The organism is Streptomyces sp. NBC_00457 (assembly GCF_036014015.1).
In the GTDB taxonomy this organism is placed as follows: Bacteria; Actinomycetota; Actinomycetes; order Streptomycetales; family Streptomycetaceae; genus Streptomyces.
The window spans coordinates 2,749,577-2,806,693 of record NZ_CP107905.1 but is presented as its reverse complement, the minus strand read 5'-3'; the positions used below and the strand labels follow the sequence as shown (position 1 = coordinate 2,806,693).

Here is a 57,117-nt window from a genome sequence, read left to right as displayed (position 1 = left end):
TCGGGCCGGGTGGCGACCACTCTGCGGATCTCTGCATCGGGGTGGCGGGCGAGCCGGGCGAGGGCGTCGGCCGGGGTATGGCGGTTCCGGGCCAGCGGGTGCACCTCGTCGGCCGCGAAGCACCGCTCGACGACCGCGGGTGACAGGGCACAGGTGCTGAGCACGAACACCGCGGGGCGTGATCCGATGGGCGGCAGCTCGGCCTCCACCGCCTCCGGGTCCAGCTGCCGGTTGCCCTTCCTGGCTGCTTCCCGTACGGCGGGGTCGGGGTCGTCGAGCAGGGCATCGCGCTGCGCAGCGGTGAGCGACTGCCACTGGAAGGCGGCGTACAGACGGAGTGCGGGGTGGTCGTGACCGGCCATGTCCCGCGGGAAGGACCGAGGGACCTGCCGGGAGGACCAGAGCTCCCCTTCGATTTCCCTTGCGGTGACCCTGCCGTCCTCGCCTCCTTCCTGGGCGGTCAGGAAGGTGACGAGGATGTCGTCCGGCAGGGGCCGGACCCACCGGGGCTGGAGCCGGGTGCCGCCGGCGAGACGCGCACGGACGAGTCCCGAAGGGTCCGAGGCCAAGGGAGCGAGTCGTGCGGGGTCGACGTGCAGGTTGCGGGCGAGGGCGCTGCGGATCCGCTCGACCGGGTGGCTCAGGGCCGCGTCGATGACGGCGTCGGGCAGGTCGCGGCCCTCGCACATCAGCGAGCCGGCCTCACCGGCCGCTTCGTCCAGGAGACGTATCAGCACTTCGGCGGGCGCCGCCGGATTGAAGGCGATGCCGCGCAGCCACAGTTCACGGAGAGAGTCGGACACCACGTCATCCTGCCACCGCGCCCCCTGAACCCAACCTCTGTCTGCCGTCGATGAGTTCGCGCACGACGTCCAAGTGGCCGTTCAGATCGGCGTCGGCGAGCTCCCCTTCCTTCCGGGGCGGCTGAACTTCTCGTCGTCCAGAGCGAGATGGTGCACCCGCCCAAGGTATGTCCAGCCGGACGGCGTCAGTTCAGTGTCAGCCGTGGGCCGGAATTCTGCCGGAAGGGCTCGTTCTCAGGCTGACCGCATCTCCGCCCGCGCGAACTCCCTCATCCCCTCCTCGAAACCCACCTCCGCCTTCCACCCCAACTCCGCCCGCAGCCTCGACGAGTCGGCTGTGATGTGCCGGACGTCCCCCAGGCGGAACTCGCCGGTGATCACCGGGTCCGGGCCGCCGTATGCCGCTGCCAGTGCTCGGGCCATTTCGCCGACCGTGTGGGGGTCGCCGCTGCCGGTGTTGTATGCGGTGAGGGTGCCTGGTGTGGGATTCCCCTCCAGGGCTGCCACGTTGGCCGAGGCCACGTCGCGTACGTGGACGAAGTCGCGGCGTTGGTGGCCGTCTTCGTAGACGCGGGGGGATTCGCCGCGGGCGAGGGCGGAGCGGAAGAAGGAGGCGACGCCTGCGTAGGGGGTGTCGCGGGGCATGCCGGGGCCGTAGACGTTGTGGTAGCGCAGTGAGATCGCCGAGCCGCCTGTCGTCCGTGCCCAGGCCGCCGCCAGGTGCTCCTGGGTGAGCTTGGTCGTCGCGTACACGTTGCGTGGGTCTACGGGGGCGTCCTCGGCGACCAGGCCGGGGGACAGGTCCTCGCCGCAGACCGGGCAGAGCGGTTCGAAGCGGCCCGACTCCAGGGCGGCGACCGAACGGGGGCCCGGTCGCACCGCGCCGTGCCACTCGCACGAGTACCGGCCCTCGCCGTACACCACCATCGACCCGGCCAGCACCAGACGTCGTACGCCTGCCTCCGCCATGGCGGTGAGCAGCACCGCGGTGCCCAGGTCGTTGTGGGAGACGTAGTCGGCCGCGTCCGAGAAGTCGACGCCGAGGCCGACCATCGCCGCCTGGTGGCAGACCGCGTCCACGCCGGGCAGGGCGGCGCGGATGGCGTCGGGGTCCCGTACGTCCGACGCCGGGCCGTCGCTGATGTCGTAGACGACGGGGTCGTGGCCGTGGGCCCGCAGGGACTCGACGACATGGGACCCGATGAATCCGGCACCGCCGGTGACCAATACGCGCATGCCCTCAACGTAGGGCTGCGACCAGCCCTTACAGGCGGGCCGCGCCCGTCATGTCACCGGTCCGTAAGACCTTTCGGGAGGGGCAGCGAGACCGTGAACACCGTGGCGCCCGGTTCGCTGGTGACGTCGATCGTGCCGGCGTGCGCGCTCACCAGCGAGTGCGCCACCGCGAGGCCCAGTCCGCTGCCGCCGCGGTCGCGGCTGCGGGCCTTGTCGACGCGGTAGAAGCGGTCGAAGATCCGTTTCCGGTCGTCGGGCGGGATGCCGGGGCCCGCGTCGGCGACCCGGACGACGGCCCTGCCGTCCGTGACCGACACCGACAGGGACACGTCCGTGCCCTCCGGGGTGTGCACGGCCGCGTTGGTGAGGAGGTTGTCCAGGACCTGCCGGACGCGTTGCGGATCCATCCGCATCGTCAGCCGGGAGGGGCCGGTGGCCACCGTCAGCGGGTGGTCCGTGTGGGCCGCGCGGAAGGCGTCCGCGGCGTTCTCGACCAGCTCCACCAGGTCCGCCTCCTGGACCCGCAGCGGCGCCTCGACCTCGGCGGCGTCAAGCCGGGCGAGCAGCAGCAGGTCGTCCAGGAGGAAGCCCATCCGGGCGGCCTCGGCGCGCAGCCGGGCCAGGTGCTTGTCGCGTTCCTCGGGGGCGTTGGCGGCGGCGTACTGGAAGAGGTCGGCGTAGCCGCGTACGGACATCAGCGGTGTGCGCAGCTCGTGCGAGGCGTCCGCGACGAACCGGCGCAGCCGCTGCTCGGCTTCCGTGCGGACCGCGAGGGAGTCGTCGATGTGCTCCAGCATCGTGTTGAACGCGGTGCGCAGCTCCTCCACCTCGGGGCCGCCGCTGCGTCCGTCGTGCCGTACCGGCAGCCGCGCCGAGTCCGTCAGATCGTGCGAGGTGATGCCACGTGCCGTGTGCGCCATGTCGCTCAGCGGCTTCAGACCGCGCCGCAGCATCCCCCGGCCGGCCACCACCAGGGCGAGCAGCGCGAGCCCGAAGGTGACGGCCTGGATCGTGATCAACTGGCCCACGGTGTCGTCGATGTCGGCCATCGGCGCGGCGCTGACCAGGATCAGACCGGACTCGACCTCGCAGGCGCGCAACCGGTAGTCGCCCTTGCCCTCGAGGTGGTCGGTGCGCAGGACTTCCGTGGGCGAGGTGGTCTGCGCCCGCGCCACGGCGGTGAAGTCGTCGACGTCCTCCGGCAGGTCGGCGGGGTCCTCGGGCTTACGGAGCACGGGCGTGCCGTCCCGCACGTCGTACACGGCGTAGTACCAGCTGTAGTACTTCTTCCCGGAGAGCGTGCCGTAGTCCGCGATGGACTTGGACTGGGCGATCTGGCCCTGCGCCAGCTGTTCGTCGAGCTGCTTCGACAGGTAGTCCCGCATGTACGTCGTCAGCGCCGTGCCGACGACCGCGAAGACGACGAGGGACAGCACGCCGAGGCCCAGTGCGAGGCGGGTGCCGAGGCGCAGTCTGCGGTAGGTCTGCCTGAGCCGCCGGATCACTCGGCGGCCTGCCGGATCACATATCCGAAGCCCCGGACGGTGTGGATCAGCGGAGTCGTGCCGGCGACGGGCTCATCGGGCTCGTCGAGCTTGCGGCGCAGCCGGCTGACGACCAGCTCGACGACGTTCGAGCGGCCGCCGAAGCCGTACTCCCACACGTGGTCGAGGATCTGCGCCTTGGTGAGCACGGTCGGCGACTTGCGCATGAGGTAGCGCAGCACTTCGTACTCGGTGGGGGTGAGGGTGAGCATCCGGTCGCCGCGCCGCACCTCACGGGTGTCCTCGTCCATCGTGAGGTCGGCGACCTGGAGGACGGACCGCTGGAAGCCGGGCCCGGCGCTGCGCCGCAGCACCGTGCGCAGCCGGGCCATCAGCTCCTCCACCGCGAACGGCTTGACCAGGTAGTCGTCGCCGCCCCGGGTCAGCCCGGCCACCCGGTCGGCGACGGCGTCCCGGGCGGTGAGGAACACCACCGGCACCATCGTCCCGGAGCGGCGCAGCCGGTCGAGCACGCCGAAGCCGTCCAGGTCCGGCAGCATCAGGTCGAGCACCACGATGTCCGGGTGGAACTCGGCGGCGGCGCGCAGCGCCTCCTCACCGGAGTTCGCCGTGACCGCGTCCCAGCCTTCGTAACGCGCGACCGTCGCGACGAGGTCGGCGATCGGCGGGTCGTCGTCCACGACGAGCAGTCGTACTTTCTCCACCCCCTCATAGTGCGGCACGCGCCCGTGATCTCCATGGGCCCGGTCGGAGCCTGGACCACATCGATAAGTACCTGAAAGAACAACGACAGGTCTTCGACAGCTCCCGCCAGCGAAGCTCGGTGCACCAGGACCCCTGACCGAGGAGCTGCCGACCGTGACAACCGTCCAATCGCCCCCTGCGCCCCCCACGGCGATACGCCCCAGGGTGGCCGCCCGCACGGGCCTGTACGCCGTGCTGGCCGTGAACGTTGCCGTGGTGGCCTACTTCTTCGTCCAGGCCGGGTTCGCCTCCAACACCCTGATCGTGCTGGGCCGCCTGTGCGGCCTGCTCGGCGGACTCCTGATGGCGTTCCAGCTGCTGCTGGTCGCCCGGCTGCCCTGGTTCGACCGCCGCATCGGCATGGACCGGATGACCCTCTGGCACCGCTGGATCGGCTTCTCGCTGCTGTGGACGCTCGTCGGCCACGTGGTCTTCATCACCTTCGGCTACGGCGAGTCCTCCGGCCTCGACCCGGTCAACCAGCTGGTCGACCTCGCGGAGACCACCGAGGGCGTGCTGCGCGCGCTCGTCGCCTGGGTGCTGATCATCTTCATCGGCGTCGGCTCGGCCCGCTGGGCCCGGCGCCGACTGGCGTACGAGACCTGGCACTTCATCCACCTGTACACCTACGCCGCCGTGGTGCTGGCGTTCACGCACGAGGTGGCCGTCGGTACGACGTTCGTCGCCTCGTCCCTGGCCACCGCCTACTGGTGGACCCTGTGGGGCTTCGCGCTCGGCGCGGTGGTCCTGGGCCGGGCGGTGCTGCCGCTGTGGCGGAACTGGCGCCACCAGCTGCGCGTCTCGGCCGTCGTCCCCGAGTCCGACAACGTCGTCTCCGTCTACATCACCGGCCGCGACCTGGATCAGATGGGCGCACGGGCCGGCCAGTTCTTCCTGTGGCGTTTCATGACCCGGGACCGCTGGTGGCAGGCCAACCCCTTCTCGCTGTCCGCCGCCCCCGACGGCCGCAGCCTCAGGCTCACCGCCAAGGCGGCTGGTGACGGCAGCGCGGCCCTGCGGCACATGAAGGTCGGCACGCGCGTCTTCGCCGAGGGCCCCTACGGCGCGTTCACCGCGATGCACCGCACCCGGCCCGAGTCCCTCCTCATCGCGGGCGGCGTCGGTGTCACCCCGATCCGCGCCCTGCTGGAGGAGCTGGAGGGCCACGCCGTCGTCATCTACCGCGTGAGCAGCGACCGGGACGCCGTCCTCTACGACGAGCTGCGCGACCTCGCCGCCATGAAGGGCGCCGAGCTGCACCTGGTGACCGGGTCGCCCGTCCCGGACCGGCTCGCGGCGCCGGAACTCAGCCGGCTCGTGCCGGACATCGCCGACCGGGACGTCTTCCTGTGCGGGCCGCCGCCCATGATGAACGCGGTGCTCGGCACCCTGCGCGAGCTGGGCGTGCCCAAGCCGCAGATCCACTTCGAGCGTTTCAGCCTGGCTGGATGAGAGGGACACCGTGAAGCGAGTCATACCCGCCCTTGTCCTGTCCGCCGCCGGCCTGGTCACCGTCTGGCGCTACGAACCGTCCGTCGACACCGGCACGTCCACGGAAGTGGCGGCCCCCGCGTCCACACCGTCGGCTTCCTCGGGCTCCACCGTGGTCACGGGCTCGACCGTCCAGACCGAGAAGGGCCCGGTCCAGGTCGAGGTCACCTTCGACGGCGACAAGATCACCGCCGTGCGGATGCTCCAGCAGCCGAACCACCCGCAGACCACGGCCGCCGTGCCGAAGCTGATCGCGTCCACCCTGAAGGCGCAGAGCGCGGACGTCGACACGGTGTCCGGTGCCACGATCACCACCGAGGGCTACAAGGAATCGCTCCAGGCGGCGATCGACAAGAACGCCACTTCCGCGGAGGCTTCGGCGTCCGCGTCTCCGGAGACGACGACCGAGACCGTCGCGGGCTCGACGCTCGCCACTGAAAAGGGTCCGGTGCAGGTCGAGGTCACCTTCGAGGGCGACACCATCAAGTCCGTGCGGATGCTCCAGCAGCCGAATCACCCGCAGACGACCGCCGCGGTGCCGAAGCTGATCGCGGCGACCCTGGAGGCGCAGAGCGCGGACATCGACACGGTGTCCGGTGCCACGATCACCAGCGACGGCTACAAGGAGTCCCTCCAGGCCGCGATCGACGCGAAGGGCGCCTGACATGCACCGGGTCGAGCACGTCATGGGCTTCCCCGTTTCCCTGCGCATCGACGACGAGGAGGTCCCCACCGCGCTCGCGGACGAGGTCTTCGCCTGGCTGCGCGAGGTCGACGAACGGTTCAGTCCGTTCAAGCCCGACAGCGAGGTGTCCCGGCTCGACCGCGGCGACATCGCCCTCGGCGAGGTCAGCGCCGACCTCGCCGAGGTGCTCGACCTGTGCGAGCAGTACCGCCTCGCCACCGGCGGCGCCTTCGACGCCCGCCGGCCCGGCGAGGGCCTCGACCCGTGCGCGGTCGTCAAGGGCTGGTCGGTGCAGCGGGCGGCGGACCTGCTGACCGCCGCCGGGGTGCGCAGGTTCTGCCTCAACGCGGGCGGCGATGTCGTCGCGGCCGGCGGTCCCTGGCGCGTGGGCGTACGGCACCCCGAACACGCCGATCAGCTCTGCACGGTGCTGGAGATCACCGACGGCGCGGTCGCGACGTCCGGGCGCTACGAGCGCGGCGACCACATCATCGACGGGCGTACCGGGCGTCCGGCGACCGGTCTTCTCTCGGTCACCGTCGTCGCGTCCACACTCACGGAGGCGGACACCGCGGCCACGGCGGCGTTCGCGATGGGCGCGGAGGGCGTCGCGTGGGCGGCCGGGCGGGAGGGGTGCGAGGTGTTCGCCGTCGACGCCGAGCGGCGGGTGCTGCGCACGGAGAAGGTGCCGGTCGCCTGAGAGTCCGGTCGCAACACAGGCCGTCTAGACTCTCCCCGCAACGGCCCGCGCCTTGGCCGAAAGCGGGCAACTTCTGCCAGACCCGAAGGGTATTCGGCGTTTTGATACGGATAGATTCAGTCACCAAGCGGTACCCGGACGGCACGGTGGCGGTCGACCGGCTCTCCCTGGAGATACCCGACCGCTCGATCACCGTCCTCGTCGGCCCCTCGGGCTGCGGGAAGACGACGACCCTGCGCATGATCAACCGGATGGTGGAGCCGAGCGAGGGGACCATCACCCTCGACGGTGTCGACATCATGAAGCAGCCGGTCAACACGCTGCGCCGGTCCATGGGTTACGTCATCCAGAACGCCGGACTCTTCCAGCACCGCACGATCGTCGACAACATCGCCACCGTGCCCCGCATGCTCGGCTGGGGGAAGGACAAGGCGCGGGCGCGGGCCAGGGAGCTGATGGAGCGGGTCGGGCTCGACGCCGCCCTCGCCAAGCGCTACCCCTACCAGCTGTCCGGCGGACAGCAGCAGCGCGTCGGCGTGGCGCGGGCGCTCGCCGCGGACCCGCCGGTGCTGCTGATGGACGAGCCGTTCTCGGCCGTCGACCCGATCGTCCGCAAGGGCCTGCAGGACGAACTCCTGCGGATCCAGGCGGAGTTGGGCAAGACGATCGTCTTCGTCACCCACGACATCGACGAGGCCGTCAAGCTCGGCACCATGGTCGCCGTGATGCGCACCGGCGGCCATCTCGCCCAGTTCGCGCCGCCCGCCGAACTGCTCACCGACCCCGCGGACGCCTTCGTGGAGGACTTCCTCGGCGCCGACCGGGGCATCCGGCGGCTGTCGTTCTTCCCGTCCACGCACCTCGCCCTGCTGACCGCGCCGATCATCGCCGTCGACGCGACCGCCGAGCAGATCGCCGCCCGCGACACCACGGACGCGCCCTACCTCCTCGTAACGGATCTGGACGGCAAGCCGCTCGGCTGGGCCGAACCGGGGGAGCTGACCGCGGGGGAGATCCGGCAGGACCAACTCCTCTCCTACGGACGGCCGTTCAGCGCCGGTACGGACTCGCTGCGGGCCGCGCTGGACTGTGCCGTGCTCTCACCCACCGGGTGGGCCGTCGCCGTGGACGGCGAGGGGCGGGCCGCCGGAGTCGTCTCCCAGCAGACCATCGGCGAGGCGATCCGCGGTGCCCACGCAGAGCGGCGCGCGGACGGCGAGGCGGGCACCAAGGCCGACGGCAAGGCGGAGAAGGCCGCGCGATGAGCGAACTCTTCGACCTGCCCAGCGACCTCCAGCACAGCTACTTCGGCCTGGTCATGCTGCATCTGCGCGAGGCGCTGCTGCCGGTGCTGTTCGGGCTCCTGGTGGCGCTGCCCCTGGCCCAGCTGTGCGTGCGGGTGCGCTGGCTGTACCCGCCGGTGCTGTGGGTGACGACCGTGCTCTACGCGATCCCGTCGCTCGCGTTCTTCGTCATCCTCATCGATTACACCGGGCTGAGCGAGCTCACGGTGATGATCCCGCTCGCCGTCTACAGCCTGGTCGTGCTGGTCCCGGCGATCGTCGACGGCGTGCGGTCCGTGCCGCAGGAGACCCTCGCCGCGGCCACCGCGATGGGCTTCGGGCCCATACGACGTTATCTCCAGGTGCAGTTGCCGATCGCCGCGCCCGCGATCATCGCCGGGCTGCGGGTGGCGTCCGTGTCCAGCGTCTCCCTCGTCAGCGTCGGCATGCTGATCGGCAACCAGGGAGCCCTCGGCAACCTGCTCAACAGCGGCATGATCTACAACCAGCCGCGGCTGATCTGGCTCTCCGTGGTGGGCACGGCCGTCCTCGCCATTCTCGTGGACGCCGCGCTGATCGGCGTCCGCATCCTCCTCACGCCCTGGATGCCGCGCGGCACCCGCAAGAACACCCGTACGCTCGCGAAGGCGGCCGCCCGGTGAACGTCCTGAACTACATCGACGCCTTCTTCAGCGACAGCGCCCACTGGCAGGGCTACGACGGCATCCCGACCCGCCTCGCCGAGCACGTCCAGTACACGCTGGAGGCCCTCGCCATCGCCGCGGCCGTCGGACTGCCGGTCGGCCTGCTCACCGGCCACACCGGACGCGGCGGCAACACGCTCGCCCTCATCGCCACGGCGGGGCGCGCGCTGCCCAGCTTCGGCCTGATGGTGCTGATGTTCGTGCTGCTGGGCCTCGGCCTCGCGCCCGTCATGATCCCGCTGGTCGTGCTCGCGATCCCGCCCATCCTCGTCACCACCTACGAGGCGATGCGCTCCGTCGACCCCGCGCCGGTGGACGCCGCCCGCGGCATGGGCATGGCCGAGACCGAGATCCTCTTCCGGGTCGAAGTACCGGTCGCGCTCCCACTCATCCTCAGCGGACTGCGCTCCGCGGCCATCCAGATCGTCTCCACGGCCACGATCGCCGCGTACGTCAGTTTCGGCGGGCTCGGGCGTTACATCGTCGACGGTCTCTACCAGCGCGACTACGAGAAGGTCGTGGGCGGGGCCACGCTGGTCGCGGCACTGGCCCTGGTCACGCTGGGCGTGTTCTGGGCGGCGGGCCGCTTCTCGGTGTCAAGGGGAGTCCGTCGCGCGTAAGTGCTCCGCTGCGGCGCCGTCGTGGCTGGTCGCGCAGTTCCCCGCGCCCCTGACGGGGCGTCTTACTCGCCGGGGCTGAAGCGCCCCGATAGGGGCGCGGGGAACTGCGCGACCAGCCCCCACCGTCCCGCAGCCACCCACGAAACCCTGCTCACCCCTCGCTACGCGCCAACGCCAGCTCAAGCACAACCAGCAGAGCGTCCCGTACCGAACCCCGCTCCCGCGCGTCGAAGACGACCAGCGGGACGTGCTCGGCGACGTCAAGGGCCCAGCGGACCTCGTCCAACTCGTGCTCGACCTTGCCGTCGAACGCGTTGACGGCGACCGCGAACGGGATCTGCTTGTGCTCGAAGTAGTCGACGGCGGCGTAGCAGTCGTCGAGCCGGCGGGTGTCGACGATGACCAGCCCACCGATCGAGCCCTCGACGATGTCGTCCCACATGAACCCGAACCGGTCCTGCCCGGGCGTGCCGAACAGATACAGCTTCAGGGTCGGGTCGATGGTGATGCACCCGAAGTCCATGGCGACCGTGGTCGTGGTCTTGCGGGGCGTGTGGGAGAGGTCGTCCACGCCCGCGGCGACCTCGGTGATCGCGGCCTCGGTGGTCAGCGGCTCGATCTCGGAGATCGAGCCGACCGCGGTGGTCTTGCCCACGCCGAATCCGCCCGCGATCACCATCTTCACCGGCAGCGGCGGTCGTACGGCGGTCTGCGCAGCTGCGCCGCCGGTGACCGGTTCAGTCGGTGTCACGGAGTACCCCCCGGGAGTCGGGGATGGCACGGAGGCCATCGATAACCCTGCGCAGGACGGATGAGTCGTGGGTGGCGTCGGTGTTGGGCACGTACACCGTCAACTGCCCCGCCGCCCGCAGGTCCTCGGAGAGGATACGGACCACGTTGAGGTGCAGCCGCAGCCGGGCCGCGATCTCCGCGATGGACTGCGGCTGCCGGCAGGCGGCGATGATGTCGTGCTGTTCGAAGGAGAGCCGGTCGAGCGCGTCGAGGCCTTCGGCGGTGGCCACCACCTGGGTCTCGACGGGCATCGTCCGCCCGGACGAGGTCGGCGCCACCCGGCCGGCGGTGACCAGGAACGGCCGTACCGCGGGGGCGGGGCCCACCCGGTCCGGGGAGCCGCCCTCGTCGGCACCGTTCGGCGTACGGCCGTCCGCCATGGGTCTGTGTCCTCTTGTTCCTCGGCCGGGCGGTGCCCGGTCAACCCGACGACGGAACGCCGACGGTGTTCTTCAGTTCCAGCACGAGCTGAGGGCTGAGCGCGCCACCGGCCCGGTTGGCGAACAGCGTCATCTCGTACGCGATGTTGCCCAGCTTGGCCTCCTTGTCGGCGACCACGCCGAGCACGGCGCCGCTGCCGATCGCGGAGACCAGGACATGGCCGCCCTCCAGGTCGATGATGACCTTGTTCAGGGCCCCCAGGCCGTAGTTGCCGGAGGCGCCGGCGGCCAGGCTGGTGAGGCCGGAGACGATCGCGGCCAGCCGCTCGGAGTGCGCCCGCTCCCGTAGTTGCGCCACCGCGATCAGCAGACCGTCGGAGGAGACCGCGATGGCGTCGACGACACCGGCGGTCTCGGTGGCGAAACGATTGAGCAGCCAGGTGAAGTCGGCTGCTGCGGCCCGCAGTTCGTCGGGCGTGGCCCCTCCCGTGGGAGTGTCACCTGTCGGCGTGCTCACTGCTCCGCTCCTTCCGGGAGGTGGTTCTGGTCCTGCGAAGTCTTCGGGTCCGGTCCGTTCGCGCTGTCCCGGTTGGCCTGCTCCACGGCCGCCTCGAACTCCTCCAGCGCGCTGCGGACGGCGTCCGCGTCGGCGGGGGGTGCGGCGGGGCGGGCGGTCTCGGCGGTGGTGTCGCCGACGGTCGTACGGAGCGTCGCGCCGCGGACGCGGCGGCGGAGCGGGCGGGAGGCCTGGGCGTCGTCGGCCGCGTCCTCGTCGCGTGGCTTGGGGATCACGGGCTTGTCGTCGTCGGTGACGGCCGCCGCCCGCTTGGGCACCCGGCGGGGGAGGGGGGCGGCGTCGTCCGGTGCCGCCGCGGTGGACGGGCGCGGGCCGGACGCCGCCTGCACGGCGGGCGTCGCGGGCGCCGGAGCCACCCGGCTCATCGAGAGCAGCAGCGACGCCGGGATGGCCACCTCGGCGGTCACGCCGCCGCCCGGCGTCCGGGTCAGCGTGATGCCGACCGACCAGCGGCGGGCCAGCGTACCGACCACGAACAGGCCGAGCACCTTCGTCGGGACGAGGTCGAGCCGCTCGCGGCGGATCAGCCGGGCGTTCTCCTCGGCCAGCCGCTCGGCGCTCATGCCCAGGCCGTGGTCGGCGATCACGATCGACGCGCCGCCGTCGTCGCCGGTGTGCAGGGTCACCTCGACCGGGCTGCCCGCCGGCGAGAACGACACGGCGTTCTCCAGGAGTTCGGCCACCATCAGCGTGAGGTCGCCGATGATGTCGGGCTCCACCATCACATCGGTGTGCGCGTCCAGCCGTACCCGCTGGAAGCCCTCGATCTGGCCGAGCGCGGCCCGTACGACGGTGGTGAGCGTGGTGGGGCCCGCGTCGAGGACGGTCTCGCGGATGCCGGCCAGCAGCATCAGGCTGTCCGCGTTGCGGCGCAGCCGGACCGCGATGTGGTCGATGGAGTAGAGGCGTTCGAGCAGCGCCGGGTCGGTCTCGCCGCGTTCGACGGCGTCGATGAGCGCCAGCTGGCGGGTGGTGAGGTTGCTGACCCGGCGGCCGACGTTGCCGAACATCTCGGCGGTGTTGCGGCGGCTGAGCACCTGGCGCTCCAGCAGCGCGGCGGCCGTGGTCTGTACGTGGTTGAAGGCCTCGGCGAGGTCGCCGATCTCGTCGCGTGCGGTGACCGGGATGTCCCGCAGCAGGGGCGGGCCGTCGTCCTCGGTGTCGTCGTCGGCGACCCGGGCGAGTTCGCGACCGGCGACCTCGGCGACCTCCTGCGCGGCGCCGGTGAGGGCCTGCACCGGGCGGACCACCGAGCGGCGCACCGCCACGGACAGGGCCAGCCAGAGCGCGAAGCCGAGCAGCGCGAGGCCCAGCAGCCAGGCGGCGTTCCACCAGGCGTCGTTGGAGGCGTTGTCGGCGCGGTCGGCGATCTGGCCGATCAGCGAGGAGGTGATCTTCAGCCGGGTCTCGGACTGCGCGCGGTAGTCGGGGTAGCCGTCGAGGGCCTGGGCGAACGCGGCGCGGATCTCCGCCGGCGAACTGGCCTGCAATCCGCTGGGGTCGATCTGCAGCTCGGCGTAGTGCCGGATGATCTCGGCCTGGGCGGTGTTGTGCTCGATGCCGCTCAGCTCGTCGGCCTGCGCCTCGGTGGCGAACCGGGCGAAGCGCTCGGCCTGGTGCGTGTACAGCTCGTAGTTGCCGACCGCGGCGATGAACTCGATGAGCGCGTTGGAGTCACCGGTCCGCGCCGAGAACACGCTGGTCTCGAAGGCGCTGTGGGCGGCGTCGGCGCGCAGCAGGGAGTCCAGCAGATTGCCGGTGAAGGTGGCGGCGAGGGACGGGTTGCGGTCGAGTCCGAGGCCGTCGATGACGGCCTTGGCGGCGTTGGTGTAGGCGGGGTCGATGTTGTCGGCGGGCAGATAGCCCTGCTCGATCGTCGCCCGCAGGCTGGACAGGCCGTTGATCTCCTTCAGGGCCTGCGCCTCGGTGTCCGGCAGCCGGTCGCCGAAGGTGTCGCGTACCGTCTCGACCTGCTGGTCCACCGCGGCCTGCGCCTTGCGGTAGGCGGTGAGGCCGGGCCGGGCGCCGGACTCGGTGGCCTCGAACCGCACGGACAGCAGGATCGCCTGCTGGTGCTCGGCGTTCACCCGGTCGGCCAGCTCCGCGACCTGGGCGCTGTCCCGCACCAGCCGGGCCGCGGCGGCCGCGTCCCGGGCCTGGCCGACCTGGTCGGTGAAGAGATACGCCAGCAGTACGGCGACCACGGCGAGCGGCACGCCGACCAGCACGTTGAGCTTGCGCCTGAACGGCCAGCGGTCGGCGAAGCGCCTTAGGCCCACCTCGTTCGTGGACACCAGGCCTCCTTCGTGGGGTGTCGCACGGCGCGGGAACGCACGTGACCGTCTCTGTTCGACTCTGGCTGGTTTGAGATGTGAGTGGAGCGGCGCCTGCACATCGCTGTGCTTCGCCAACTGCGGCGAGACTACAGGCTCTTCGGAAGCGGTTGCTCCGCACCCTGAGTCAAGAATCCGTTACAACCTGAGTGCGGCTCCCTGACGGATCCTCCCCGGTATCTTCACGATCGGGTACGCATCGAAGCCAATTGGTGACCCGGCTGCCCTTGACTGACCAAGAAGCGGCTGGATTGGATCAGATGAAGGTCATCCACTCTCTGAGCCCCGGAACGGGAATCGTGACTTCTACCGTGAAGAGCAGCTGGTCCAGCATGCGACACCCCCGCGCGGCCGCGGTCGCCCTCGCAGCAGTGGCGGCGCTCGTTGCCGGATGCGGCTCCGACTCCGCCGACGAATCCAACCCGCTGACGGAAGACAAGGCGGACGGCAACACGGTCGTCGTCGGGTCGAACAACTTCGCCGAGAGCATCCTGCTCGCCGACATCTACGGCGAGGCGCTCAAGGCCAAGGGCATCAAGGTCGAGTACAAGCCGAACATCGGCAGCCGTGAGACGACCTACGGCCTGCTCAAGAACGGTTCCATCACCGTCCTGCCCGAGTACAACGGCTCCCTGCTGGCGTACCTGGACCCGAAGGCGCAGCAGGCCTCCATCGAGGCCGTCAGCGCCGCGGTGAAGTCCAAGCTCGACTCCAAGCTGACGCTCCTCGAGCCCTCGCCCGCCGAGGACAAGGACTCCGTGTCGGTGAACGCGGAGACCGCCAAGAAGTACAACCTCACCGCGTCGTCCACCCTCGAGGACATCAAGGACGTCGCGCCCGAGATGGTCATCGGCGGCTCGCCCGAGTTCCAGACCCGCCAGCAGGGCCTGCTCGGCCTGAAGGACGTATACGGTCTGGAGTTCAAGTCCTTCAAGGCGCTCGACGCGGGCGGCCCGCTGACCACGGCGGCGCTGAAGAAGAACACCGTGCAGGCCGCGGACATCTTCACCACCGACCCGAACATCACCAAGGAGAAGTTCGTCGTCCTCCAGGACCCGAAGAACCTCTTCGGCTTCGCCAACGTGACGCCGCTCGTCTACAAGTCCGGCCTCTCCGAGGAGGGCGTCGCCGCCCTCAACGCGGTCTCCGCCAAGCTGGACACCAAGACCCTGCTGGAGTTGGACTCCCAGGTCCAGCTCGAGAACAAGGACCCGCTGGACGTCGCCAAGACCTGGCTGAAGACGGCCGGCCTGAGCTGACCCGGTTGACCCATCACGCGGGTGTTCCTGTCCGAGGGGCACCCGCGTTGTGGTTGGCCTACACCGGCGTGCCCACCCCCAGTTCCGCTCCCGCCCGGGCCGCCGCGCCGATCGCTGCCGCGTCCTCGCCCAGGCGGGCGGGCAGGACGTGGAGCGGGTGGCCGCTGACGGGGGGTTCGGCGGCGAGGGCGGTGCGGATGGGCGGGTCGAGGAGGGGCCAGGTGCGGGCGACTCCGCCGCCGATCACGCAGGTGGTGACGTCCAGCAGGCCCGCGGTGATCAGCAGCGCCCGGGCCACCGCCGTACCGGCCGTCTCGTATGCGGCGAGCGCGTCGGGGTCGCCCCGGTGGGCGGCCTGGGCCACCTCGCGGGCCGTGCGGGCGCCGTAGCGAGCGGCGATCGCCCGGCCCGAGGCCACGGTCTCCAGGTGACCCCGGCCACCGCAGGTGCACGGCAGGTCGCCGAAGCCGGGAACGTGGCCGATCTCGCCGGCCGCGCCGCGCGGGCCGTCGTACAGCGCACCGTCCAGCCACAGCGCCCCGCCGACCCCGGTGCCGAGGGTCATCCCGAGGACATGGGTCCCGCCCATGGCCGCGCCCTTCGCGACCTCCCCGCGCAGGAAGGCGTTGACGTCGTTGTCGAGGAACGCCGGGACACCCAGCGCCCGCTCGACCGCCGCCGTCACCGCGAAACCCGCCCAGCCCCGGAAGGAATCGCTCGCGACGAGGATCCGCCCGGCCCGCGCGTCCACGACACCCGCGGCGCCGACTCCGACGCCGAGCAACTTCGCGGGCGTACGGTCGAGCAGCCGCCGTAGCGCGTCGAGCGCGGCGCCGATCATCGCCGTACCGCCCTCGGCCGCGGGCGTCGGCACCCCGAGACGGTCGAGGACGCCGAGGTCCGGTGCGCACAGCACCACCTGGGTGGTCGTCCCGCCGATGTCGATGCCGGCGACCGCCGTCACGCGCCGGCTCCGAGTGCGGCCCTGCGCTGCCGTTGCAGCACCGGATCCGGCACGGGGACAGCCGCGATGAGCCGGCGCGTGTACTCGGTCTCCGGACGCAGCAGCGTCGACATGGTCGGCCCCTGCTCCTCCACCCGCCCCGCCCGCATCACGACGACCCGCCCCGCGAACTCCTGCACCACCGCCAGATCGTGCGACACGAACAGACAGGCGAACCCCAACTCGGCCTGCAACTCGGCGATCACCTCGAGCACCGTCCGCTGCACGCTCACATCGAGGGCGCTGGTCGGCTCGTCCGCCACCAGCAGCCGCGGCTCCAGCACCAGGGCCCGGGCGAGACTCACCCGCTGCCGCTGCCCGCCGGACAGCTCCCGCGGACCCCGTTGCATCAACTTGCTGGGCAGCCGGACGAGTTCGAGTACGTCCGCGACCCGGGCCCGCCGTTCGGCCGCCGTCATACCCCGGCGGTGCACCCGCAGCGGCTCGGCCACGCACTCCGCGACGCTCATCCGGGCGTCCAGTGAGGCCACGGGGTCCTGGAGCACCAGGCCGATCCCGGACAACAGGGCCCGGCGCGCCCGCCCCTTCGTCCTGCCCAGGTCGGTGCCGAACAGGGCGACCGAACCGGAGGTGGGCGGCACCAGGCCCAGCGCCACCCGGGCGGCCGTCGACTTCCCGGACCCCGACTCGCCGACCAGCCCCACCGTCTCGCCCGCCCCGACCGTGACCGACACGTCCTCAAGCGCCCGTACGCCACGACGTCCGCGGCCGAAGTCGACGGTCACGTCCCGGAGTTCGACCACCGCCGCGCCCGCCTCCACCGGAGCCTTCACCTCATCGGGCTCGGTCACCGCCAGCCTCGGCACCGCCGCCAGCAGCCGTCGCGTGTACTCGTGCGTCGGCCGCAGCAGTACGTCCTCCACCGGCCCCGTCTCCACGATCTCGCCCCGCAGCATCACGGCGACCCGGTCGGCGAAGTCGGCGACCACGCCCATGTTGTGCGTGACCAGCAGCACGCCGGTACCCGAGTCGGCCGCCAACTCCCGTAGCAGATCGAGGATCTCGGCCTGCACGGTGACGTCCAGCGCGGTCGTCGGCTCGTCCGCGATCAGCAGGTCCGGCGAATTGGCGATCGCCATGGCGATGACCACCCGCTGCCGCTGCCCGCCGGACAACTGGAACGGAAACGCCGACGCCCGCCGCTCCGGCTCGGGAATGCCGACCCGACGCAGCAGCTCGACCGCCTCGCGGGCTGCCTCCTTCGCGGAGACGGGACGGTGGTTGCGTACGACTTCCGCTATCTGCCTGCCGACACGGGTCAGGGGGTCGAGGGCGGTCGCGGGCTCCTGGAAGACCATGGACGCGATACGGCCGCGCAGCCGGGCGAGTTCGGCTTCGGACGCGCTGACGACGTCCGTGCCGTTGATGGTCACCCGGCCCGATGTCCGTGCGGTGCCCGGCAGGAGTCCCATCGCCGCGAGCGCCACAGTCGACTTGCCGGAACCGGACTCCCCGACGAGGGCGAGGGTCTCACCCGGCCGTACGCACAGTGATACGTCACAGACCGCGGGAACGTCACCTGTCTCGGTGGAGAACGTCACGTCCAGATGCTCGATGTCGAGAATGCCGCTCATCCGCGTCCCTTCACGTCGAAGGCGTCGCGCAGCCCGTCACCGATCGCGTTGAACGCGCAGACGACGAGGATGATCGCGAGGCCGGGCGGCACGATCAGCCACCAGCGGTCCGAGTACGCCGCCGTCAGACCGGCCGACAGCATGCCGCCCCAGTCCGTCGCCGGCGGCTGGACGCCCAGGCCGAGATACGACACATACGCGACGAGCAGGATCGCGTCGGCGACCTGGAACGTGGCCGCGACGACGATCGTCGACACGGAGCCCGGCAGGATGTGCCGGGCGATGGCCCGGCCGTGCGTACCGCCGGTCGCGCGCAGCGTCAGCACGTAGTCACGGTTCTTGAGCGTGAGCGTTTCCGCCCGCACCAGCCGCGACGGAACCAGCCAGGACACCAGACCGAGCACGACGATCAGACCGACCGTGTCCGGCGTCGTGATCGCCGAGACCACCAGCAGGATGAACAGCGCCGGAATGGCGATCCCCGCGTCCACGACCCGCATCATCACCGCGTCCACCCAGCCGCCCGCATACCCCGCGACCGCACCCCACAGCGTGCCGATCACGGTAGCGAGGAGCCCGGCCGCCAGCCCCACGAGCAGCGACACCTGCCCGCCGTACATCAGCCGCCCGAGCTCGTCGTGCCCGACGGCGTCCGTGCCGAGCCAATGATCAGCGCTGGGCGGGAGGTTGACCTGGGTGAGGTCGGTGTGGGTCTGGTCGGTGGAGTAGAGCAACGGACCGACGAAGCAGAACAACAGGAAGAGCACGACGACGATGAGTCCCCCGACGGCAAGCTTGTTACGAACGAAGCGTCGACCCCCCAGGGGCGCGGGGAACTGCGCGACCAGCCCCCACCGACCCGCAGTCTCAGTACTACCCGTCACACCCCACCCACCTTCACCCGCGGATCCACAACCCGCTGAACGACATCCGCAAGCAACGACCCCACAACCGTCGCCACAGAAATGACAAGAACGCACCCCAACAGCACCGGATAGTCCGAGGACTGCGCCGCACTCCAGAACAGCAACCCCATACCGGGGTAGTTGAACAGCTGCTCAACAACCAGCGCACCGCCGAACAGCACCGGCACGTAGTACCCGAGCATCGCCACCACCGGCGTCAGCGAGTTCCGCAGCACATGCCGGAAGAGGATCGCCCGCTGCCGCGCACCACCCGCCCGCGCGGTGCGGACGTAGTCCTCGGAGAGGTTCTCCAGCGTCGCCCCCCGCATGTACCGGCTGAACACGGCCACCATGGAGGCAGCGCCCGTGACCACCGGAAGCACCAGCGCGGCCGGATCCGCGAACACCTGGGCCAGCGTGTCCCCTTGGGGCGCCTGGGAGGGGAACCAGCGCAAGGTCTGGGTGAAGAGCAGGATCAGCACGAGGCCCAGGAAGTAGACCGGCGTCGAGTACGCGACGAAGCTCAGCGTGGTGATGACGTAGTCCGTCGGCTTGTTGCGCCGCACCGCCTGCCACATCCCGAGCGGGACCGCGAGCAGCAGCCCGACCAGTGCGGAGAGCACGGTCAGCACCAGGGTCTTCGGCAGACGTTGCTCGATCAGCCGGGAGACCGCTTCGTTGAGGGTGAACGAGGTGCCGAGGTCGCCCTGGAGCAGATTGCCCAGGTAGTAGACGTACTGGACGGGCAGCGAGCGGTCCAGGCCCTGCTCGTGGTTGAACGCGGCGATCTGCTCGGCCGTCGCCTGCGGGCCGAGGATCCCGCGTGCGGGACCCCCGGGCAGTGCGTGCAGCAGACAGAAGACGACGATCGTGACGATCAGGATGACGGCCAGGGACTGGAGCAGCCGACGGGTCAGGAAGAGGACGGTCTCCATGGCGTCAGCTGGTCCACTTCCACTGCGCCGGGTGGAAGTTGGCGAGCGAGTCCTGGGAGAACCCGCCGAGACCGTTCTTGACGACCGAGACCTGGTAGACCGGCTCCGGCAGCCAGATCACCGGCAGGTCCTTGGCCAGGGCCGCGCTGTAGTCCTGGATCGCCTGGTTCGAACTCGACGTCGTCGAGGCGGAGATGAGCTTGTCGACCTCGGGGTTGGAGTAGTTGCCGAAGTTCGAGCCGCCCTTGGACTGGAAGAGCGAGTCGCCGGTCGGGAAGGCGTTGAAGTACCAGCTGCCCGCCGTACCGAAGAAGGACAGCTGCCACTTGCAGATCGGCTGGTCGGACGTGCACTGCGGGGTCTGCGACAGCACCGAGTTGACCGGCGCGGTCTTGATCGAGAACTTGATGCCGGTCTTCGCGAGCGAGGACTGGATCGCGCTCATCATGTTGTCCGTCACCGTCGAGCCGGACTGCGACAGCACCTGCATCTCGAACTTCGTTCCCTCGGCGACGCCTTCACCGCACTTCGCCGGTTCGGTGCAGGTCATCACACCGCCCTGCTCGGTCCAGCCGTGCTCGGTGAGGAGGTTGCGTGCCGTGTCCGTGGAAAACGGGTACGGGTTGTTCTTCTGCTCCGGCGCGACGAAGTCGGAGGCCTGTCCCTGCGGAATGGGGCCGTATCCGACGACCGCCGTGCCGTTGAGGACGACCTTCGCCAGACTCGCCTGGTCGATCGAGTGCTGCACGGCTTGCCGGGCGTACAGCTGCTTGAACACCGCGCCCATCGCCGGGTTGTTGAAGTTGTACGGCATATAGGTGATCGCCCAGCCCGACCACGGCTTCACCTCGTAGCCCTGCGCGGTGAAGCTCTCCTTCTGGTCGAGGTCGGTCGCCTCGATGTAGCCGTAGTCGACACTGCCCGAGCGCAGTGCGTTCTTCTCGGCGTCCGCGGTGGTGAAGGGCAGCAGGTTGACCGTGGAGATGCCGGGCTTCTCGCCGCCGTCGTACTTCTTGTTCGCGGTGAGGACGACCTTGCCGGCGGTCGAGAAGGACTTCACCGCGTACGGGCCGCTGATGACCTTCCAGAGCGGGTCGCTCGCGTAGCCGGAGATGTTCTTCGCGGCGTCGTTGAGGTTCTTCCACACCTGCTTGGCGTCGCCGCCCTTGTCCCAGGCGTGCTGCGGCAGCGGCGTGATCTCGCTCAGCTCGTTGGCCAGCATCCACTGGGGGTTGTAGGCCCGGTCGAACGTGATCGTGAAGCGGCGGTCGTCGACGGTCTTGAAGGACGTCCAGGCGTCCGGCGCCTGGCCCGGCGTGTAGCCCGCCCACTCCGCCTTGTTCGCCTTGATGAGGTCGAACCAGAACTGGACATCGCGGGAGGTGATGGGCTTGCCGTCGCTCCAATGCCGGTTGCCGAGCGTGATGGTGACGCTCTTTGAGTCGGCGGCGAAGTCGGCGGCGGTGGCGATGGACGCCTTCTTGTTCCACGCGATCTTGCCGGTGGAACCGTCGTAGGCGACGAGCCGCTCCCACAGACTGTCCGCGATGGAACGGTTGTTGGTGTTCAGATGCGCCGCCGTGCCGATCGGCAGGATCCAGTTCGGCGTGAAGTTCGCGGGCAGCGCGTAGTTGATGGCGTCGCGTGACGCGGACGGGCTGTCGCTCGCCCCGGAGCAGCCCGCGAGCAGCAGCGTGCTCGCGGAGACGACGGCACCGGCGACAAGCCTCGTGCGAGCGGGGGACATGGCTCTCCTCGGCGTGAAAAAAGCGAAGGCTGGGTGGCGGAAGCCAGTCAACGACCGCCAGTGGCGAAGAAACAGACGCGCTGCTGTAAAAAGCCTGTTTCTGCTGTTCTGAAAAAAGCTCTGAGGCTGTCCGGCAGCCTTACGCTCGTCGCCTCGCACCCCCGGGACGGAAGTAACCCACTACATGCCTGAAAAAAGCGTGCCGCACCGCCGGACCGCCACGGGCGGCGTCTCCGCACTCGCCGAACGCGTCCTCGAACTGCTCGCCTCCGGGCAGGCGTCCACCCGCACCGAGCTGGCCGGACTGCTCGGCGCCGCCCCGTCGACGATCTCGCTCACCGTCGGCCAGCTCGTCGCCCACGGACTGGTCGCCGAGGAAGGCACCCGCTCCTCGAACGGCGGCCGCCCGCAGAAGGTGCTGCGCCTCGGCGGCAGCGACGGATTCGCGGTCGCCGCCGAACTCGGCGGCCGGCACGCCCATGTCGGCGTCGTCCTGCCCGGCGGCGGCCTCACCGACGTCTCCACCGTGCCCTTTCCCACGGCCGACGGCCCCGAGTCCGCGCTGCCCGGACTGGCCGGGACCCTCGAGTCCCTCGCCGACCGGCACGGACGGCACCTGCTGCGCGGCGTCGGCCTCTCCCTCCCCGGCCCGGTCGACGTCGTCTCCGGCGTGGTCACGCTCCCGTCCCGGATGCCCGGCTGGAACCGCTTCCCCGTCCGTTCCTGGCTGGAGGACCACTTCGGCGTCCCGGCCGCCATCGAGAACGACGCCAACTGCATGGCCGTCGGCGAGCACACCGTCCAGCCCCCGGAACGCCGCCAGTCGATCATGGTCAAGACCGGCACCGCGATCGGCGCGGGCGTCATCGCCGACGGCCGGCTCTACCGGGGCGGATCCGGCGCCGCGGGCGAGATCACCCACGTCCGGGTCGAGGCCGCCCACGACATCCCCTGCTCCTGCGGCAACACCGGCTGCCTGGAGACGGTCGCCTCGGGCGCCGCGCTGGTGCGCATCCTGCGCGAACGGGGCCTCGACGTCGACTCCACCGAGGACGTCGTACGGCTCGCCACCGACGCCGACCCCGAGGCGACACGCGCGGTCCGGCAGGCGGGCCGCTACCTCGGCATGGTGCTCGCCGCCAACGTCAACTTCTTCAACCCCGACGCGGTGTACCTCGGCGGCATCCTCTCCACGCTGGAACCGTTCGTCGCCGCCGTCCGCAGTCAGCTCTACGAGGGCTGCCATCCGCTGGTGACCGAGCACCTGGTCATCGAACGCGCCAGCCTCGGCGCCGACGCCGGCCTGGTCGGCGCCGGCCAGTTCGCACTCCAGCGGGCGCTCGCCCATGCGCTGCACGCGGTCACCGGCGGCCACGCGTGACCCAACAGCAGCTGGGGCCCACCCCGACATCCCGGAGGCACCGAAGCATGACCGACCACCGTCCCCCCACCTCGCGTCCCGTCATCGCCGTCGCCGGACTCGGTATCGAGTCCTCGACCTTCTCACCCGCCCGCACCGAGGCCCCCGCCTTCCACCCGCAGCGCGGCGCCGACGTCCTGACGCGCTACCCGTTCCTGGCGCCGGGGGAGCCCTTGCGCTCCGCCGCCGACTGGCGTGGCGCCCTGGTCGGCAAGGCGCTGCCGGGCGGCACGGTGACGGCTGCCGCGTTCGCGGAGCTGTCCGGTGAACTCATCGACCGGCTACGGCAGTTGGGGCCGGTGGACGGACTCTGGTACGACATCCACGGCGCGATGACGGTCGAGGGACTGGACGACGCCGAGGACGTGCTCCTGGCGCGCATCCGTGACGTCATCGGTTCCGACGTCCTCGTCTCGACCTCCATGGACCTGCACGGCAACGTCTCCCGCGAGCTGGTCCACCGCTCCGACCTGATCACCTGCTACCGCATGGCCCCGCACGAGGACGCCATGGAGACGAAGGAGCGCGCCGCCCGCAACCTCGTCGACCTGCTGCGCAGCGGTGCGCCCCGCCCGGTCAAGGCGTGGATCCCGGTGCCGGTGCTGCTCGCCGGAGAGCAGACCTCGACCCGTATCGAACCCGCGAAGAGCGTGTACGCGGCGGTGGCGGAGGTCGAGGCGACCGAGGGCGTGACGGACGCGGCGATCTGGGTCGGCTACGCGTGGGCGGACGAGCCGCGCAACCGGGCCGCGGTCGTCGTCACCGGACCGTCCGAGCCCGCGGTGACCGCGGGCGCTCAGCGGCTGGCCCGCGGATTCTGGGCGGCGCGACGGGAGTTCGCGTTCGTCGCGCCGACCGGCACGCTCGACGAGTGCCTCGACGAGGCGCTGGCGTCGGCCGTACGCCCGTACTTCATCAGCGACACCGGCGACAATCCGACGGCGGGCGGCGCCGGCGATGTCACCTGGGGGCTCGAACGGGTCCTGGCCCGCCCGGAGTTCAAGGACCCGGGCGGCCCGACGGTCCTCTACGCCTCGCTGCCGGGCCCGGCGGCGGTGGACACGGCGGTCGAGGCGGGCGTCGGCGCCACGGTCACCGTGACCGCGGGCGCCGAGGTCGACGACCGCCACGCAGGCCCGCTCACCCTCACCGGCGTGGTCCATGCGATCCGGCACGGTGACCGGGACGCGGAGGTGGAGGTCGTCCTGCGTGTGGGCAGCGTGCACGTGATCCTCACCCGGCTGCGCAAGCCGTACCACCATGAACACGACTTCACCGACCTGGACCTGAACCCCCGGGCCGCGGACGTGGTCATCGTCAAGATCGGCTATCTGGAACCGGAACTGTTCGCGATGTCGGCGGACTGGAAGATGGCCCTCACACCGGGCGGCGTCGACCAGGACCTCCCGCGACTCGTTCACCACCGCGTACGCCGCCCGCTGTTCCCCTTCGACGCGGACATGCCCGACCCTGACCTCACAGCCCGGATCGTCGCCGCCTCCGACCAGCCGCTCACCGGTCCCGACGAGTGAGACCGCCGTCCCCGTCGGCCTCGACCGCGTCGGCGATCAACTGGTCGATCAGCGCGATCAGTACGTCCCGGCACGACTCCCGCTCCCGCGCGTCGCACAGCAGCACGCGGACGTGCTCCGGCAGGGCCAGGGCGTCCCGGATGTCCTCGGGCGGGTAGGGGTGTTCGCCGTAGAAGCCGTTCACTCCCACGACGAAGGGGATGCCGCGGCGCTCGAAGAAGTCGATCGCGGCGAAGCTGGACTCGGGACGGCGGACGTCGATCAGGACCACCGCGCCCAGCGCGCCGATGGCGAGGTCGTTCCACATGAACCAGAACCGCTGCTGGCCGGGCGTACCGAACAGATACAGCACCAGCTCCCGGCTGATGGTGATCCGGCCGAAGTCCAGGGCCACGGTGGTGGCCCGCTTCTCCTCGATGCCGTCGAGGTCGTCGACGCCCAGGCCCGCCACGGTCAGCGGTTCCTCGGTGCGCAGCGGGACGATCTCGCTGACGGACCCGACCATGGTGGTCTTGCCGACGCCGAAGCCCCCGGCGATGAGGATCTTGACCGTGTCGGGTGGCGCTGTCGCCGCGGCGGCGGGCTCAGAGCCGGCCAAGGCCGTCCCTCACTTTCTGCAGCAGGTCCAGGTCCGGTGAGCGGGGGGAGACGGGGTGCGGCGGGTGGGCGGTGATCAGGCCCGCCTCCAGCAGATCGCACAGCATGATGACGACGACGCTCACCGGAAGGTCGAGATGGGCCGCCAGCTCCGCCACGGCGATCGGCTCCCCGCACCGGCGCAGGATCCGGGCCTGCTCCGGCTGCGGGCGGGGCGCGCGCGCCGGCGGCGGATCCACCGCGGTGACCGTCGTGATCAGCGTGAAGTCGCCGCGGCTGGGCCGGGTCCGTCCGCCGGTCAGCGCGAAGAGTCGTACCAGACGGCCCGTCGAGTCGTCTTGGGCCACCTCACGCGCCAGGACCGACATTGGCCCGCGGCGCCGCGCTCAGGTGCTCGCCGATCTTCTTCACCAGCATGTTCATCTGGTACGCCACCACACCGACGTCCGCGCCCTGGCTGGTGAGGACGACGAGATGGGCGCCCGGGCCCGCGGAGGTGAGGATCAGATAGCTGTGCGCCATCTCGATCAGCGCCTGGCGCACCGGGCCGCCGCGGAAGTCCATGCTGACGCCCTTGCTGAGGCTCATCAGGCCCGACGCCGTCGCCGCCAGTCGTTCGGCGTCGTCGCGCAGAAACCCGGTGGACTTGCTGACGACCAGCCCGTCCTCGGAGAGCACGACGGCGTGGTTCACCTCGGCGACCCGCTCCACGAGTCCGGTGAGCAGCTGGTCGAGCTGGGTGTGCGTGGCGGGGGTGGGGCGTGTCATGGCGTTGTCCTTCATGAGCGGTCGGCGGGCGGAGTCTCGGCGAGCGGAGTCGAAGACTGGGGAGTGTCGGCCGCGGTCGGCTCCTCGTCGGCGCCGTCGTCACGCGCCCGGAGCGTGCCGCGCTGGAAGCCGGCGAGCGAGGCGGCGGCCCGCTCCGCGGTGAAGTCGTCCGCGTGACCGTTCTCTTCGGCGGCCGGAGCCTCCTCGCGCAGCTCGGCGGCGAGGCTGGTCTGCGGCACCCGGCGGGGCAGCGGGGTGAGGCCGTCCTTGGGGGCGCCGGTGCCGGGCCGACGGTCCGCGGCCGGGGCGGAGACGGTAGGGGCGGAGGCGGAGGCGGAGGCGGTACGGGCCGAGGCGGTGCGGGCCGCGACGACGGGACGGGGCTCCCGTACGGGCTCCTCGGGCTCGGGGGCCTCGGCGTGCTCGATGTCGTCCGCGGCCGTCACCGAGTCCGCGGACGTGACCGTATCCGTGCCTGCATCCGTGTCGGTGTCGGCGTCCGCTTCCGTAACCGCATCCGCATCCGCATCCGTATCCGAACCCGGCACCTCACGCACCACCACCTCGTGCGGGATGAGCACGATCGCCGTGGTCCCGCCGTACGGCGAGGAGCGCAGGGTGACGGTGATGCCGTGCCGGTGTGCGAGGCGGGAGATCACGAACATGCCGAGCCGGAGGTCGTCGGCGAGTGCCACCACGTCGAACTGCGGGGGCTCGGCCAACTGGGCGTTGAGGGAGGCGTAGTCCTCCTCGGACATCCCCAGGCCCCGGTCCTCGACCTCCACGGCCAGGCCCTTGGCGACCAGCGCGGCCCGCACCCCGACCGGGCTGGGCGCGGGGGAGTACACGGTCGCGTTGTCGATCAGCTCGGCCAGCAGATGGATCACGTCCGCCACCGCGGGCGGCGCGAGCGCCACCTCCTCCTCGGTGTGCACCTCCACCCGCTGGTACTCGGCGACCTCGCCGACCGCACCGCGCAGGATGTCGGTCAGCGCGACCGGCTGCGTCCAGGTGCGGCCGGGCCGCTCGCCGCTGATGATGACGAGGTTCTCCTCGTAGCGGCGCAACTGGCTGGCCGTGGAGTCCAGTTCGTACAGGCCCTTCAGGATCTCGGGGTCCTGGTGCGCGCGCTCCAGCGCGTCGAGCTTGGTCAGCTGCAGATTGACCAGGTTCTGGCTCTGCCGGGCGATGCCCAGGATCACCTTCTGGAAGCCGCGCCGGGTGTCGGCGAGTTCGACCGCGGTGTGCACGGCCGTGCGCTGCGCGGTGTTGAACGCCGTGGCCACCTGGCCGAGTTCGTCGTGGCCGTAGTCCAGCGGCGGGGTCGCCTGCTCCACGTCGATCTTCTCGCCCCGGTTCAGCCGGGCGACCACATCGGGCAGCCGCTCCTGGGCCAGGCCGAGCGTGGCCACGCGCAGACCGCGCAGCCGCCGGGACAGGGAGCGGGTGATCCGCCAGGACATCCACACGCACACCAGCAGGGCGAGCAGTCCGCCGGCGCTGAGTGAACCGGCCGTGATCAGCAGGTTGTCGGACGTGTCGGCGCTCCGGTCGAGCAGTCCGGCCGTCTGCCGCTTGATCAGCAGCCCGTACTCGTCGGCGAGTTTCGCGAACGCGGTCTCCCACTGTTCGCGCACATCGGGCAGGGGGATCCTGCGGGCACCCGCGCTGTCCGCCCGGGCCGCCAGCACCCGGTCCTCGAGGGACTCCAGCGTCTGCCACTCCCGGCTCTGCAGGATCCGCTCGGTCTGCGTCTTCGTGTCGCCGCTCATCTGGGGGACGATCTGGTCCTCGACCAGCCAGCGGCGCGTGTTGACCGACTCCGCGAACCGGGACCAGGTCTCCTCGTCCAGGTACCCGGACGGCCAGGCCAGGGTGAGCCGGGCATCCTCCTGCGAGGCCAGCTCCGCCGCGTGCTCCACCGCGACGAGCGGGCCCGCCTGGGCGGTGAGGTCGCCGTCGTCGACCTGGGACAGCGCCTGGAAGGCGTGGATCTGCTCGTCGATGATCGCGCTGTACTGGTCCAGCGCCTGCTGTGCGGTGATGTCGGTGGGCTCGTCGACCTGCCCGCGGTAGTACTCGAGGCTGCTCAACGACCCGACGACGGAGGTCAGGCGGTCCGAGATACGGGCGGGGGCGCGCTCGATCTCGTCGTTCTGGCCCACCAGTTTGGCGACCGCCTCGTCCGTCTTGAGCCGCTGCGCGTCCAGGGCGTCCCGGGAGCCGTTCGGTGCGGCCAGCCACGCCGCCGACAACCGGCGCTCCGTCTGCAGGGCGAGGGTCGCCTCGGTGCCCATGGCGCCGGTCGACCGGCTCAACTCGGTCTGCCCGCGCAGCCGCAGCCCCTCCGTGAACATCTGCGTCGTCGTCACACCCCACATCGCGGTGAGGATGACGCTGGGCACCAGGGCCAGGAGGATCAGGGAGAGACGTATGGAGCCGATACGGCGCCGGGAACGTGTCCGTGGAGACATCGTCGTCCTAGGGCGATCAGTGGGGCGGCGGGGGAGTGGGCAGGGGTGCGCAGGATGCTATCCGCACAAGTGACCGCACGGGTCGTAAGGGGCGAATCTTTGACGACACCGGCGCAGGAACTGTCGGTCAGCGCGTGCCCCTGGCGGCGAAGCCGGCCACCGCGCCGACGTTCGCCCGGGAGACGATCGCCGGACCGGTGAGCACCGGGGCCACACCGCCGCCGCTGATGTTGCCGTTCGTCCGGTACAGCCACAGGGAGTCCACGGCGAGATACCCCTGCAGATACGGCTGCTGGTCCACCGCGAACTGCACGGAACCGCTCTCCACGGCCTTGACCAGGTCGTTGTCGAGGTCGAACGTCGCCACCTTCGCGGCGCTGCCCGCCTCCTTCACCGAGCCGACCGCGGCGAGCGCGAACCGCGCGCCATTGGTGACCACTTCGTCGATGCTCCGGTCCTGGCGGAGCGCGGCCGTGACGGCGGCGGAGGTCGCGGTCATGTCGGTGCCCTCCACATAGAGGTTCTGCGTCGCGCCGCCGAACGTCTTCTTCACCCCGGCGCAGCGCGCCTCCAGGGCGACGTTGCCGCGTTCGTGGATGACACACAGGGCGTGCTTGGCCTTGAGGTCGTCCAGCTTGTCGCCGACGGCCCGGCCCGCGACGCTCTCGTCCTGGCCGAAGTACTCCAGGAGCCCCGCCGACTGCCAGGCGTCGATACCGGAGTTGAGTCCGACCACGGGGATGCCCGCCTTCTTGGCCTCGCCGACCGCACCCGTCATCGCCCCGGGCTTGGCCAGGGTCACCGCGATGCCGTCGACCTTGTCCCGGACCGCGTTCCGCATCAGCTCGGCCTGGCCCGCCGGGTCGGGGTCGCTGACGTAGGTGAGGTCGACGTCGTCCTTGGCGGCCGCCGCCTCGGCCCCCTTCCGCACCCGCTCCCAGAAGACGTCGCCCTCCGCGCCGTGGGTGATCAGAGCGACCTTCATCCCCGTCCCGCCCGCCGCTGCCGTGTCCGCCCGGCTGCCGGCGTCATCGCCCCCGGAGCAGCCGGCCAGCAGCAGACAGGCGGCGGCCAGGACGGCGGCGGCACGAGGCGGACGTGAGGAACGGGAGGAAGGAGGCGGAGTCTTCATGGGGTGCGTGCACCTCGCTGTGCGGCCGAGCCGGAGGATCAGGGAGAGCGTTTGCCGGGCGCACGAGGCGTGCGCCGAACGGGTGACTCTCGCTGGGGCGGATCACATCGCGTACGGCCACCGGTCGTCAAGTGCGCCACCACGTGGAGTGAGTTGTCGCTCCCACATCGTGATGTGCGCTGGCCGGAAGCGCGCGGCGCCGACGTGCCGGTTGTGCCGGCAAACCGTCAGCTCGCCTTGCGCGCCACCGCCCCGTACATCGCGATGTCCTCGTCCCGGACCACCTCGGTGCCCGTGCCGTCCGGGCGCCACTTGTGGACCTGGACGATGCCCGGCTCGACGAGCTCGAGCCCCGCGAAGAACTCCTCGGCCTCGGCGTGCGTCCGCAGCCGCATCGGCATACCGCGAGCCGCGTACTCCCGCGCCACCCGCCCGACCTCCTCCGGCGCGAACTCGGCCGTACCGATGGACATCGCGAGAAAACTGCCCGCGGGAAGCGGTTCCAGCAGCCGCCGTACGATCCCCACGGCGTCGTCCTCGTCCAGCAGGAAGTGCACGATCGCGATCACCGTCAGCGCGACCGGCTCACCGAGATCGAGCGTGTCCCGGAACGCCGGGGCGTCGAGCACGGCCGCCGGTTCCCGCATGTCCGCCTCGATGTACGACACCCTGCCCTCCGCCGTACCCGACACCATCCCCTCCGACAGCGCGAGCACGAGCGGATCGTTGTCGACGTACACCACCCGCGCCCCGGGAGCCGCCGCCTGGGCGATCTCATGGATGTTCGGCGAGGTCGGTATGCCCGTCCCGATGTCCAGGAACTGCCGTATCCCCGCCTCCTGAGCCAGATACCGCACCGCCCGGTTCATGAAGTCCCGGTTGGCCCGCATATGAACAGGCAACGCAGGCCACTCCCGGACCATGGCATCACCGGCTTCCCGGTCGGCCGGATAGTGGTCGTTCCCGCCGATGATGTAGTCGTAGATCCGAGCGGAGTGAGCGTGCTCGGTGTCGATGCGTTCGGTGGTCAAGTGACCCCCATTTATAGGCAAGTTGACGGCAGCCAACCTTAGGGGCGCGGGGAACTGCGCGACCAGCCCCCACCGACCCGCACCCGCCAAACCTGCCGCGGCTCCTGATCCGGCAGCCACCCGAACACAAGACAACTCCCCACCACACCCAACAGCAGCCCCACAAAGAAGCCACCCAGGTTCGACGTCATCCAGGTCCCCAGCGACACCAGCACCCCGGTGATCGAATAGAACAACCGCTGCGCCGGATTGAACAGCACCAGCAACCCCAGCAGCACCATCAGCGCAGGCAGCAGATACCCGGCCACCCCCTGCATCCCCACATGCAGCATGACCTCCAGCGACGCCTTCATCGTGAGCAGGACCCACACCCCGCCCAGCACAAGCAGCAACCCGCCCCAGAACGGCCGACCGGCCCGCCACCCCGACATCAGCAACCCTGGCTGCTGAAGCTGAGCTTCAGGCCGGGAAGCTTGAACACCCCTGCGGTGGTGGCGTAGTTGGTCTGCCGCAGATTCTTGATGCGCACGGTGTCGGCCTGCTGGCTGAACACCCCGATCGGCCCCTTCACCCCCGCCTTGGTCAACGTACTCGCGTCGTTGCCGATCTCGATGTTCTTGAAGGCGGCGTCACCGGACAGCTCGGTCGAGTCGGTGGTCAGGTCGCGCGCATGCACCTTCTCCGCACCACTGCCCGCCTTGATCAGCAGGTTCGTACCGCCGAGATCGACGCTCTGACACAGGCTGGTGAGCGTCGCGTCCTTGATCGCGGACGTGACGACCAGGACCTGTCCGCCGGTGTCGCCCGCGTTCGGGCTGCCCGGCGCCATGTTGTCGAGGCCGCCGAACTGCTCGAAACCGGTGCCGTTGAGCTCGGTCGCCGTGACGGTGAAGGGCATGCCGGAGATCGCGAACTGCACGCCCAGCGCCCCTTCGGCGGTGAGCACCGCGAGCGCGGCGGTGACCAGCGTGGCGGGTACCGCCATCACCGCGGCCCGGCGCAGCCGGACCCGGCCGCGTCTGTGCGGCTCGGCGGTGGTGGTGGTGGAACCGCTTTCGGGGTTCTCGGGGGTGTGGTCGGCGGACGACGAGACGTCCGAGGGCGGGGTCATGGCGGCTCCAGAGGACTGGTGAATGCGGTCGGATCGTGCACGGCACGGCGTCCTGGCGCGGACAGCGGCTGCCGCGCACGCCTCCTCACAACTCCCGGCGGTCGCAAGGGCTTTCTCGTTACGCGGCAGTAGCCGCCGAGGAAGTTACCGGGGGTTACATTTGAGGGTCAAGAGAGTTGTGTAAAAAGCGTGCCGATTGTGTGCCACCTGTGCGCCAAGGGCTTCCCGGCTTCCACGAAGACCGCGGTTCGTGTCCCAACTCCCTTGAGAACCCTTGACGTTGAACAACCCTCAGGTTTACAACTTGCACTGCTCTCCCCGGATCCGTGGCGCCGGATCCGCCCCGCGGCACTGCCCGCGTTCTCCCGGACCTCTTGTCCTCCCCGGCGGGCCTTTCCCGCCCCCCTCCCCGGCCGCTCACAGGCCGGCTGTCGTTGCCGGTCCGTCACGTACGGAGAAGGCGTCACGGACCGGCAACGACAGGCACTCACGCGCGCCCCACCACCCCCCACCTTCACCCCTTCACCTCAGAATCGAGGCACCCCCATGCGTACGCGAACCCTGCTCACCCTGGCCACCGCCGTCGCAGCCCTCACCCTCCCGGCCGCCGTCCCCGCCGCCGCGGCCGACACCCCGGTCCTCACCACCGGCGGCCTCGCCGGCACGCCCGTCGCCGTCGGAGATGTCCTCACCGCACCGCTGGCCAGTGGCACCAAGGCCACCCTCTACTCCAGCGCGACCGGCACCAGTGGTATCTCCTGCGCGGAGTCGCAGTTCACCGCGACCGTCACCGACAACCCCACCGCGCCCGGCACCGCCACGGAGTCGGTCACGGGCCACACCTTCAACAGCGGCAGCTGCACCACCAATGTCGTCGGCGTGCTCGGCGTCACCAGCATCTCCGTCGACAACCTGCCCTACACGACGTCCGTGTCCTCCGACGGCAGCCTCACCGTGACCCCGGCGAGTGGCTCCGCGATCCAGACCACGGTCGTGCTGCGCACCCTTCTGGGCAGCATCACCTGCGTCTACCAGGCCCCCAGCCTGACCGGCAGGGCGGACAACACCGACAACAGCATCGCTTTCACCGCCCAGCAGTTCACCAAGGTGTCCGGCTCATCGCTCTGCTTCGCCAACGGCTACTTCACCGCCAAGTACGCCCCCGTGACCGACGCGGGCGCGCTCGTCTACGTCAACTGACCCTCGTACGCCCGGCGTTCAGCGCCGACGCAGACGCAGGGCCAGGGCGGCGCCGCCGATGAGCACCAACACCGTCGCGGCGCCGCCCGCCACCATCGGGGCCGAGGGGCCCGAGTCGGCGTCGGGGGTGGAGGCGAGCGGGGTGCTGTCCGGGGTCTGCGGGGTGGCGGGGGCCGTCGGGCTCGGCGGTGCGCTGCTCCGGGTGGGCGTCGGCGACGGGGCCTTGCTCTTCTTGGCAGGGCTCTTCTCGGCAGGCGATGCCGACTTGTCGGCAGGCGACGCCGAACCCGGCGCTTTCGGCGTCGCCGCGCTCCCGCCCCGCCCGGACGCCGGGAACACCACGTCCGAGCACGAGTAGTACGTGTCCGCGGTACTGGTGTTCTGCCAGATCGTGTACAGCACATGCCGCCCCGTCCGGTCGGACGGCAGCGTCCCGGTGATCCGGTACGCGCCGTCCGTCAGGGCCGGGTCCGTCACCTCGGCGAACGGTTGCGACGGCAGGTCGGACCAGGTGAGCGGCTTCGACGGGTCGTAGCCCTGCTTCGTCAGATAGAGCCGGAACGTGCCGGTGTGCGGGATCGTCGAGACGTACCGCATCGTCAGCGCGGCGCCCGGCTTCAGGTTCGTCGACGGCCAGTCGGAGCGGGCCAGGTCGAGCCCCCGGTACGCGGGCAGGCCGCCGCTGCACAGCTGCCCGTCGGGGACGGTCTGCCGGTCCCGGCCGTTCACGTTCGCGATCCGCAGGTTGTCCCAGGCGGTGAAGGGAGCGCCGTTCGCGCCGACGGCCGCCTCGCAGGCCGCCGAACCGGCCGCGTCGCCGCCCTCGGGGGAGCAGGCGTACACCCGGCTCACCGGATCCGTGGGCGCACCGTGCGCCTGTGCCGGTCCCGCCGCCCAGAGAGGAAGAAGGAACGGGGCCACGGCTACGGCCCCCAGGGCTCTGCGGTATGCGGTCATCCGGGACATCCGGAACGTCTCCTCGGCCGGGCATGCGAACGGTCTCGTGTTGCGAGTGGTCTGTTGTGTGCAGTACGGACAGCGCGTGCGGCGCGTTCATCGCGTGACGTCCGGGGTGAAAGGTGCCGTAACCGGTCAACTGCCCGCTGTCTAGGGTGGGTTTCCGGCCGGATCGAGGGTTTCCCCTGTATCCGGATGGTGATTCCTTTGCCTATCGTTCGACCTCAGCTGACCCACAGGTAACCCCTCGACGGGTCGGCGTCCGCGCCCGGCCGGCCACGCAACGCACTTCGGGTTTCCTCCCGACCGCTTTTCGGCTCACCCCCCGCCGCTTCGAGGACGAAGCGAATCGACCGCCGCTCCGCGCTGCCCGGAGTCCGGCAACGAAAGGCAAAGCCCTTGCGTACCTCCCCCTCGCTCAGACGGAAGCTGATATCCGTCGCGGCGGTCTCCGCCGCACTCGTCACCGCCGCCACCGCCTCGACCGCCGTCGCCCAGGAAACGGGCGCCCGGGAAGCCGCCGCTGTCCCGGCCGCACAGACCGAAGCCGCCCCCGGCGCCGTCGCCGAGCGACTCATCGTCGGCTACAAGTCCGGTGCCACCGAGGCCAAGTCGAACCGGGCCGCGGACGCCGACGCCGTGGCCAAGGGCAAGGAGGCCGGCGAAGACCTGGACTTCCAGCGCCGCCTCGGCACCGGTGCCGCCCTGGTCGAGCTCGGTGAGAACCTCTCGAGGACCGATGTCGCCGACGTCGTCGCCGAGTACGAGGCCGACCCGCAGGTCGCCTATGTCGTACCGGACCGCCTCAACACCGCCAAGGCCGACCCGAACGACACCGAGTACGCCAAGCAGTGGGACCTGTTCGAGGCCACCGCGGGCATGAACGTGCCGGGTGCCTGGTCGACCACCACCGGCACCGGAGTCACCGTCGCCGTCATCGACACCGGTTACGTCACGCACTCCGACCTCGCGGCGAACGTCGTAAGCGGTTACGACTTCATCTCCGACACCGCCGTCTCCGTCGACGGCAACGGCCGTGACAGCAACCCGGCCGACCCGGGCGACTGGTACAACGCGAACGAGTGCGGCTCCGGCATCCCGGCCAGCGACTCCTCCTGGCACGGCACGCACGTCGCGGGCACCATCGCCGCGGCCACCAACAACAGCAAGGGCGTCGCGGGCATCGCGTACGGCGCGAAGATCTCCCCGGTGCGCGTCCTCGGCAAGTGCGGTGGCTACGACTCCGACATCATCGACGCCATCACCTGGGCGTCCGGCGGTACGGTCTCCGGTGTCCCGGCGAACGCCAACGTCGCCAAGGTCATCAACATGAGCCTCGGCGGCAGCGGCGCCTGCTCCTCGGCCACCCAGAGCGCGATCAACGGGGCCGTGAACCGGGGTACGACGGTCGTCGTGGCCGCGGGCAACGAGAGCGACAACGTCGCCAACCACAACCCGGGCAACTGCAACAACGTCATCTCGGTCGCCGCGACCAACCGCACCGGCGCCAAGGCGTCCTACTCCAACTTCGGCTCCCTCGTGGACATCTCGGCGCCCGGCGGCCAGACCAGCACCGGTACCGCGAACGGCATCCTGTCCACGCTGAACTCCGGTGCGAAGACCCCGTCGACCGAGAACTACGACTACTACCAGGGCACCAGCATGGCCGCCCCGCACATCGCGGGCCTCGCCGCGCTGATGGAGTCGGCCAACTCCGCGCTGACCCCGGCCCAGGTCGAGTCGGCCATCAAGACCAACGCCCGTGCCCTGCCCGGGGCTTGCTCGGGCGGCTGCGGCGCGGGTCTGGCGGACGCGGCCAAGACGGTGCAGGCGGTGAGCGGCTCCGGCGGCTCCACGGGGGGCACCACCTTCACCAGCGGCACGGCCGTCTCCGTCCCGGACAACGGCGCGGCCGTCGAGTCCTCCATCGCGGTCAGCGGCCGCACCGGCAACGCCCCCTCGGCCCTCCAGGTCGGCGTGGACATCACCCACACCTACCGCGGTGACCTGGTCATCGACCTGGTCGCGCCGGACGGTTCGACCTACCGCCTGAAGGCGGCCAGTTCGTCGGACTCGGCGGACAACGTCAACACCACCTACACGGTGAACGCGTCCACCGAGACCGCGAACGGCACCTGGAAGCTGCGCGTCCAGGACACGGCGGCGCAGGACACGGGCAGGCTCAACAGCTGGAAGCTGACCTTCTGAGCGGACGGCCGAGCGGAGGGCCATGAACTGACGGTCATGAACTGACGGACGGCCACAAGCGGACGGGCCGACCGGTGCGGATGGGCACCGGTCGGCCCGTCGTTTTGTGCCCGTCGTTCGATACCGTCCACCCTGTTTTTCGGCCAACCCTTCACGGGCGCCACACGATGCGAAGGGTGTGAACGCGCTAGTCGCGGGAATGGAGTGAAAGTCGGCGGGACGACTTCGGCTTGTCGATCACGCTGTACGGTGAGTTATCTTATACGGGGAGTCAGAAACAAACGGCGCGAGCCGTCTTTTTTGTTCAGGAGTCCCCACGATGGCGAGGCAGTTACGCGCCGAACAGACCCGCGCGACCATCATCACCGCGGCCGCCGATCTGTTCGACCACCAGGGTTACGAGTCGACCAGTCTGAGCGACATCGTCGAGCACGCCCGCGTCACCAAGGGCGCCCTGTATTTCCATTTCGCGGCCAAGGAGGACCTGGCCCACGCCATTCTGGAGATGCAGTCCACGGCGGCTCGAAAACTGGTGGAGGACATGGACAGCCGGGGCTGCACGTCCCTCGAAGCGCTGATCCGCACCACGTTCGGCATCGCCCGCCTGTCCGTGGACGGTCCGATACACCGGGCCGGACTCCGGCTCGCCACCGCGGGGGTCGCCGTACGGCCGCCGCTGCGGCACCCCTTCACCGAGTGGCTGGAGTTCTCCTCGCGCAAGCTCGGCGGCGCGGTCAGGGAATCCGACGTCCACCAGGACATCGATATCGAAGCCGTCGCCCACGCCCTGGTCTCCTTCTTCGTCGGCACCCGGGTCGTGGGACGCTCCCTCGACCCACTCGCCCGGCAGCCCCGCCGCGTGGCCGAAATGTGGCACGTCCTGATCCGCGGCCTGGTCCCCGTCCCCCGCCGCGCCCGCTACCTGAGCCTGGCCACCCGACTGGAGCGGGAGATCACGGCCGGCTGAGCGCCCCGAAGGGGCGGGGGCTGTATCGATATGCGGCTCCGCCGCGTGGGCGCGACCAGCCATGATGGCGCCGCAGAAAACCGACGGCATATCGCGCCCCAAAGGGGCGCGGGGAACTGCGCGACCAGCCCCCACCGGCCCGCAGCCGACCGACGGCATATCGCGCCCCCTTCCAACCGCGCACCCTTCCACCGGAGCTGGGGCGATACCGTGACGCGCATGCCCATCGCCCCGCCCGCCCCCGTCATCCTCGGCAACGAACCCGGCTCGTTCCCGCACAGCGTCCTCGCCGAGCGGCATCCCGCGATCGTGCGGCAGATCCGGGAGGCCTTCCCGTACGACCCCGAGCAGCAGCGCGCACTCGACGCGCTCCTCGACAGCTGCACCAAGGGCGTGGCCGAACCGCTCCCGGCCGACGCCCCCGACCGGGAGCGCTGGCAGGGCTGGGGCGCGGCCGACCACACCGGCCGGTCCTGGTTCGACATCCCCTGGCTGTGGTCAGAGAGCTACTTCTACCGCCGGCTCCTCGACGCGGTCGGCTACTTCGGCCCCGGCGCCTGGCAGGGCATCGACCCCTTCCGCCCCTCCAAGCTCGCCGAACTCGACGCCCCGGAGACGGACGAGGAACTCGCCGCGCTCGACGACCTGGAGGCGAAACCGGCCGACGAGCAGGCGCGTGCCCTGCTGCACGGCTCCCTGTGGGGCAACCGCGCGGACCTCGGCTTCCGCCTCTCCGCCAAGGGCGCGGGAACACCCGCCGCCACGCCCGCCCTGGTCGCCGACGACAGCGACACCCTCTGGTCGCTGCTGCCCCCCTCCGGCACCGGCACGCTCTGCCTCGTCGCCGACAACGCGGGCCGCGAACTCATCCCCGACCTGCTCCTCATCGCCCACCTCCTCGCGCACGGGCACATCGGGCGGGCGGTGCTGCACATCAAGCCGTACCCGTACTACGTTTCCGACGCCACCACCGCCGACGTCCTCGACGCGCTGCGCCGGATCACCTCCGTACCGGGCGTGGCCGCCGGGCACGGGCGTGAGCTGTGGGCGGCGATGACCGACGGCCGCCTGACGGTACGGGCCCACCCCTTCTCCTGCGCCCCGCTGCCGTACGCCGACATGCCCGACGACCTGCGGGCGGAGTTCGCCTCGGCCACGCTGACCGTGGTCAAGGGCGACCTCAACTACCGCCGCCTGGTGGGCGACCGGATGTGGCCGCCGACCACGCCGTTCGACGAGGTCACCGCGTACTTCCCGGGTCCGGTCGCCGCGCTGCGCACCCTGAAGTCCGATGTGATCACCGGCCTCGACACCGCCACGGAGGCCGCACTGGTCGCCGCGGAGGGACAGCGCTGGCGAACCGGCGGCACGCATGCCCTGATCCAAGTCCGCACCTGAGGGCATGCGACTACTGTGGTGATCATGACAAATCCCTGATACTCATGCGCGCATGACGTCATGTCACTTACCTGCGGGACCGCGGAAGCTCGCGGCGACCCTGGCCGCCCTGACCCTCGCCCTCACGGCATGCGGCGACGACGGGGGCTCCGACTCCGCGTCCGGCGGTGGGAAAACCGTCACCGTGGCCGCACTGCCGCTGATCGACTGCGCCGCCCTCTACATCGCCCGGGATCGCGGGCTCTTCGAGAAGGAGGGCCTGGACGTGCGGATCCAGCAGATCCAGCAGAGCCTCCAGGCGCTGCCCGCGCTGTCGAAGGGGCAGGTCGACATGGTGGCGAGCGCCAACTACGTCACCTACTTCCAGGCCCATGAGCAGGGCACCCTCGACATCCGGATCGTCGCCGAGTCGATCCGGGCCGCGCCGCACATGATGGACGTACTGGTCCCGAAGGACTCGGACATCAAGACCGCCGCCGACCTCGAGGGGCGGAAACTCGCCGTCAACGTTCTCAACAACGTTCAGTCGCTGACCCTCAACGAGATCCTGGAGAAGGAGGGGGTCGGCAAGCCGGTCTACCGGCAGGTCGCGTTCCCGCAGATGGGCGCCGCCCTGGAGAAGGGGCAGGTCGACGCGGTCCACGCGGTCGAGCCCTTCGACAGCGTGATCCAGGACGAGTTGCAGGCGAGGGTCGTGGTGGACGGGGCTGCCGCGCCCGTCGAGGACATCCCGCTCAGCGGTTACCTCACCTCGAGCCGGTTCGCGGACGAGAACGAGGAGACCCTCGCCGCCTTCCAACGGGCCCTCAAGGCCGCCGCCGAGATCGCCGGGAAGGACCCGTCGGCGGTACGGGAGATCCTGCCGACGTACACGAAGGTGACCGAGGGACAGGCGGAGCAGATCGACCTGCCGGCCTTTCCGCCCACCGTGGACGCCGAGCAGATCTCCCGGCTCACCGACCTGATGAAGAAACAGGGGATGCTGAAGAAGCCGATCGACCCGGCGACCCTCGTGGTGAAGTGAAACGGCGTCAGGAACTCGGGCTCGGTCTCCTCGGCGTGCTCCTCGCCTTCGGGGTGTGCGAGGCGGTGAGCCGGGCCGGGATCGTGCGCCGCAGCTATCTGCCGCCCGCCTCCGAAGTCCTCTCGCGGGCCTTGGAGTTGGCGGGTGACAGCGTTTTCCTGGACGGTATCGGGGCCACCCTGCGCGCCTGGGTGCTCGGGCTCGGCCTCGCGTGCGCGATCGCGGTCCCGCTGGGTCTGCTGCTGGGCAGCGTGCCCCTCGTCGACGCCGCCGTACGCGCGATCGTGGAGTTCCTGCGGCCGCTGCCGTCCGTCGCGCTGATCCCGCTGGTCTCCCTGCTGCTCGGCTCCGGCACCGAGACCAAGGTCGCGCTGATCACCTACGCGTGCGTGTGGCCGATCCTCTTCAACACCATCTACGGCCTCGGCGAGACCGACCCCCTCGCCAAGGACACCCTGCGCGCCTTCGGCTTCGGGCGGCTCGCCGTCCTGCTGCGCGTCGAACTCCCCGGCACGGCCCCCTTCATCGCCGCCGGCATCCGCATCTCGGCCGCCGTCGCGCTCATCCTCGCCGTCGCCACGGAGATCCTCGCGGGCTTCGGCGAGGGCCTCGGCATCTTCATCGCCCAGGCGAGCCTGTCGACGGACGGCACCCGGGACGTGCTCGCGGGTGTGGTGTGGGCGGGCGCGCTGGGTCTCGTCATCAACGGCGTCCTGGTCTGGGGCGAACGGCGGCTGTTCCCGTGGACGCCGGAGCAGCGGGAACGGGCGGCGGCCTATCGGGGGAGGGGCGTGTGAGCCGGGACGGTGCGGTGGCGGTGCGGGGCGGTGGCGTACGGCAGGTCGGGCGGGTCGCCGTGGGCGGTGTGCTGCTGCGTTGGGTCGTGCTCGCCGTCGCCGTCGGGTGCTGGGAGGTGGCCGCCCGGGCGCACGACAGCGTGTACTTCCCGCCACCGGGCCGTATCGCCGACCACGCCTACGAGTTGTGGTTCTCCGGCCCGGTCCGGCAGGTGTTCCTCACCGACGCTGCCGTCGACAACATCGGCCCCAGCCTCGGCCGGATGGCCGCCGGGTTCGTGATCGCCGCCGTCGCCGGCATCGCGCTCGGCGTGGCGGTGGGCCGCTCGCGCCGGACGTACGCGCTGTGCAACCCGGTGCTCCAGTTCGCGCGGGCCGTACCACCCCCGGCCCTCGTCCCCGTCTTCGTCGTCGTCCTCGACTTCGGTACGCAGATGCAGGTCGCGTCGATCGCCTTCAGCGCTCTCTGGCCGGTGCTGATCAACACCGCGGAGGGGGCCCGCAACACCGACCCGCTGCGCCTCGACGTCGCCGCGGTCCTGCGACTGAACGCCGTCGAAAGGCTCCGCTTCCTCCTCCTGCCCTCCGCGCTGCCGCGCATCTTCGCGGGCCTGCGCCTGAGCCTTTCGCTCTCCCTCATCCTCATGGTGTTCTCGGAACTGCTGCCGGGCACCGCGAACGGCATCGGCTTCACGCTCACCGACGCCCAGTCCCGTTCCGACCTGCTCACCGTATGGGCGGCGCTGGTCCTGCTCGGCGCCCTCGGGTATCTGCTCAACACCGGCCTGCTGGCGGTCGAGAAACGGCTGATCGGCAAGGGGAGGCCCATATGAGCGCACAGGGGAGGCCCGTATGAGCGGAACCGTCCTCGACGCCGTCGTGCGGCTGCTGCGCGACACCGGCATGACCACCGTCTTCGGCAACCCCGGCTCCACGGAACTGCGCATGCTCCGCGACTGGCCCGACGACTTCACCTACGTCCTCGGCCTCCAGGAGTCCACCGCCGTCGCCATGGCCGCCGGACACGCCCTCGGCACCCGCACCGCCGCCTTCGTCTCCCTCCACTCCGCCGGTGGTGTCGGTCACGGCCTGGGCGCCGTCTTCAACGCCTACCGCGACCGTGTCCCCCTGGTGATCGTCGCGGGCCAACAGGCACGCTCGCTGATCCAGCTGCGCCCATTCCTCGGCGCCGACCAGCCCGCCGAATTCCCGCGCCCGTACGTGAAGTTCGCCCGCCAGCCGGAACGCGCCGCCGACGTGCCCGCCGTCCTCGCCGAGGCCCACCGGATCGCGATGACCCACCCGCGAGGACCGGTCTTCGTCTCCGTACCGGAGGACGACTGGGACCGGCCCGCCGAGCCCGTGGCGCCGCGGACCGTGCACGGCGGCTTCATGGCCTCGCCCTCGGCGCTGGCCCACCTGGCCGCCCGGCTCGACACGTGCGCCCGGCCCGCGCTGGTGATCGGCCCGGGCGTGGACGACGAGGAGGCGCAGTCCGAGGCGCGTGCGCTGGCCGAGCGCACCAGGTCGGCGGTGTGGATCAGCCCGCTGTCCGGCCGTTCGGGCTTCCCCGAGACCCACCCGCTCTTCCAGGGCTTCCTGCCCCCGGTCGCAGGCGCACTCGCCGCGCGCCTGGCACCGTACGACGTGGTCGTGGCCCTCGGCGCACCCCTGTTCACCTACCACGTCGCCGACGACGGCCCGCTCCTGCCGCCCGGCACCGAGCTGTTCCACCTGGACTGCGACCCGGCGCAGGCGGCCTGGCTGCCGCTGGGCACCAGCCTCGTCACCACCCTCAAACCGGCCCTCGCCCACCTCACCGCGCGGCTGTTGGACCCCGACCGCGCCCCGCCCCCGCCCCGCCCGGCACCCGAACCCGTGCCGGCCGCACCCGACATCACCCCGGAGCTGGTCTTCGACCTCCTGCGCGAGCGCCTGCCCCGCGACCGCGTCCTCGTCGAGGAGGCCCCCAGCCACCGGGACGCGCTCCACGCGCGCGTGCCCGTCGACCTCCCCGGCGGCTTCCTGACCACCGGCAGCGGAGCCCTCGGCTGGGGGCTGCCCCTCGCGGTCGGCCGAGCCCTCGCCGACCGGCGCCGGGTGGTGTGCGTGATCGGCGACGGCTCCGCGCTGTACTCGGTGCAGGCGCTGTGGACCGCCGCGAGCCTCGGCGCTCCGGTCAGTTTCCTCGTCCTCGACAACCGCGGTTACGGCGCCGTCCGCGCCCTCGGCCGCCGGATCGGCATCTCTCCCGTCCCCGGCACAAACATCGAGGGCATCGACTTCGCCGCCCTCGCCGCCTCCTTCGGCTGCCCCGCCTCGTACGCCGCCCACCCCGACGACCTCCCCGCCGCCCTCGACCGCGCCCTGAACGCGGGCGACGAGGCGGGCCCGCATCTCCTCCACCTCCGCGTCGCCGACACCGAGGGCGCGCTCTACGAACCCTGGGCCAGGTGACGCTTCCGGATGCTCCGCCTAGACGAAGTCGCCCAGCACTACGGCGACCACCCCGTCCTGCACGACATCACCCTCACCGTCCCCGACGGCCAGCTCCTGAGCGTCGTCGGCCCGTCCGGCTGCGGCAAGTCCACCCTGCTGCGCACCATCGCGGGCCTGCTCCCCGCCCGCGAGGGCACGGTCACCATCGACGGCACACCGGTCACCGGCGTGCCCGACCGACTCGCTGTCGTCTTCCAGGACTATGGCCGTTCCCTCTTCCCCTGGCTCACCGTCCGCGACAACGTCGCCCTGCCGCTGCGCCGCCGTGGCCTCGGCCGGGCCGAGCGGCGCGGTGAGGCCGAGCGGATCCTGGAACGCGTCGGCCTCGACGGCGCCGCCCGCCGTCACCCCTGGCAGCTCTCCGGCGGAATGCAGCAGCGCGTCGCCATCGCCCGCGCCCTGGTCTGCCGCCCCTCGCTGCTCCTCATGGACGAGCCCTTCGGCTCCCTCGACGCCCAGACCCGCGAGGACCTCGAAGACCTCCTCCTCGAGGTCCACCGCACCGACGGCACCACCATCGTCTTCGTCACCCACGACATCGACGAGAGCGTGTACGTCGGCGATCGCGTCGTCGTCCTCTCCCCGGGCCCCGGCTCCCGCGTGCTACGGGACCTGCCGGTCGAACTCCCCGGCAAGCGGGACCAGATCACCACCCGGGGACTGCCCGAGTTCGTGGCGCTGCGGACCGAGGTGGGCCGGGCGGTGCGGGGGGCCTGACGGGGAGTCCTGCCGGGAGTACTGACGGGGACGGTCAGACCACGCGCACGTCCTGCCACACCAGCCGGTGATCGGAGGTCGGCACGTTCGCCCCGCCGCCCACCAGCCGGTACAGCGGGTCGTCGGACGTCGGCCAGAACACGCCGTTCGACGCGGGTATCAGCCCCCTGGACGGCAGGACGTAGTCGACGCGCAGATTGCCCGGAGCGGTGTCGCCGAAGTCCGCCGTGTCGTACGCGGGATCACCGGTGTGCGAGGTGTTGGCACCCCCCTGGAGCCGCGCCGCCTCGACCGCGCCCTTGCTCGTCGGCGGCACCTTGGGCAGGTTGACCGCCGGATGGTCGAGGAGCAGGCGGATGGCGTGGTCGTAGCTGTCGCCGTCGTACGGATCGGCGTTCTGATCGCCGGCCAGCACGAAACGCGCCCCCGGCCGCAGACCGCCGCGCCTGCCCTTGTCGTCGTACAGGTACGAGCCGCGCCGGCGCCCCCCGATGTAGTCGGCCCACAGGCGGATCTCGTCGTGGTTGCGCCGGCCGTTGCGGTCCTCGGTGCCGTCGAAGGTGGGCGGCGTGGGGTGCGACACCAGGAAGTGCACTGTGTCTTCTGCGGAGCGACCGACGCACACCGGCACGTCCCAGTGGCTCTTGGAGGAGAGCCGCAAGACCGCCTGCGCCTCGGCGCTGTAGTAGTCGGTCGGCATGATGTTGCCGGGCATGTCCCGCCACAGGAAACGCTGGAAGGTGCGCACCGCGCGGGTGTCGATCGGGTACTTGGAGAGCACGGCCATGCCGTACTGCCCGGGGAACCAGCCGTATCCGTACGCGTCCTGGCCGTACGCGTCCGAACCGGGCGTCGTCACCGCGCCGTTGCGCCCGTCGAGGTCCAGACCCGAGGCCACGCCCGTGTTCACCGGGGCGGTGAAGTGGTACCGGTAGCGGACCGGCTTCGCGCCGTTCTGCCCGACGGCGAGGTAGTTGCGCAGGAAGAGGCGGACCGCCGCACCGGACTCGACGTAGTCGAACTCGTTGATCAGCAGCACGTCCGGGTCGACCCGCTGGATCGTCTCCGCGGCGTTCTTCGCCTGGGTGTTGTCCGGCGTGGACAGATCGGACACGAGCGCGCCCTGAGTGCCGCGGTTCAGGGAGGCGTTGAACGTGGCGAAACGCACCGTACGACCATGGCGGTCCGATGCCGCCGCGGGCACGGCCGAGGTGCCGGCCAGCGCCGCCCCGGCGAGTGCGGCGAGCGTGGTGCGGCGGGAGAGGGATCTGGGCTGGTTCATCGGAACTCCCTTACGGAGGGACACGTGAATTTCCGTAGTCTGCGCGCGTAGAGATGAACGCCACAAGTCCCGTCGAGAACTCCCGGATTCACCCCTGATTCACGCGATGGTGTGATCATGTCCGGGGTCGCGGATGTCGCCCGAAACGCGTGGGTAGGGCCCGGCCATGACGCAGCAGCCCTTCGAACTCCCGCACTTCTACATGCCGTATCCCGCGCGGCTGAACCCGCATGTCGACGAGGCCCGCGCCCACTCGACCGCCTGGGCGCGCGAGATGGGCATGCTGGAGGGGTCCGGGATCTGGGAACAGTCCGACCTCGACGCGCATGACTACGGCCTGCTCTGCGCCTACACCCATCCCGACTGCGACGGACCCGCCCTCTCCCTCATCACAGACTGGTACGTGTGGGTCTTCTTCTTCGACGACCACTTCCTGGAGATCTTCAAGCGCACCCAGGACCGCGCCGGCGGCAAGGCCTATCTGGACCGGCTGCCGCTGTTCATGCCGATGGACCTGTCCGCCGAGGTGCCCGAGCCGCAGAACCCGGTGGAGGCCGGTCTCGCCGACCTGTGGGCTCGCACGGTGCCCGCCATGTCCGCCGACTGGCGGCGGCGCTTCTCGGTCGCCACCGAGCATCTGCTCAACGAGTCCCTGTGGGAGCTGTCCAACATCAACGAGGGGCGGATCGCCAACCCCGTCGAATACATCGAGATGCGCCGCAAGGTGGGCGGCGCCCCTTGGTCGTCGGGGCTCGTGGAGTACGCGACCGCCGAAGTGCCCGCGGCCGTCGCCGGGTCGAGGCCGCTCAGGGTCCTGATGGAGACGTTCTCCGACGCGGTGCATCTGCGCAACGACCTCTTCTCCTACCAGCGGGAGGTCGAGGACGAGGGCGAACTCAGCAACGGCGTACTCGTCCTGGAGACCTTCTTCGGCTGCACCACCCAGGAGGCCGCCGACACCGTCAACGACATCCTGACCTCCCGGCTGCACCAGTTCGAGCACACCGCCCTCACCGAAGTGCCCGCACTGGCCCTGGAGAAGGGCCTCGCCCCCGGGGAACTCGCCGCGATCGCCGCGTACACCAAGGGACTTCAGGACTGGCAGTCCGGCGGCCACGAATGGCACATGCGCTCCAGCCGCTACATGAACAAGCGCGCCCGAGCCACCTCACCCTGGCAGGTGCTGACCGGCCCCGGCACCTCCGCCGCCGACGTCGGCGCGCTCCTCGCCGCGGCCGGCGCCGAGCGCCTGCGTGCCTACACCCACGTGCCGTTCCAGAAGGTCGGCCCGTCCCTGCTGCCCGACTTCCACATGCCCTTCCAGGTGGAGCTCAGCCCGCACCTCGACGACGCCCGCCACCGCCTCACCGGCTGGGCGAACCGCATGGGCATCCTCCAGGAAGGCGTCTGGGACGAGGACAAACTCCGCGCCTACGACCTCGCGCTGTGCTCGGCGGGCCTCGACCCCGACGCCACCCTCGAGGCACTCGGCCTCAGCGCCCAGTGGCTCGCCTGGGGCACCTACGGCGACGACTACTACCCGCTCGTCTTCGGTCACCGCCGCGACCTGGCCGCCGCCCGCCTGACCACGGCACGCCTGTCCGCCTGCATGCCCGTCGACGGCGAAGAGGTCCCCGCCCCCGCGAACGCGATGGAACGCGGACTGATCGACCTGTGGGCCCGCACGACGGCGGAGATGACCACCGAGCAACGGCGCACCGTGAAGGCCACGGTGGACGTCATGACCGAGAGCTGGGTGTGGGAGCTGTCCAACCAGCTCCAGAATCGCGTCCCCGACCCGGTCGACTACCTGGAGATGCGGCGCGCCACCTTCGGCGCCGACCTCACCATGAGCCTGTGCCGGGTGGGCCACGGCCCCGCCGTCCCCGCGGAGGTGTACCGCAGCGGCCCCGTCCGCTCCCTGGAGAACGCGGCCGTCGACTACGCCTGCCTGGTGAACGACGTGTTCTCCTACCAGAAGGAGATCGAGTACGAGGGTGAGATCCACAACGCCGTCCTCGTCGTCCAGAACTTCTTCGGCTGCGACTACCCGACCGCGGTCGGCGTCGTCCATGACCTGATGACCCAGCGCATGCAGCAGTTCCAGCACGTCGCCGCCCATGAACTGCCCATCGTCTACGAGGACTTCGCGCTCTCCGACGAGGCCCGCGCGATCATGCGAGGCTATGTCACCGACCTGCAGAACTGGATGGCGGGCATCCTGAACTGGCACCGGAACGTCGACCGCTACAAGGCCGACTGGCTGTCCCGCCGCGCCCACGGCTTCCTCCCGGACCGACCGCCGGCGCTGCCCGTCAGCTGACGTCCCGCAGCCGCTCGGCGGTTTCCTCGGCGAGCTCCCGGAGGCTCTTCATGCCGTTCCCCGAGAGCTCGCCGAGTATCGCGTCGGCGGCGGTGAGGAGGATGTGGGCCTCCTCCGTCAGGGCGGCGTCGGCGAGGACACGGGTCAGGGCGTAGTGCTCCTCGGCTATGAAGCGGCCGAAGTTCACGCGGGTCCAGTGTCGGAGGGAGTCGTCGCCTGGGTCGGCCAGGATGGCACGTATCGACGTCAAGGTGCCGTTGGCACGGGCGAGTTGCCCGCAAGCGCGCTCCAGCTGGGCCTGATCCAGGCGCGCCGAGACCCGGTCCCACGCCGACTCCTGAAGCGTGGCGTGGAGGCGTCGGGCGCGCAGTGCCTGCGGGAGGTCGCCCACCCGCTTCAGATCGTGGACGAGCCAGTTGATCTGTGATGTCTCCATCCGGGTCGGATCCAAGGGGTGCCGCAGCTTGGTCTGGTCGAGGAAGATCTCGTCGAGTTCGCGGATCAAGGCCACCCGGGCGAGTTCGGTCATGCCTTGGTCCAGGGCGAGTTCCGTCCAGGTGGACAGCGGCTCGTCGGCCGGGTCCGTGCCGAACATCGAGTCGTCCAGCTCCTCGGCCCAGTGCACCAACTCGGCGGCGTCCGCGCCCGGTTCGGGGATCTCGCTGAGCCCGCAGTGTGTGTCGTAGTCCGTCTCGCGGACCTCATGCAGCAGCGGCAGATCGGCGACGTCACCCCGCAGCCCCACCAGCACGGCCGCGAGCCGCAGTTCGTCGGTCATCGACGAGTCCGCCTCATGTCGCAGCAGATGCCTCAGCAGACCGAGATCGCCCTCCGCGCGGTCGAACTGGGCGGCGCGCAGGGCGAGTCGGCGTCGTACCGGATCCTCGGCCATCAGGTCCCACACCGTCCGCTCGCCCGCCCGCAGTGAGGCCAGATCGGCGCGGCCCCGCGCGAGCACCGGCTCCCACAGCGGGGGCCGGGGATGCCGGTCGAGCAGGTCGTAGGCGCACAACTCCTCCCCGTTCAGCAGCAGGAAGTCGGGTTCGGTACGCAGCAGGGCGGCATGCAGCATCCCGATCAGCTCGACCGGGGAGCGCTCGGGCAGGCCCAGCGCGGCACGGAGCTCGGCCCGCTCCTCGTCGATCGAGTGGCACTCCCGGATCTCCTCCTCGATCTCCGCGACCCGCGCGAGGATCGCCTCCTCGCCGTTGCTGGGCGACAGATCCAAGTAGTCGTGCCAGCCGGGCAGACCGATCACTGTCTCGAGCGCCTCGTCGACACTCGAGCCGATGATCCCGGCCGAGCCCTCGGAGTCGGCGTACAGCAGGGAGCCGTCCGCGCACACGAAATACGTACCGCCCGTGTCGTCCCCGGCCACCACCTCCAGCGGTCCGCCCGAGGCCAGGCGGACCGGCTCGACATGGGCCGCGTCCGCGCGAGCCAGGTCGAAGTTGAAGGGAAACGCAGCCAGTTCGGCCAGGTGGGAGTCCTGCCTGAGAAGCCGCAAGGCGTGATCGGTCATGTCACAGAACGTAACAGCCGCCACTGACAACGGGACCTGCCGCTCGGCTCACACGGGCTGACGTACCTGTCCCGTGGCGGCCTGACGTGCGTGTTCCACGGCGGCGCGGGCCAGCGCGCGGACCATCGGGTGCGGGCGCGATCCGTCACCGGACAGTTCCGGCTGGAAGAGCGAGGCCAGGAAGAAGGGATGACCTGGGAGTTCGGCGATGCGTGGGTGGCCGTCCTCGTCGTGACCGGAGAAGCGCAGCCCGTGGGTGCGCAGGGTGTCGAGGTGGCGGGTCGGGCCGTATGCGCAGAAGTAGCGCTCGATCGTCCGCTCGGATCCGATCACGGTCTGCGCGAGCGAACTCGGCTCGATCCTGACCACGGCCTCGTGTCCGGCGAGCGAACAGGCCAGCGGCTCGATGAGCGGGTCCTCGGCGTCGGGGTCGTTCTCCGCGTGTGCCGCCCGCGTCAGGCCGCAGACCTCACGGGCGTACTCGAGGAGGGCGTGCTGGAACCCGCCGCACGTGCCCAGGAACGGAATGCTCTCCACGCGGGCCGTGCGGATCGCCGTGAGCACACCGGCCTCGCTGAGGTACGGGCTCCCCGGCAGCACCCACACCGCGTCGAACCCGCGTACGGCGTCGGGGTCCTCGGCGTCCTCGGAGCCGATCCAGTAGGCGTCGAGCACCAGCCGGTCGCGCTCGGCGAGCGCGTCGAGCAGGAGGGGGATCCGGGTGTGCGAGGCGACGTTGGGGGAGCGGTCGCCGACCAGGGCGAGACGGGCTGCTGTGTTCGTCATGGTCTTCATCCTGGGTTCGCCCCGAGGTTCACGTCCAACGATGTTTTCTACACCGTCGATAAGCCATGCTGATGCAGTGGGATCCTTAGGGGCATGGACCCGCACCTCCTGCGTACGTACGTCACCGTCGCCCGCCTCGCCTCCTTCTCCGAGGCCGCCCGCGACCTCGGCTACACCCAGTCGGCGGTCTCCCAGCACATCGCGGCGCTCGAACAGGACCTGGGGGCTTCGCTGCTCACTCGCCGCCCCGTCGCTCCGACAGCGGCCGGCGAGCGGCTGCTCGAACACGCGGGACCGTTGCTGCTGCGCCTGGACGCCGCTCGCGCGGACGTCGTACGGATGGCGGCGGCGCCCGCGCACGGCCTGACGCTCGCCGCCGCTCCGACCGCGCTCGGGCCCCGGGTTCTGGCCGCCCTGCCGGTCGCGGGAGTGACCTTGCGGGTGCTGTCTCGCGACGGGATTCCGGCGGCCGTGGCCACCGGTGCCGCCGACCTCGGTCTGGTCGACGGACTGGCCGCGCCCAGCGATCCGCTGCGGCTGCCCGACGTGGCGCCGCTGACCACGTACGGCGTGGGGGAGGAGCCCGTATGCGTCCTCCTGCCCGCTACGCATCCGCTGGCCCGGCGCTCCGGACTGCGCCTGGGCGACCTTGCCGACGCCCGCTGGCTCGATGCCCCCGACACGGGACTGCCGCTCGCCCACCTCCGGGCCGCCAACGGCGGTCATGGCTTCCGCCCCTCCCTGCGCTACGACGGCACGGACGTCCGCGCCCTCACCGCCCTGGCCGCCGCGGGCCACGGCCTGACCCTGCTGCCCCGCTCGGCGGCCGAGGCGGTGCCGGGCACGGTCGCCGTCCCGGTCACGCAACCGCGGGTCGTCCACCGCACGGAACTGGTGCACGGGGGTTCGGTGCGGGGAGCGGCGGCAGCGGTGGTGGAGGCGTTGACCGAACGGGCGTGAGTCACTACGGCCTCCCGTTCTTGACCATGGGTCAGTCTCACTCGTTCGTGGCTCGTCGTGCGGCGGTGCTCCGGGTAGTTCTCAGCCGGAGGCGAGACATGGAACAGACAGCGTTGCGACCCAAGCCGATGCCCGGTCAGGACCCCGGCGGCAGCCCCACGCCCGACCCCGTCCGGCGTCCGCACGCCGCCCGCCGGCGTCGCCGACGGCTCACCACCCTGCTGTTCGGCCTGCTCGTCGGGACCGTCCTGGTCCTGTCCGGCGTCGGCCTGGGGACAGTGGGCGCCACCGTGATCGGCATGAGCAAGCTGGCCGATCTGCAAGGCCAGGCGCTCCCCGGACCCACCCCACCGCCCACCCCACCGCCCGCCACGCCCACCCTGTCACCGACGCCCGCAGGTGCCACGCTCGGCGTGGAGGCCGTGGACGCCGAGAAGTCCGGAGCGCTGGTTGTCGGCGTCCATGTCCCCGGCCCGGGCTATACGGCGGGGCTGGTCAGGGGCGACGTACTCCTTGCCTTCGACACGACCCGGATCGACTCGGCCGCCGACCTCGCGCGCGCCGTCGCCGACACCCGACCGGGAGCGGCGGTCACCTTGACGGTGCGTCATGAAGGCGGCGGATACCAACAGTTGACGGTGATTCCGGGTGTCGTCACATGACCCTCCGGAAGGTTGCCATCCCGCTCGTCGAGGGTCGCTTCTATCCAGTCGCACGTCGGCGCACGGCTGTCGTGATGGCCGGCGGCGCGTCGAAAAGTCAGGCAAATCGGCTCGCGCGGCCCCCGCCGTACGGGCAGGATGCTGCACGTAGTCCTTTCAGCCGCCCAGGGAGGCCAGGATGACCGGCACCGCGCCCGCGCCCTTCGGCGCCGACGACTACCGGGCCCGGATGGAGCGTGCGGCGCGGGCGGCCGCCGACGCGGGGCTCGCCGGACTGCTCGTGGCGCCGGGGCCGGACCTCGTGTGGCTGACGGGTTACGCGCCCACCGCGGTCACCGAACGGCTCACCCTGCTGGTGCTCACCCCCGGACAGGACCCCGTACTCGTCGTGCCCACCCTGGAGTCCCCGGACGCGGCCAAGGCGGCCGGCGCGCCCGCGCTGACGCTGCGCGACTGGACCGACGGCAAGGACCCCTACGCCGCCACCGCCGCCCTGCTCGACTCCACCGGGCGGTTCGGCATCAGCGACAACACCTGGGCCCTGCATCTGCTGGGCCTGCAGAAGGCGCTGCCCGGCACCTCCTACGCCTCCCTCACCGACGCCCTGCCGATGCTCCGCGCCGTCAAGGACGCGGCGGAACTGAGGCTGTTGGCGGCGGCCGGCGCGGCCGCGGACGCGACGTTCGAGGAGATCCGGAAGGTTCGCTTCGCCGGCCGCAAGGAGTCCGACGTCGCCGCCGACCTCGCCGGTCTGCTGCGCCGCTTCGGGCACTCCCAGGTCGACTTCACCATCGTCGCCTCCGGCCCGAACGGGGCGAATCCGCACCACGAAGTCGGCGACAGGGTCATCGAGCACGGCGACATGGTCGTCCTCGACTTCGGCGGCCTGAAGGACGGCTACGGCTCCGACACCTCCCGCACGGTCCACGTCGGCGAACCGACCGACGAGGAACGCCGGGTCCACGACCTCGTACGCGAGGCCCAGGAGGCGGGCTTCAGAGCCGTACGTCCCGGGGTGGCCTGCCAGGAGGTGGACCGGGCCGCCCGCGCGGTCATCGCCGACGCCGGATACGGCGAGTACTTCATCCACCGCACCGGGCACGGCATCGGCGTCACCACGCACGAGCCGCCGTACATGATCGAGGGCGAGGAACAGCCCCTCGTGCCCGGCATGTGCTTCTCCGTCGAGCCCGGCGTCTATCTGCCCGGCCGCTTCGGCGTCCGCATCGAGGACATCGTCACGGTCACCGAGGACGGCGCCCGCCGCCTCAACGACACCCCCCGCGAGCTGGTCATAGTGAACTGACCGAGATCAGGAGCCTCCCACGACGACTTCGAGCGACGACGGCGCGACCATGACCCAGGCACCGACACCCACCGCGGACACCGTCCGCCGACTGGTCCGTTCCCTGCTCAAGGACGGCGCCGACGCCGGGAAGAGCGCCGCAGGACCCGACGTCCGGCCGGTCGCGGAGGGCGGCGGGCAGGCCACCTGGTGGGTCGGCACCCGCCATGTCCTGCGTCTGGCCCCCGACCGCGACGCCACCGTCCGCCAGCGCCGCGAACTGCGCCTGCGCGACCTCGTCCGCCCGCACCTCCCGGTCGCCGTGCCGACGAGCGTGGCGCACGGCGAGTGGGCTCCCGGGCTGACCTACACCCTGGACACCAAGGTGCCCGGCGGCTCGGCCGAGGAGCACGACGTGTCCGCCGTCGGGGAGGCCGACCTGGCCGGGCTGCTCACCGGGCTGCGCGAGGTGCCCGTACGGCAGGCCGAGACCCTCGGCGTCCCGCGCGCCGCACCCCGCTCCCTGGAGGCCCTGCGCCGCTCCGCCGAACGCGCCGCCGGGCGCCTCGCCGCCGCCGACGAGTTCGACGCCGTACGCCTCCAGCAGCTCACCGCAGCCGCCGCGGTCCAGCTCGCCGCCCAGCCCGGCACCGCGGTCCTCGTCCACCACGCACTGACCGGCGAGCACCTCGTGGTCAGCGCCGACGGCCGGGTACGCGGCGTCCTCGGCTGGGCCGACGCGGTCCTCGGCGACCCCGCCGAGGACATCGCCGGCCTCGCGCTCGCCGTCGGATCCCCCGCCGCCGTCCGCGCCGCCACCCTCGCCGGCTACGGCGCCCGCCCCTGTCTGCGCGGCCTCTGGCTCGCCCGCTGCGACACCCTGAGCCGCCTCGCCGAACGCCTCGAAGGCCGGGGCAGCAGCCCCCTGCCCCTGCTGCGGGAGCAGCTGGAGCGTGCCTGGGAGGCGATCCTGCTGGAACGGGTGACGGAGTTGCGGGACGAGGAGTCATAGAGCGGGGCCGATCGGTCTTGGCCAACGCGCAAGCGTTTACGGGCCCGCCACTCAGTCCTGCAACAGCACCACGCACGACTCCCCGGGCAGATGCAGCATCCCGTCCGCGCCCGGCGCTTCGACCGGCTCCCACGCGGCGAGTACCTGCGCCGGACGCGAGCCCAGGGGGATCGCCGCCGGCTCCTTGGCGAGGTTGACGGCCACGCGGACGTCCCCGCGCCGGAAGGCGAGCCAGCGCCCCACCTCGTCGTAGGCCACCTTGGTGTCGGCGATGTCGGGGTCGGTGAGGTCGGCCTGCTCGTGGCGCAGGGCGATGAGGCGGCGGTACCAGGCCAGCACGCGCGCGTGGGGCTCGTTCTCCGGCTCGGACCAGTCGAGGCAGGAACGGTCGCGGGTCGCCGGGTCCTGCGGGTCGGGCACGTCCTCCTCGGCCCACCCGTGCGCGGCGAACTCCCGCCGTCTGCCCCGCCGTACGGACTCGGCGAGCTCGGGGTCGGTGTGGTCGGTGAAGAACTGCCAGGGCGTGCCCGCGGCCCACTCCTCGCCCATGAACAGCATGGGCGTGAACGGCGCGGTCAGCGTCAGTGTCGCCGCGCAGGCCAGCTGCCCGGGGGAGAGGGACGCCGAAAGCCGGTCTCCCAGGGCGCGGTTGCCCACCTGGTCGTGGGTCTGGGCGTAGCCGAGGAGCCGGTGCGCGGCCACGCGCGTACGGTCCAGGGGACGGCCGTGGGACCGGCCCCGGAAGCTCGAGTACGTGCCGTCGTGGAAGTAGCCGCCCGTGAGTGTCTTGGCGAGTGCCGCGAACGGGGCTCGCGCGAAGTCGGCGTAGTAGCCCTGGGACTCGCCGGTGAGCGCCGTGTGCAGGGCGTGGTGGAAGTCGTCGTTCCACTGGGCGTGCAGGCCCAGGCCGCCCTCCGCGCGCGGGCTGACCAGTCGGGGGTCGTTCAGATCGGCCTCGGCGACGAGGAAGAGCGGCCGGCCCACGTCGGCGGCCAGTGCGTCCACGGCCGTCGACAGCTCCTCCAGGAAGTGGCACGCGCGCGTGTCGGCCAGCGCGTGCACCGCGTCCAGGCGCAGCCCGTCGATCCGGTAGTCCCGCAGCCACGCCAGCGAACTGCCCAGCAGATACTCGCGCACCTCGTCCGAACCGGGCGCGTCCAGGTTGACGGCGGAACCCCAGGGCGTGTGGTGCGTGTCGGTGAAGTACGGGCCGAACTGGGGCAGGTAGTTCCCGGACGGCCCCAGATGGTTGTGCACCACGTCGAGGACCACGCCCAGGCCCAGTTCGTGCGCCCGGTCGACGAACCGTTTCAGCGCCTCGGGGCCGCCGTACGGCTCGTGCACCGCCCACAGCGACACCCCCTCGTACCCCCAGCCGTGCCGCCCGGGGAACGGGCACAACGGCATCAACTCGACGTGCGTGACGCCCAGTTCGACGAGATGCCCGAGCCGCTCGGCGGCCGCCTCCAGGGTGCCCTCGCGGGTGTACGTGCCCACATGCAGCTCGTACAGGACCGCGCCGGGCAGCGGGCGCCCGGCCCACTCACTGCGCCACGCGTACCGCTCGTGGTCGACGACCGCGCTCAGCCCGTCCGGGCCGTCCGGTTGCCGGCGCGAGCACGGGTCGGGCAGCACGGGGCCGTCGTCCAGCGCGAACCCGTACCGCGAGCCGTCATCGGCATCGGCCTCCCCCCTCCACCAGCCCGCTCGGTCAGGATCGCGCTCCAACGCGCGCGTGGCGCCCTCGCACTGGAGCGTCACTCGGTCTGCCTGCGGTGCCCACACCTCGAACTGCACGGACGGTTCCCCTTCGTCTGCTCACCGTGATGTAGCCCGTCCATGGTGCTTCAAACGAGATCAATCCGCTTTTGAATCTTCCCTTTTGCGGCGGGTGTCGTCGGAGCACGCGCGCGTGGCGGCTGTTCTCGCCTTTTCTGGACACCCGGCGTTCACTGCCCGACAATCACGAGCGTGACGCCGTTTTTCGAGTTCAACACGTACCCCGCGCGGCTCTCCGACGCGGAGCGCGACAGGGCGCTGAAGGTGCTCCGGGACGGCGTCGAAATGGGCCGCCTGTCGCACGACACGTTCATCCGGCGCATGGAGCTGGCCCTGACCGCCCGCCGGTCCGAGGACCTCGCGCTCCTCACCGCCGACCTGCCCACCGAGAGCCGGATGTCGCGGCTGGTGTTCGGCACCGTCGAGGCCGTCTCCGGCTTCACGGTACGGCTGCGCAGGGCCTGGCAGGCCGAGCGGCTGCCCAAGCTGCTGCTGCCCCACGCGGGCAACGGCCATCCGCTGCGCATAGGGCGTGACCCCGCCAACGGGCTCCGGCTGACCCACGAGACGGTGTCCCGGGTGCACGCCGAACTCAGCCGGCAGGGCGGCATGTGGGTGCTGCGGGACCTCGGCTCGACCAACGGGACGACGGTCAACGGACGACGTGTCATCGGTGCCGCCATCGTCCGTGAGGGTGATCAGGTCGGCTTCGGGCGGATGTCGTTCCGGCTCGCCGCGAACTGAGTCCGGCCCCGGTCGGGATCGCGCCCGGGTGGCCGAAATGCCTTTGCCTCTCGCGGTGTTGACGTACCCGTCATCTCGTGACTGACTGTGCGTACACCATGCACACCAGGTGAACCGACGGCACCACATGTGGAGGTGTGCCCTGCCGCCACTCCTCCGCTACCCGACCGTCGACGAGTTGCACGCCCGGGCGGCGACACTCGTCGCCCGGCATCCCCGGGACGCCCGACTGCGCCGTGTCGGAACCTCCCGCGCGGGCACGCCCCTGTGGCTGCTGTCCGTCGGCCACGGCAGCCGCCAGGTCCTCGTCGTCGCCGGCCCGCACGCCAACGAACCCGTGGGCGGTGCCACCGCCCTGCGGCTCGCCGAACGGGCGCTCGCGGACCCCCGGCTCACCGAAGGAGCCGACGCCACCTGGAACCTGCTGCTCTGCCTCGACCCCGACGGTCTGCGCCGCAACGAGGGCTGGCTGCACGGTCCGTACACCCTGGGCCACTACTTCCGGCACTTCTTTCGGCCCGGCTTCCTCGAGCAGCCCGAATGGCTGCCCGAGGGCGCGGCAGCCGCCGTACTGCCGGAGACCCGGGCCCTGCTCGACCTCCAGGACGAACTGCGGCCGTTCCTCCAGTGCTCCCTGCACGGCGTCGACGTGGGCGGCGGCTTCGTCGAACTCACCCGCGACCTCCCCGGCCTCGCCGGACGCGTCTCGCACACCGCGGCCCGCCTCGGCATACCGCGCGAACTCGGCCCGTACGACACCCTGTACTGGCCGGGCCTCGGCCCCGCCGTCTACCGGATACCGCCGCCGCGCCGGGGCGACCTGGCCGCCGCCATCACCGAGGCCGCCGTCGAGTCGACGTGGTTCCACCCGCACCCGTACGGCACGGTGACCGCGGTCGTCGAGGCGCCCATGTGGAGCGTGGCCGCCGTGGAGGACGCCACCGAGCCCGCCGACCCGGCCGGAGTGCTGCGGACCGTCAGCCACACGCTGCGCCACGACACCGAGGCCCTGCGGCGGCTCCTGACGCGGATCCGGCTCCACCACGCGGGCGCACCGGACGCGGCACGCCTGCTCGCCCCGGTCGACGACTATTTACTGGTCTGCCCCGGCCTCGCCGACGCATGGGATCCGGACATCGAGGGCGCCGACGGCGTGCGCTCGCTGCCCCCGCTCAGCACCGCCCACCTGGCCACCCTGCGCATCGCCGGACGCCGGCTCGCGCTGCGTACGGCAGGGCTGCTGCACCAGCTCGTCGCGGGCGCGGGCGGTGACCCGGCCGGGGTGCTGCCGGAACTGGACCGGCTGGTCGACGCGTGGTGCGCGGACTACCGCGACGGCTGCGGGGCCCGCTGGATCCCGGTCGCCCGCCAGGTGGAGTACCAGGCACGCGTGGTGCTCGCCGCCTTCGAACTGGCCGGACGGGACGGGCCGGTGCGCTCCCGTTCGGGTGAGTCGGGGTGGGGCTCACAGGCCGCCGTGCCGATGCATCGGGAATGACGCACTTCACCACAGCGAAAGCGGTACGGGGCGGCCTGCTCGCGGCGGTCGCCCTCCTCGTCGCCTCCGCGGCCCCGGCGCAGTCGGCGCCCCGGCAGGCTCCCCCGGACAACTGGCTCTACCTCACCGTCACCC

Annotated in this window: 52 protein-coding genes (2 of these 52 only partly in view); 26 read left to right on the top strand and 26 right to left on the bottom strand. The window is 71.0% G+C overall.

The window, feature by feature from the left end; all coding sequences use genetic code 11:
* The 4 genes from OG828_RS12805 to OG828_RS12790 all read right to left on the bottom strand — a co-directional run.
* Positions 1–803, bottom strand: the 5' portion of a protein-coding gene (locus tag OG828_RS12805; protein ID WP_328501201.1) for a hypothetical protein. Its footprint begins 358 nt before the window's first position; only the first 803 of its 1,161 coding nucleotides appear in the window; its start codon is at positions 801–803; the stop codon falls past the left edge of the window.
* A 234-nt stretch (positions 804–1,037) separates the two neighbouring features.
* Entirely contained in the window at positions 1,038–2,039 is a 1,002-nt protein-coding gene (locus OG828_RS12800) for an NAD-dependent epimerase/dehydratase family protein (RefSeq protein WP_328501200.1), read from the bottom strand.
* A 53-nt stretch (positions 2,040–2,092) separates the two neighbouring features.
* Positions 2,093–3,544 (bottom strand): sensor histidine kinase, encoded by a 1,452-nt coding sequence (locus OG828_RS12795; RefSeq protein WP_328501199.1) that lies wholly within the window; start codon positions 3,542–3,544, stop codon positions 2,093–2,095.
* Positions 3,541–4,266: a response regulator transcription factor gene (locus OG828_RS12790; protein ID WP_328437971.1), complete on the bottom strand. Its 726-nt coding sequence runs from the start codon at positions 4,264–4,266 to the stop codon at positions 3,541–3,543. The genes OG828_RS12795 and OG828_RS12790 overlap by 4 nt, the downstream gene beginning before the upstream one ends.
* Positions 4,267–4,402: 136 nt before the next feature.
* Here OG828_RS12790 and OG828_RS12785 point away from each other — a divergent pair, with 136 nt between their 5' ends.
* The 6 genes from OG828_RS12785 (at position 4,403) to OG828_RS12760 (ending at position 9,771) form a co-directional block, all read left to right on the top strand.
* Positions 4,403–5,740, top strand: a complete 1,338-nt coding sequence (locus tag OG828_RS12785; protein WP_328501198.1) for a ferredoxin reductase family protein — start codon at positions 4,403–4,405, stop codon at positions 5,738–5,740.
* A 10-nt stretch (positions 5,741–5,750) separates the two neighbouring features.
* The gene (locus tag OG828_RS12780; protein WP_328354527.1) at positions 5,751–6,443 is read left to right on the top strand and encodes an FMN-binding protein; all 693 of its coding nucleotides are present in this window, start codon (positions 5,751–5,753) and stop codon (positions 6,441–6,443) included.
* Between the two features lies 1 nt (position 6,444).
* Complete coding sequence (locus OG828_RS12775; RefSeq protein WP_328437969.1) at positions 6,445–7,164, top strand: FAD:protein FMN transferase; 720 nt, start codon at positions 6,445–6,447, stop codon at positions 7,162–7,164.
* A gap of 101 nt (positions 7,165–7,265) precedes the next feature.
* Entirely contained in the window at positions 7,266–8,429 is a 1,164-nt protein-coding gene (locus tag OG828_RS12770; protein ID WP_328501197.1) for an ABC transporter ATP-binding protein, read from the top strand.
* Positions 8,426–9,109: an ABC transporter permease gene (locus OG828_RS12765; RefSeq protein WP_328354519.1), complete on the top strand. Its 684-nt coding sequence runs from the start codon at positions 8,426–8,428 to the stop codon at positions 9,107–9,109. Before OG828_RS12770 ends, OG828_RS12765 begins: the two co-directional genes overlap by 4 nt.
* Positions 9,106–9,771, top strand: a complete 666-nt coding sequence (locus OG828_RS12760) for an ABC transporter permease (protein WP_328354516.1) — start codon at positions 9,106–9,108, stop codon at positions 9,769–9,771. Before OG828_RS12765 ends, OG828_RS12760 begins: the two co-directional genes overlap by 4 nt.
* A gap of 151 nt (positions 9,772–9,922) precedes the next feature.
* On the opposite strand, the gene OG828_RS12755 is transcribed toward OG828_RS12760, so the two are convergent.
* Genes OG828_RS12755 through OG828_RS12740 form a run of 4 tightly spaced genes read right to left on the bottom strand, consistent with a single transcriptional unit; the run spans position 9,923 to position 13,814 of the window.
* Positions 9,923–10,522 (bottom strand): GTP-binding protein, encoded by a 600-nt coding sequence (locus OG828_RS12755; protein WP_328354513.1) that lies wholly within the window; start codon positions 10,520–10,522, stop codon positions 9,923–9,925.
* Positions 10,509–10,943 carry a DUF742 domain-containing protein gene (locus tag OG828_RS12750; RefSeq protein WP_128376930.1) on the bottom strand — a complete coding sequence of 145 codons (435 nt, stop codon included), beginning with the start codon at positions 10,941–10,943 and terminating at the stop codon, positions 10,509–10,511. Before OG828_RS12750 ends, OG828_RS12755 begins: the two co-directional genes overlap by 14 nt.
* Before the next feature lie 40 nt (positions 10,944–10,983).
* Positions 10,984–11,460, bottom strand: a complete 477-nt coding sequence (locus OG828_RS12745; RefSeq protein ID WP_328354503.1) for a roadblock/LC7 domain-containing protein — start codon at positions 11,458–11,460, stop codon at positions 10,984–10,986.
* A complete protein-coding gene (locus OG828_RS12740) occupies positions 11,457–13,814 on the bottom strand; it encodes a sensor histidine kinase (protein ID WP_328501196.1) in 2,358 nt (785 codons plus the stop codon). Before OG828_RS12740 ends, OG828_RS12745 begins: the two co-directional genes overlap by 4 nt.
* Before the next feature lie 338 nt (positions 13,815–14,152).
* Between OG828_RS12740 and OG828_RS12735 the strand changes: the two genes are divergently transcribed.
* Positions 14,153–15,112, top strand: a complete 960-nt coding sequence (locus OG828_RS12735; protein ID WP_328501195.1) for an ABC transporter substrate-binding protein — start codon at positions 14,153–14,155, stop codon at positions 15,110–15,112.
* Positions 15,113–15,170: 58 nt separating this feature from the next.
* On the opposite strand, the gene OG828_RS12730 is transcribed toward OG828_RS12735, so the two are convergent.
* Genes OG828_RS12730 through OG828_RS12710 form a run of 5 tightly spaced genes read right to left on the bottom strand, consistent with a single transcriptional unit; the run spans position 15,171 to position 21,297 of the window.
* Positions 15,171–16,076, bottom strand: coding sequence for an ROK family protein (locus OG828_RS12730; RefSeq protein WP_328501194.1), 906 nt, complete (start codon positions 16,074–16,076; stop codon positions 15,171–15,173).
* Positions 16,073–17,710, bottom strand: coding sequence for an ABC transporter ATP-binding protein (locus tag OG828_RS12725; protein WP_328501193.1), 1,638 nt, complete (start codon positions 17,708–17,710; stop codon positions 16,073–16,075). Before OG828_RS12725 ends, OG828_RS12730 begins: the two co-directional genes overlap by 4 nt.
* Positions 17,707–18,594 (bottom strand): ABC transporter permease, encoded by an 888-nt coding sequence (locus OG828_RS12720; RefSeq protein WP_443062393.1) that lies wholly within the window; start codon positions 18,592–18,594, stop codon positions 17,707–17,709. Before OG828_RS12720 ends, OG828_RS12725 begins: the two co-directional genes overlap by 4 nt.
* Complete coding sequence (locus tag OG828_RS12715) at positions 18,591–19,550, bottom strand: ABC transporter permease (protein ID WP_328501192.1); 960 nt, start codon at positions 19,548–19,550, stop codon at positions 18,591–18,593. Before OG828_RS12715 ends, OG828_RS12720 begins: the two co-directional genes overlap by 4 nt.
* 4 nt (positions 19,551–19,554) lie before the next feature.
* Positions 19,555–21,297: a peptide ABC transporter substrate-binding protein gene (locus tag OG828_RS12710; RefSeq protein WP_328501191.1), complete on the bottom strand. Its 1,743-nt coding sequence runs from the start codon at positions 21,295–21,297 to the stop codon at positions 19,555–19,557.
* Positions 21,298–21,481: 184 nt separating this feature from the next.
* On the opposite strand from OG828_RS12710, the gene OG828_RS12705 reads away from it, so the two are divergent.
* A complete protein-coding gene (locus OG828_RS12705; protein WP_328354482.1) occupies positions 21,482–22,678 on the top strand; it encodes an ROK family transcriptional regulator in 1,197 nt (398 codons plus the stop codon).
* A 47-nt stretch (positions 22,679–22,725) separates the two neighbouring features.
* Positions 22,726–24,249 (top strand): M81 family metallopeptidase, encoded by a 1,524-nt coding sequence (locus OG828_RS12700; RefSeq protein ID WP_328501190.1) that lies wholly within the window; start codon positions 22,726–22,728, stop codon positions 24,247–24,249.
* Here OG828_RS12700 and OG828_RS12695 read toward each other — a convergent pair.
* From OG828_RS12695 to OG828_RS12660, 8 genes are all read right to left on the bottom strand, one after another.
* Positions 24,230–24,847: a GTP-binding protein gene (locus OG828_RS12695; protein ID WP_328354476.1), complete on the bottom strand. Its 618-nt coding sequence runs from the start codon at positions 24,845–24,847 to the stop codon at positions 24,230–24,232. The two genes, OG828_RS12700 and OG828_RS12695, sit on opposite strands and share 20 nt — an antisense overlap.
* Positions 24,834–25,214: a DUF742 domain-containing protein gene (locus tag OG828_RS12690; protein ID WP_443060124.1), complete on the bottom strand. Its 381-nt coding sequence runs from the start codon at positions 25,212–25,214 to the stop codon at positions 24,834–24,836. The genes OG828_RS12695 and OG828_RS12690 overlap by 14 nt, the downstream gene beginning before the upstream one ends.
* Positions 25,195–25,614, bottom strand: coding sequence for a roadblock/LC7 domain-containing protein (locus tag OG828_RS12685; protein ID WP_210579565.1), 420 nt, complete (start codon positions 25,612–25,614; stop codon positions 25,195–25,197). Before OG828_RS12685 ends, OG828_RS12690 begins: the two co-directional genes overlap by 20 nt.
* 11 nt (positions 25,615–25,625) lie before the next feature.
* Positions 25,626–28,088 (bottom strand): sensor histidine kinase, encoded by a 2,463-nt coding sequence (locus OG828_RS12680; protein WP_328501189.1) that lies wholly within the window; start codon positions 28,086–28,088, stop codon positions 25,626–25,628.
* Between the two features lie 127 nt (positions 28,089–28,215).
* A complete protein-coding gene (locus tag OG828_RS12675; protein WP_328501188.1) occupies positions 28,216–29,220 on the bottom strand; it encodes a substrate-binding domain-containing protein in 1,005 nt (334 codons plus the stop codon).
* 227 nt (positions 29,221–29,447) lie between these two features.
* Positions 29,448–30,251, bottom strand: coding sequence for an SAM-dependent methyltransferase (locus OG828_RS12670; RefSeq protein ID WP_328354463.1), 804 nt, complete (start codon positions 30,249–30,251; stop codon positions 29,448–29,450).
* A gap of 38 nt (positions 30,252–30,289) precedes the next feature.
* Entirely contained in the window at positions 30,290–30,682 is a 393-nt protein-coding gene (locus OG828_RS12665) for a DUF6114 domain-containing protein (protein WP_328371796.1), read from the bottom strand.
* Positions 30,682–31,362, bottom strand: a complete 681-nt coding sequence (locus OG828_RS12660) for a DUF6230 family protein (RefSeq protein WP_328354460.1) — start codon at positions 31,360–31,362, stop codon at positions 30,682–30,684. Before OG828_RS12660 ends, OG828_RS12665 begins: the two co-directional genes overlap by 1 nt.
* A 546-nt stretch (positions 31,363–31,908) precedes the next feature.
* On the opposite strand from OG828_RS12660, the gene OG828_RS12655 reads away from it, so the two are divergent.
* Positions 31,909–32,562 carry a Tat pathway signal sequence domain protein gene (locus OG828_RS12655; RefSeq protein ID WP_328501187.1) on the top strand — a complete coding sequence of 218 codons (654 nt, stop codon included), beginning with the start codon at positions 31,909–31,911 and terminating at the stop codon, positions 32,560–32,562.
* An 18-nt stretch (positions 32,563–32,580) separates the two neighbouring features.
* On the opposite strand, the gene OG828_RS12650 is transcribed toward OG828_RS12655, so the two are convergent.
* A complete protein-coding gene (locus tag OG828_RS12650) occupies positions 32,581–33,528 on the bottom strand; it encodes a lytic polysaccharide monooxygenase (RefSeq protein ID WP_328501186.1) in 948 nt (315 codons plus the stop codon).
* 390 nt (positions 33,529–33,918) lie between these two features.
* Between OG828_RS12650 and OG828_RS12645 the strand changes: the two genes are divergently transcribed.
* The 8 genes from OG828_RS12645 (at position 33,919) to OG828_RS12610 (ending at position 43,129) form a co-directional block, all read left to right on the top strand.
* Positions 33,919–35,727: a S8 family peptidase gene (locus tag OG828_RS12645; protein WP_328501185.1), complete on the top strand. Its 1,809-nt coding sequence runs from the start codon at positions 33,919–33,921 to the stop codon at positions 35,725–35,727.
* A 319-nt stretch (positions 35,728–36,046) separates the two neighbouring features.
* Positions 36,047–36,694, top strand: a complete 648-nt coding sequence (locus OG828_RS12640; RefSeq protein ID WP_328354448.1) for a ScbR family autoregulator-binding transcription factor — start codon at positions 36,047–36,049, stop codon at positions 36,692–36,694.
* Between the two features lie 219 nt (positions 36,695–36,913).
* The gene (locus tag OG828_RS12635) at positions 36,914–38,092 is read left to right on the top strand and encodes a damage-control phosphatase ARMT1 family protein (RefSeq protein ID WP_328354445.1); all 1,179 of its coding nucleotides are present in this window, start codon (positions 36,914–36,916) and stop codon (positions 38,090–38,092) included.
* A gap of 52 nt (positions 38,093–38,144) precedes the next feature.
* Positions 38,145–39,116 (top strand): ABC transporter substrate-binding protein, encoded by a 972-nt coding sequence (locus OG828_RS12630; RefSeq protein WP_328501184.1) that lies wholly within the window; start codon positions 38,145–38,147, stop codon positions 39,114–39,116.
* Positions 39,113–39,913: an ABC transporter permease gene (locus OG828_RS12625; RefSeq protein WP_328354439.1), complete on the top strand. Its 801-nt coding sequence runs from the start codon at positions 39,113–39,115 to the stop codon at positions 39,911–39,913. The genes OG828_RS12630 and OG828_RS12625 overlap by 4 nt, the downstream gene beginning before the upstream one ends.
* A complete protein-coding gene (locus OG828_RS12620) occupies positions 39,910–40,746 on the top strand; it encodes an ABC transporter permease (protein ID WP_328501183.1) in 837 nt (278 codons plus the stop codon). The genes OG828_RS12625 and OG828_RS12620 overlap by 4 nt, the downstream gene beginning before the upstream one ends.
* 19 nt (positions 40,747–40,765) lie before the next feature.
* Positions 40,766–42,370 (top strand): benzoylformate decarboxylase, encoded by a 1,605-nt coding sequence (mdlC, locus tag OG828_RS12615; protein WP_328501182.1) that lies wholly within the window; start codon positions 40,766–40,768, stop codon positions 42,368–42,370.
* A 9-nt stretch (positions 42,371–42,379) separates the two neighbouring features.
* Complete coding sequence (locus OG828_RS12610) at positions 42,380–43,129, top strand: ABC transporter ATP-binding protein (RefSeq protein WP_328354430.1); 750 nt, start codon at positions 42,380–42,382, stop codon at positions 43,127–43,129.
* 34 nt (positions 43,130–43,163) lie between these two features.
* Here the strand turns inward: OG828_RS12610 and OG828_RS12605 are convergent, their stop codons facing one another.
* The gene (locus tag OG828_RS12605) at positions 43,164–44,411 is read right to left on the bottom strand and encodes an endonuclease/exonuclease/phosphatase family protein (protein WP_328501181.1); all 1,248 of its coding nucleotides are present in this window, start codon (positions 44,409–44,411) and stop codon (positions 43,164–43,166) included.
* A 166-nt stretch (positions 44,412–44,577) separates the two neighbouring features.
* Between OG828_RS12605 and cyc2 the strand changes: the two genes are divergently transcribed.
* A complete protein-coding gene (cyc2, locus tag OG828_RS12600) occupies positions 44,578–46,734 on the top strand; it encodes a germacradienol/geosmin synthase Cyc2 (RefSeq protein WP_328501180.1) in 2,157 nt (718 codons plus the stop codon).
* Here the strand turns inward: cyc2 and OG828_RS12595 are convergent.
* Positions 46,727–48,256: a hypothetical protein gene (locus tag OG828_RS12595; protein WP_328501179.1), complete on the bottom strand. Its 1,530-nt coding sequence runs from the start codon at positions 48,254–48,256 to the stop codon at positions 46,727–46,729. The two genes, cyc2 and OG828_RS12595, sit on opposite strands and share 8 nt — an antisense overlap.
* 48 nt (positions 48,257–48,304) lie before the next feature.
* Complete coding sequence (locus OG828_RS12590) at positions 48,305–49,042, bottom strand: CTP synthase C-terminal region-related (seleno)protein (RefSeq protein ID WP_328501178.1); 738 nt, start codon at positions 49,040–49,042, stop codon at positions 48,305–48,307.
* Positions 49,043–49,135: 93 nt separating this feature from the next.
* Here OG828_RS12590 and OG828_RS12585 point away from each other — a divergent pair, with 93 nt between their 5' ends.
* The 4 genes from OG828_RS12585 (at position 49,136) to OG828_RS12570 (ending at position 52,961) form a co-directional block, all read left to right on the top strand.
* Entirely contained in the window at positions 49,136–50,002 is an 867-nt protein-coding gene (locus tag OG828_RS12585; RefSeq protein WP_328501177.1) for a LysR family transcriptional regulator, read from the top strand.
* Between the two features lie 98 nt (positions 50,003–50,100).
* Positions 50,101–50,664, top strand: a complete 564-nt coding sequence (locus OG828_RS12580) for a PDZ domain-containing protein (RefSeq protein WP_328501176.1) — start codon at positions 50,101–50,103, stop codon at positions 50,662–50,664.
* A gap of 178 nt (positions 50,665–50,842) precedes the next feature.
* The gene (locus OG828_RS12575; RefSeq protein WP_328501175.1) at positions 50,843–51,970 is read left to right on the top strand and encodes an aminopeptidase P family protein; all 1,128 of its coding nucleotides are present in this window, start codon (positions 50,843–50,845) and stop codon (positions 51,968–51,970) included.
* Positions 51,971–52,019: 49 nt separating this feature from the next.
* Complete coding sequence (locus OG828_RS12570) at positions 52,020–52,961, top strand: aminoglycoside phosphotransferase family protein (protein WP_328354408.1); 942 nt, start codon at positions 52,020–52,022, stop codon at positions 52,959–52,961.
* 51 nt (positions 52,962–53,012) lie between these two features.
* Here the strand turns inward: OG828_RS12570 and treZ are convergent, their stop codons facing one another.
* On the bottom strand, positions 53,013–54,758 hold the full coding sequence (treZ, locus tag OG828_RS12565) for a malto-oligosyltrehalose trehalohydrolase (protein WP_328501174.1): 1,746 nt from the start codon (positions 54,756–54,758) through the stop codon (positions 53,013–53,015).
* Positions 54,759–54,932: 174 nt separating this feature from the next.
* Between treZ and OG828_RS12560 the strand changes: the two genes are divergently transcribed.
* The 3 genes from OG828_RS12560 to OG828_RS12550 all read left to right on the top strand — a co-directional run.
* Complete coding sequence (locus OG828_RS12560) at positions 54,933–55,484, top strand: DUF1707 and FHA domain-containing protein (RefSeq protein ID WP_328354402.1); 552 nt, start codon at positions 54,933–54,935, stop codon at positions 55,482–55,484.
* Positions 55,485–55,611: 127 nt separating this feature from the next.
* Positions 55,612–56,982, top strand: a complete 1,371-nt coding sequence (locus OG828_RS12555) for a M14 family zinc carboxypeptidase (protein ID WP_328504860.1) — start codon at positions 55,612–55,614, stop codon at positions 56,980–56,982.
* Positions 56,979–57,117, top strand: partial view of an SSI family serine proteinase inhibitor gene (locus tag OG828_RS12550; protein ID WP_328501173.1) — the beginning only. The gene runs 281 nt beyond the window's last position; only the first 139 of its 420 coding nucleotides appear in the window; it begins with the start codon at positions 56,979–56,981; its stop codon lies off the right edge, out of view. The genes OG828_RS12555 and OG828_RS12550 overlap by 4 nt, the downstream gene beginning before the upstream one ends.

Bases quoted from the DNA above. Each gene is read 5' to 3' on its own strand.
- OG828_RS12800 (WP_328501200.1), bottom strand. From the start codon at position 2,039: ATGCGCGTATTGGTCACCGGCGGTGCCGGATTCATCGGGTCCCATGTC.
- OG828_RS12775 (WP_328437969.1), top strand. From the start codon at position 6,445: ATGCACCGGGTCGAGCACGTCATGGGCTTCCCCGTTTCCCTGCGCATC.
- OG828_RS12765 (WP_328354519.1), top strand. From the start codon at position 8,426: ATGAGCGAACTCTTCGACCTGCCCAGCGACCTCCAGCACAGCTACTTC.
- OG828_RS12750 (WP_128376930.1), bottom strand. From the start codon at position 10,943: ATGGCGGACGGCCGTACGCCGAACGGTGCCGACGAGGGCGGCTCCCCG.
- OG828_RS12725 (WP_328501193.1), bottom strand. From the start codon at position 17,710: ATGAGCGGCATTCTCGACATCGAGCATCTGGACGTGACGTTCTCCACC.
- OG828_RS12715 (WP_328501192.1), bottom strand. From the start codon at position 19,550: ATGGAGACCGTCCTCTTCCTGACCCGTCGGCTGCTCCAGTCCCTGGCC.
- OG828_RS12710 (WP_328501191.1), bottom strand. From the start codon at position 21,297: ATGTCCCCCGCTCGCACGAGGCTTGTCGCCGGTGCCGTCGTCTCCGCG.
- OG828_RS12705 (WP_328354482.1), top strand. From the start codon at position 21,482: ATGCCTGAAAAAAGCGTGCCGCACCGCCGGACCGCCACGGGCGGCGTC.
- OG828_RS12700 (WP_328501190.1), top strand. From the start codon at position 22,726: ATGACCGACCACCGTCCCCCCACCTCGCGTCCCGTCATCGCCGTCGCC.
- OG828_RS12690 (WP_443060124.1), bottom strand. From the start codon at position 25,214: ATGTCGGTCCTGGCGCGTGAGGTGGCCCAAGACGACTCGACGGGCCGT.
- OG828_RS12685 (WP_210579565.1), bottom strand. From the start codon at position 25,614: ATGACACGCCCCACCCCCGCCACGCACACCCAGCTCGACCAGCTGCTC.
- OG828_RS12680 (WP_328501189.1), bottom strand. From the start codon at position 28,088: ATGTCTCCACGGACACGTTCCCGGCGCCGTATCGGCTCCATACGTCTC.
- OG828_RS12675 (WP_328501188.1), bottom strand. From the start codon at position 29,220: ATGAAGACTCCGCCTCCTTCCTCCCGTTCCTCACGTCCGCCTCGTGCC.
- OG828_RS12665 (WP_328371796.1), bottom strand. From the start codon at position 30,682: ATGTCGGGGTGGCGGGCCGGTCGGCCGTTCTGGGGCGGGTTGCTGCTT.
- OG828_RS12660 (WP_328354460.1), bottom strand. From the start codon at position 31,362: ATGACCCCGCCCTCGGACGTCTCGTCGTCCGCCGACCACACCCCCGAG.
- OG828_RS12655 (WP_328501187.1), top strand. From the start codon at position 31,909: ATGCGTACGCGAACCCTGCTCACCCTGGCCACCGCCGTCGCAGCCCTC.
- OG828_RS12650 (WP_328501186.1), bottom strand. From the start codon at position 33,528: ATGTCCCGGATGACCGCATACCGCAGAGCCCTGGGGGCCGTAGCCGTG.
- OG828_RS12640 (WP_328354448.1), top strand. From the start codon at position 36,047: ATGGCGAGGCAGTTACGCGCCGAACAGACCCGCGCGACCATCATCACC.
- OG828_RS12635 (WP_328354445.1), top strand. From the start codon at position 36,914: ATGCCCATCGCCCCGCCCGCCCCCGTCATCCTCGGCAACGAACCCGGC.
- OG828_RS12630 (WP_328501184.1), top strand. From the start codon at position 38,145: ATGACGTCATGTCACTTACCTGCGGGACCGCGGAAGCTCGCGGCGACC.
- mdlC (WP_328501182.1), top strand. From the start codon at position 40,766: ATGAGCGGAACCGTCCTCGACGCCGTCGTGCGGCTGCTGCGCGACACC.
- OG828_RS12610 (WP_328354430.1), top strand. From the start codon at position 42,380: ATGCTCCGCCTAGACGAAGTCGCCCAGCACTACGGCGACCACCCCGTC.
- OG828_RS12605 (WP_328501181.1), bottom strand. From the start codon at position 44,411: ATGAACCAGCCCAGATCCCTCTCCCGCCGCACCACGCTCGCCGCACTC.
- cyc2 (WP_328501180.1), top strand. From the start codon at position 44,578: ATGACGCAGCAGCCCTTCGAACTCCCGCACTTCTACATGCCGTATCCC.
- OG828_RS12595 (WP_328501179.1), bottom strand. From the start codon at position 48,256: ATGACCGATCACGCCTTGCGGCTTCTCAGGCAGGACTCCCACCTGGCC.
- OG828_RS12590 (WP_328501178.1), bottom strand. From the start codon at position 49,042: ATGACGAACACAGCAGCCCGTCTCGCCCTGGTCGGCGACCGCTCCCCC.
- OG828_RS12585 (WP_328501177.1), top strand. From the start codon at position 49,136: ATGGACCCGCACCTCCTGCGTACGTACGTCACCGTCGCCCGCCTCGCC.
- OG828_RS12580 (WP_328501176.1), top strand. From the start codon at position 50,101: ATGGAACAGACAGCGTTGCGACCCAAGCCGATGCCCGGTCAGGACCCC.
- OG828_RS12575 (WP_328501175.1), top strand. From the start codon at position 50,843: ATGACCGGCACCGCGCCCGCGCCCTTCGGCGCCGACGACTACCGGGCC.
- OG828_RS12570 (WP_328354408.1), top strand. From the start codon at position 52,020: ATGACCCAGGCACCGACACCCACCGCGGACACCGTCCGCCGACTGGTC.
- OG828_RS12555 (WP_328504860.1), top strand. From the start codon at position 55,612: ATGTGGAGGTGTGCCCTGCCGCCACTCCTCCGCTACCCGACCGTCGAC.